The 56,481-nt window shown below is 71.8% G+C and carries 53 protein-coding genes and 1 pseudogene (1 of these 54 running past the window's edge); 22 read left to right on the top strand and 32 right to left on the bottom strand.

Going from position 1 to position 56,481, the window contains the following annotated elements:
- Positions 1-1,158: 1,158 nt before the first annotated feature.
- The 3 genes and pseudogenes from ACWEOZ_RS32375 to ACWEOZ_RS32385 form a co-directional block, all read right to left on the bottom strand.
- A pseudogene (locus ACWEOZ_RS32375) lies at positions 1,159-2,059 on the bottom strand (arginase family protein); the annotation flags it as partial.
- A gap of 20 nt (positions 2,060-2,079) precedes the next feature.
- Entirely contained in the window at positions 2,080-2,994 is a 915-nt protein-coding gene (locus ACWEOZ_RS32380) for a tetratricopeptide repeat protein (protein ID WP_451914466.1), read from the bottom strand.
- An 83-nt stretch (positions 2,995-3,077) separates the two neighbouring features.
- Positions 3,078-4,751, bottom strand: a complete 1,674-nt coding sequence (locus ACWEOZ_RS32385; protein WP_451914467.1) for an acyl-CoA mutase large subunit family protein — start codon at positions 4,749-4,751, stop codon at positions 3,078-3,080.
- A gap of 159 nt (positions 4,752-4,910) precedes the next feature.
- On the opposite strand from ACWEOZ_RS32385, the gene ACWEOZ_RS32390 reads away from it, so the two are divergent.
- Both ACWEOZ_RS32390 and ACWEOZ_RS32395 read left to right on the top strand, forming a co-directional pair.
- Positions 4,911-6,449 carry a M4 family metallopeptidase gene (locus tag ACWEOZ_RS32390; protein WP_451914468.1) on the top strand — a complete coding sequence of 513 codons (1,539 nt, stop codon included), beginning with the start codon at positions 4,911-4,913 and terminating at the stop codon, positions 6,447-6,449.
- A gap of 73 nt (positions 6,450-6,522) precedes the next feature.
- A complete protein-coding gene (locus ACWEOZ_RS32395) occupies positions 6,523-7,137 on the top strand; it encodes a Pr6Pr family membrane protein (RefSeq protein WP_451914469.1) in 615 nt (204 codons plus the stop codon).
- A 5-nt stretch (positions 7,138-7,142) separates the two neighbouring features.
- On the opposite strand, the gene ACWEOZ_RS32400 is transcribed toward ACWEOZ_RS32395, so the two are convergent.
- The 3 genes from ACWEOZ_RS32400 to ACWEOZ_RS32410 form a co-directional block, all read right to left on the bottom strand.
- Positions 7,143-8,261, bottom strand: a complete 1,119-nt coding sequence (locus ACWEOZ_RS32400; RefSeq protein WP_451914470.1) for a sugar ABC transporter substrate-binding protein — start codon at positions 8,259-8,261, stop codon at positions 7,143-7,145.
- A 94-nt stretch (positions 8,262-8,355) separates the two neighbouring features.
- Complete coding sequence (locus tag ACWEOZ_RS32405) at positions 8,356-9,873, bottom strand: diguanylate cyclase domain-containing protein (protein WP_451914471.1); 1,518 nt, start codon at positions 9,871-9,873, stop codon at positions 8,356-8,358.
- Positions 9,874-9,959: 86 nt separating this feature from the next.
- The gene (locus ACWEOZ_RS32410; protein ID WP_451914472.1) at positions 9,960-11,141 is read right to left on the bottom strand and encodes an FAD-dependent oxidoreductase; all 1,182 of its coding nucleotides are present in this window, start codon (positions 11,139-11,141) and stop codon (positions 9,960-9,962) included.
- Positions 11,142-11,202: 61 nt separating this feature from the next.
- Between ACWEOZ_RS32410 and ACWEOZ_RS32415 the strand changes: the two genes are divergently transcribed.
- A complete protein-coding gene (locus ACWEOZ_RS32415) occupies positions 11,203-11,799 on the top strand; it encodes a PadR family transcriptional regulator (RefSeq protein WP_451914473.1) in 597 nt (198 codons plus the stop codon).
- Here the strand turns inward: ACWEOZ_RS32415 and meaB are convergent.
- The gene (gene meaB, locus ACWEOZ_RS32420; protein ID WP_451914474.1) at positions 11,796-12,761 is read right to left on the bottom strand and encodes a methylmalonyl Co-A mutase-associated GTPase MeaB; all 966 of its coding nucleotides are present in this window, start codon (positions 12,759-12,761) and stop codon (positions 11,796-11,798) included. The two genes, ACWEOZ_RS32415 and meaB, sit on opposite strands and share 4 nt — an antisense overlap.
- 37 nt (positions 12,762-12,798) lie before the next feature.
- Entirely contained in the window at positions 12,799-13,983 is a 1,185-nt protein-coding gene (locus ACWEOZ_RS32425) for an acetyl-CoA C-acetyltransferase (protein ID WP_451914475.1), read from the bottom strand.
- Positions 13,984-14,059: 76 nt separating this feature from the next.
- On the opposite strand from ACWEOZ_RS32425, the gene mce reads away from it, so the two are divergent.
- From mce to ACWEOZ_RS32445, 4 genes are all read left to right on the top strand, one after another.
- Complete coding sequence (mce, locus tag ACWEOZ_RS32430) at positions 14,060-14,494, top strand: methylmalonyl-CoA epimerase (RefSeq protein WP_451914476.1); 435 nt, start codon at positions 14,060-14,062, stop codon at positions 14,492-14,494.
- Positions 14,495-14,774: 280 nt separating this feature from the next.
- Complete coding sequence (locus ACWEOZ_RS32435; protein WP_451914477.1) at positions 14,775-16,073, top strand: DivIVA domain-containing protein; 1,299 nt, start codon at positions 14,775-14,777, stop codon at positions 16,071-16,073.
- A 229-nt stretch (positions 16,074-16,302) separates the two neighbouring features.
- On the top strand, positions 16,303-17,985 hold the full coding sequence (locus ACWEOZ_RS32440; RefSeq protein ID WP_451914478.1) for a Laminin subunit beta-1: 1,683 nt from the start codon (positions 16,303-16,305) through the stop codon (positions 17,983-17,985).
- Between the two features lie 94 nt (positions 17,986-18,079).
- Complete coding sequence (locus ACWEOZ_RS32445) at positions 18,080-19,246, top strand: AI-2E family transporter (RefSeq protein WP_451914479.1); 1,167 nt, start codon at positions 18,080-18,082, stop codon at positions 19,244-19,246.
- A gap of 7 nt (positions 19,247-19,253) precedes the next feature.
- On the opposite strand, the gene ACWEOZ_RS32450 is transcribed toward ACWEOZ_RS32445, so the two are convergent.
- On the bottom strand, positions 19,254-20,054 hold the full coding sequence (locus ACWEOZ_RS32450) for an alpha/beta hydrolase (RefSeq protein ID WP_451914480.1): 801 nt from the start codon (positions 20,052-20,054) through the stop codon (positions 19,254-19,256).
- Positions 20,055-20,058: 4 nt separating this feature from the next.
- A complete protein-coding gene (locus ACWEOZ_RS32455) occupies positions 20,059-20,394 on the bottom strand; it encodes a hypothetical protein (RefSeq protein ID WP_451914481.1) in 336 nt (111 codons plus the stop codon).
- 57 nt (positions 20,395-20,451) lie between these two features.
- On the opposite strand from ACWEOZ_RS32455, the gene ACWEOZ_RS32460 reads away from it, so the two are divergent.
- Genes ACWEOZ_RS32460 through ACWEOZ_RS32470 form a run of 3 tightly spaced genes read left to right on the top strand, consistent with a single transcriptional unit; the run spans position 20,452 to position 24,111 of the window.
- Positions 20,452-21,945, top strand: coding sequence for an aldehyde dehydrogenase family protein (locus ACWEOZ_RS32460; protein WP_451914482.1), 1,494 nt, complete (start codon positions 20,452-20,454; stop codon positions 21,943-21,945).
- A 22-nt stretch (positions 21,946-21,967) separates the two neighbouring features.
- Complete coding sequence (locus ACWEOZ_RS32465; RefSeq protein WP_451914483.1) at positions 21,968-22,615, top strand: ABC transporter ATP-binding protein; 648 nt, start codon at positions 21,968-21,970, stop codon at positions 22,613-22,615.
- On the top strand, positions 22,612-24,111 hold the full coding sequence (locus tag ACWEOZ_RS32470; protein WP_451914484.1) for a DUF6297 family protein: 1,500 nt from the start codon (positions 22,612-22,614) through the stop codon (positions 24,109-24,111). The genes ACWEOZ_RS32465 and ACWEOZ_RS32470 overlap by 4 nt, the downstream gene beginning before the upstream one ends.
- Here ACWEOZ_RS32470 and nucS read toward each other — a convergent pair.
- On the bottom strand, positions 24,108-24,767 hold the full coding sequence (nucS, locus tag ACWEOZ_RS32475) for an endonuclease NucS (RefSeq protein WP_451914485.1): 660 nt from the start codon (positions 24,765-24,767) through the stop codon (positions 24,108-24,110). The two genes, ACWEOZ_RS32470 and nucS, sit on opposite strands and share 4 nt — an antisense overlap.
- A gap of 58 nt (positions 24,768-24,825) precedes the next feature.
- Here nucS and ACWEOZ_RS32480 point away from each other — a divergent pair, with 58 nt between their 5' ends.
- From ACWEOZ_RS32480 to ACWEOZ_RS32505, 6 genes are all read left to right on the top strand, one after another.
- A complete protein-coding gene (locus tag ACWEOZ_RS32480; protein WP_451914486.1) occupies positions 24,826-25,452 on the top strand; it encodes a DUF4126 domain-containing protein in 627 nt (208 codons plus the stop codon).
- A gap of 8 nt (positions 25,453-25,460) precedes the next feature.
- Positions 25,461-26,816 (top strand): hypothetical protein, encoded by a 1,356-nt coding sequence (locus ACWEOZ_RS32485; RefSeq protein WP_451914487.1) that lies wholly within the window; start codon positions 25,461-25,463, stop codon positions 26,814-26,816.
- 85 nt (positions 26,817-26,901) lie between these two features.
- A complete protein-coding gene (locus ACWEOZ_RS32490) occupies positions 26,902-29,535 on the top strand; it encodes an FtsK/SpoIIIE domain-containing protein (protein ID WP_451914488.1) in 2,634 nt (877 codons plus the stop codon).
- Complete coding sequence (locus tag ACWEOZ_RS32495) at positions 29,522-30,259, top strand: hypothetical protein (protein WP_451914489.1); 738 nt, start codon at positions 29,522-29,524, stop codon at positions 30,257-30,259. The genes ACWEOZ_RS32490 and ACWEOZ_RS32495 overlap by 14 nt, the downstream gene beginning before the upstream one ends.
- Before the next feature lie 24 nt (positions 30,260-30,283).
- A complete protein-coding gene (locus tag ACWEOZ_RS32500; RefSeq protein WP_451914490.1) occupies positions 30,284-31,159 on the top strand; it encodes an ABC transporter ATP-binding protein in 876 nt (291 codons plus the stop codon).
- Positions 31,156-31,938 (top strand): ABC transporter permease, encoded by a 783-nt coding sequence (locus tag ACWEOZ_RS32505; protein WP_451914491.1) that lies wholly within the window; start codon positions 31,156-31,158, stop codon positions 31,936-31,938. Before ACWEOZ_RS32500 ends, ACWEOZ_RS32505 begins: the two co-directional genes overlap by 4 nt.
- A gap of 4 nt (positions 31,939-31,942) precedes the next feature.
- Here the strand turns inward: ACWEOZ_RS32505 and ACWEOZ_RS32510 are convergent, their stop codons facing one another.
- Positions 31,943-32,797 carry a 3-hydroxyacyl-CoA dehydrogenase family protein gene (locus ACWEOZ_RS32510; protein WP_451914492.1) on the bottom strand — a complete coding sequence of 285 codons (855 nt, stop codon included), beginning with the start codon at positions 32,795-32,797 and terminating at the stop codon, positions 31,943-31,945.
- Positions 32,798-32,921: 124 nt separating this feature from the next.
- On the opposite strand from ACWEOZ_RS32510, the gene ACWEOZ_RS32515 reads away from it, so the two are divergent.
- On the top strand, positions 32,922-33,278 hold the full coding sequence (locus ACWEOZ_RS32515; protein ID WP_451914493.1) for a hypothetical protein: 357 nt from the start codon (positions 32,922-32,924) through the stop codon (positions 33,276-33,278).
- Position 33,279: 1 nt separating this feature from the next.
- Here ACWEOZ_RS32515 and murA read toward each other — a convergent pair whose 3' ends face one another.
- Entirely contained in the window at positions 33,280-34,566 is a 1,287-nt protein-coding gene (gene murA, locus ACWEOZ_RS32520; RefSeq protein WP_451914522.1) for a UDP-N-acetylglucosamine 1-carboxyvinyltransferase, read from the bottom strand.
- A 40-nt stretch (positions 34,567-34,606) separates the two neighbouring features.
- Between murA and ACWEOZ_RS32525 the strand changes: the two genes are divergently transcribed.
- Complete coding sequence (locus ACWEOZ_RS32525) at positions 34,607-35,179, top strand: cob(I)yrinic acid a,c-diamide adenosyltransferase (RefSeq protein ID WP_451914494.1); 573 nt, start codon at positions 34,607-34,609, stop codon at positions 35,177-35,179.
- Positions 35,155-35,571, top strand: coding sequence for a VOC family protein (locus ACWEOZ_RS32530; RefSeq protein ID WP_451914495.1), 417 nt, complete (start codon positions 35,155-35,157; stop codon positions 35,569-35,571). Before ACWEOZ_RS32525 ends, ACWEOZ_RS32530 begins: the two co-directional genes overlap by 25 nt.
- Positions 35,572-36,504: 933 nt before the next feature.
- Here ACWEOZ_RS32530 and ACWEOZ_RS32535 read toward each other — a convergent pair.
- The 13 genes from ACWEOZ_RS32535 to ACWEOZ_RS32595 all read right to left on the bottom strand — a co-directional run bounded on the left by ACWEOZ_RS32535 (position 36,505) and on the right by ACWEOZ_RS32595 (position 47,599).
- Complete coding sequence (locus ACWEOZ_RS32535; protein ID WP_451914496.1) at positions 36,505-36,972, bottom strand: DUF2550 domain-containing protein; 468 nt, start codon at positions 36,970-36,972, stop codon at positions 36,505-36,507.
- Positions 36,973-36,980: 8 nt separating this feature from the next.
- Positions 36,981-37,262, bottom strand: a complete 282-nt coding sequence (locus tag ACWEOZ_RS32540; RefSeq protein ID WP_212994031.1) for a F0F1 ATP synthase subunit epsilon — start codon at positions 37,260-37,262, stop codon at positions 36,981-36,983.
- Positions 37,263-37,411: 149 nt separating this feature from the next.
- On the bottom strand, positions 37,412-38,560 hold the full coding sequence (locus ACWEOZ_RS32545; RefSeq protein WP_451914497.1) for an LCP family protein: 1,149 nt from the start codon (positions 38,558-38,560) through the stop codon (positions 37,412-37,414).
- A 196-nt stretch (positions 38,561-38,756) separates the two neighbouring features.
- Positions 38,757-40,199: a F0F1 ATP synthase subunit beta gene (atpD, locus tag ACWEOZ_RS32550; protein WP_451914498.1), complete on the bottom strand. Its 1,443-nt coding sequence runs from the start codon at positions 40,197-40,199 to the stop codon at positions 38,757-38,759.
- Complete coding sequence (locus tag ACWEOZ_RS32555; protein ID WP_451914499.1) at positions 40,199-41,128, bottom strand: F0F1 ATP synthase subunit gamma; 930 nt, start codon at positions 41,126-41,128, stop codon at positions 40,199-40,201. Before ACWEOZ_RS32555 ends, atpD begins: the two co-directional genes overlap by 1 nt.
- Positions 41,129-41,131: 3 nt before the next feature.
- Positions 41,132-42,784, bottom strand: a complete 1,653-nt coding sequence (gene atpA / locus ACWEOZ_RS32560; protein ID WP_451914500.1) for a F0F1 ATP synthase subunit alpha — start codon at positions 42,782-42,784, stop codon at positions 41,132-41,134.
- An 80-nt stretch (positions 42,785-42,864) separates the two neighbouring features.
- On the bottom strand, positions 42,865-43,686 hold the full coding sequence (locus ACWEOZ_RS32565; RefSeq protein WP_451914523.1) for a F0F1 ATP synthase subunit delta: 822 nt from the start codon (positions 43,684-43,686) through the stop codon (positions 42,865-42,867).
- Positions 43,683-44,237: a F0F1 ATP synthase subunit B gene (locus tag ACWEOZ_RS32570; protein WP_451914501.1), complete on the bottom strand. Its 555-nt coding sequence runs from the start codon at positions 44,235-44,237 to the stop codon at positions 43,683-43,685. The genes ACWEOZ_RS32565 and ACWEOZ_RS32570 overlap by 4 nt, the downstream gene beginning before the upstream one ends.
- Positions 44,238-44,263: 26 nt before the next feature.
- Entirely contained in the window at positions 44,264-44,506 is a 243-nt protein-coding gene (locus tag ACWEOZ_RS32575) for an ATP synthase F0 subunit C (protein WP_203775387.1), read from the bottom strand.
- 68 nt (positions 44,507-44,574) lie between these two features.
- A complete protein-coding gene (gene atpB, locus ACWEOZ_RS32580) occupies positions 44,575-45,366 on the bottom strand; it encodes a F0F1 ATP synthase subunit A (protein ID WP_451914502.1) in 792 nt (263 codons plus the stop codon).
- Positions 45,367-45,381: 15 nt separating this feature from the next.
- Complete coding sequence (locus tag ACWEOZ_RS32585) at positions 45,382-45,615, bottom strand: AtpZ/AtpI family protein (RefSeq protein ID WP_360550274.1); 234 nt, start codon at positions 45,613-45,615, stop codon at positions 45,382-45,384.
- Between the two features lie 209 nt (positions 45,616-45,824).
- Entirely contained in the window at positions 45,825-46,313 is a 489-nt protein-coding gene (locus ACWEOZ_RS32590) for a hypothetical protein (RefSeq protein WP_451914503.1), read from the bottom strand.
- The gene (locus ACWEOZ_RS32595; protein ID WP_451914504.1) at positions 46,310-47,599 is read right to left on the bottom strand and encodes a serine hydroxymethyltransferase; all 1,290 of its coding nucleotides are present in this window, start codon (positions 47,597-47,599) and stop codon (positions 46,310-46,312) included. Before ACWEOZ_RS32595 ends, ACWEOZ_RS32590 begins: the two co-directional genes overlap by 4 nt.
- Positions 47,600-47,681: 82 nt before the next feature.
- Here ACWEOZ_RS32595 and ACWEOZ_RS32600 point away from each other — a divergent pair, with 82 nt between their 5' ends.
- The gene (locus ACWEOZ_RS32600) at positions 47,682-49,130 is read left to right on the top strand and encodes an SDR family oxidoreductase (RefSeq protein WP_451914505.1); all 1,449 of its coding nucleotides are present in this window, start codon (positions 47,682-47,684) and stop codon (positions 49,128-49,130) included.
- Between the two features lies 1 nt (position 49,131).
- On the opposite strand, the gene ACWEOZ_RS32605 is transcribed toward ACWEOZ_RS32600, so the two are convergent.
- From ACWEOZ_RS32605 to prmC, 4 genes are read right to left on the bottom strand one after another with little or no spacing between them, the layout of a single operon-like run.
- Entirely contained in the window at positions 49,132-50,082 is a 951-nt protein-coding gene (locus ACWEOZ_RS32605; RefSeq protein WP_451914506.1) for an L-threonylcarbamoyladenylate synthase, read from the bottom strand.
- Entirely contained in the window at positions 50,079-50,702 is a 624-nt protein-coding gene (locus ACWEOZ_RS32610) for an arsenate reductase/protein-tyrosine-phosphatase family protein (RefSeq protein ID WP_451914507.1), read from the bottom strand. Before ACWEOZ_RS32610 ends, ACWEOZ_RS32605 begins: the two co-directional genes overlap by 4 nt.
- Positions 50,703-50,704: 2 nt before the next feature.
- Positions 50,705-51,349 (bottom strand): L-threonylcarbamoyladenylate synthase, encoded by a 645-nt coding sequence (locus ACWEOZ_RS32615; RefSeq protein ID WP_451914508.1) that lies wholly within the window; start codon positions 51,347-51,349, stop codon positions 50,705-50,707.
- Between the two features lie 37 nt (positions 51,350-51,386).
- On the bottom strand, positions 51,387-52,262 hold the full coding sequence (gene prmC, locus ACWEOZ_RS32620; protein ID WP_451914509.1) for a peptide chain release factor N(5)-glutamine methyltransferase: 876 nt from the start codon (positions 52,260-52,262) through the stop codon (positions 51,387-51,389).
- Positions 52,263-52,360: 98 nt separating this feature from the next.
- Here prmC and ACWEOZ_RS32625 point away from each other — a divergent pair, with 98 nt between their 5' ends.
- Positions 52,361-53,866 carry a diguanylate cyclase domain-containing protein gene (locus tag ACWEOZ_RS32625; RefSeq protein WP_451914510.1) on the top strand — a complete coding sequence of 502 codons (1,506 nt, stop codon included), beginning with the start codon at positions 52,361-52,363 and terminating at the stop codon, positions 53,864-53,866.
- A 25-nt stretch (positions 53,867-53,891) separates the two neighbouring features.
- Positions 53,892-55,241 (top strand): outer membrane protein assembly factor BamB family protein, encoded by a 1,350-nt coding sequence (locus ACWEOZ_RS32630; protein WP_451914511.1) that lies wholly within the window; start codon positions 53,892-53,894, stop codon positions 55,239-55,241.
- Here ACWEOZ_RS32630 and prfA read toward each other — a convergent pair.
- Positions 55,225-56,316 carry a peptide chain release factor 1 gene (gene prfA, locus ACWEOZ_RS32635; protein WP_451914512.1) on the bottom strand — a complete coding sequence of 364 codons (1,092 nt, stop codon included), beginning with the start codon at positions 56,314-56,316 and terminating at the stop codon, positions 55,225-55,227. The two genes, ACWEOZ_RS32630 and prfA, sit on opposite strands and share 17 nt — an antisense overlap.
- A 78-nt stretch (positions 56,317-56,394) precedes the next feature.
- Positions 56,395-56,481, bottom strand: the 3' portion of a protein-coding gene (gene rpmE / locus ACWEOZ_RS32640) for a 50S ribosomal protein L31 (RefSeq protein WP_212994012.1). Its footprint extends 138 nt past the window's final position; only the last 87 of its 225 coding nucleotides appear in the window; the start codon falls outside the window, past its right edge; the stop codon is at positions 56,395-56,397.

Raw genomic sequence — 56,481 nt, forward strand, 5'->3', positions numbered from 1 at the left:
CGGCGGTCTCGGCGGTCTCGGCGGTCTCGGCGGTCTCGGCGGTCTCGGCGGTCTCGGCGGTCTCGGCGGTCTCGGCGGTCTCGGCGGTCTCGGCGGTCTCGGCGAAGCCTGCTTCGTCGTGGGCGTGCTCGGCGGCCGGCCGGTCGAGATCATCGTGCCTGGGCTCAGAATCCGGTGCCGGCTCGTAATCCGGCCCCTCGAAGGCGTCCCCATCGCCATGGTCGGTGACCGACTCCGGGTCGGCGACTGACTCCGGGTCAGCGACCGAGCCCAGGTCGGCGACTGACTCCGGGTCAGCGACCGACTCCGGGTCGACGACCGAGCCCGCGTCAGCAACCGAGCCCAGGTCAGCAACCGAGCCCAGGTCAGCAACCGAGCCCAGGCCGGCGACCGAGCCCGGGTCAGCGACCGAGTGCAGGCCGGCGACCGAGTTCAGGTTCGCTGTCTCTTCGGGCTCGTTCTCCCCGGCATCCACGGTCGCCGCAGGGTGATCGTCGCCCGCGTCGACGCCCAGATCAGCCGATCCCGAGTCGTGCCAATCGGCATCCGGGCCTTCAGGCCGCCCGGCGTCATCCATGGCACCGTCCTGAGGAGCGTCGCCCGGACCGGAGAACGGCGAGAAAACCTCGGGCCCGTCATCGGCGTCCGCGAAGGGCGACGCGAGACCCCGACTCATACCGGCGGAAAGCGACGCAACACCGTCATCCAGAGCTGAGGCAGCGTCAGAAATGTCGTCCGACTCGGAGAAGGGCGAGGCAACGGCATCCTCGTCACCCGGCCCGGCGAAGGGCGAGCGGGAGTCTTGCCGGGCCGAAACGCCGTCCGGATCGGCCCGCCGGGAGAAAGCCTCGAACTCCGCCTGATCCGACGCCGCTTCCGCCTCCGCGGCCGGGAACGTCGGCAGCTCCCCAGCCAGCGAAATCCCAGCCAGCGTTGTCGCCAGGGACTCCCCGTTCGACATTCCCGCCGCCGCGGCCCGCACGTCTTCGCCGGCCGCTGCGGCCCGTCTTGCCTCGACCGGGTCCTGCTCGGCCGGTCCTCGCTGCCCCGGGGCAAGCCGCCCCGGGCCCGTACCGGGCCGCCCGGGACCCAGACGGCCGGGACCGGCGAGGTCGCGACGGGCCGCGACCAGGTCCGGGCGGGCGTCGACCAGCTGAGCCGGCTTCAGCCCGGCCACGATCGCCGAGGTGATCTCTTCCGCGTACTTGCCGTCCGGGTCGTAGTCCGGGTCGAAGACCGTGATCTCCACGCCCAGGCAGTGCGGCGACTCCACCAGCCCGGCCAGCAGGATCTCCAGCTCCGGGAACGCGATGCCGCCCGGCTCGGGCGCGTCCACCGCCGGCATCACCGCCGGGTCCAGCACGTCCACGTCGATGTGCACCCAGTAACCCGCGCAGTCGACCAGCTGGTCGCGCGCCCACTGGGCGCTGCGGGCCGCGCCCTCCACGCGCAGGGTCGGCACCGGGCGGGTCACGATGCCGGCCGCCTGCAGGTCGAGGCGGTATTCGTCCTGGGCCCGGATGCCCATCACCACCACGTCGATGTCGCGGTAGTACGGCCGCCGGCCTTCCATCGCCGCCAGGTCGGTCTGGCCCCGGCCGGTGACCAGCGCCAGGTCCTCGCCGGCGGCCGCGCCCACGTAGGACGCGTTGCCCGGGTGGCGGAAGTCCGAGTGGCCGTCCACGAAGACCAGGCCGATCCGGCCGCCGACCGCCTCGCCGAGGCGGTGCATGGCCAGCGCCGAGCCGAGCACGATCGAGCAGTCGCCGCCCAGGACCACCGGGAACTCGCCCTGGTCGAGGATGGCGCCGATCCGGTCGGCCAGCTTCCGCGAGTACGCCGAGATCTCCGGCGCGTGGCACACCCCGTCGCCGGGCCGCCAGTCGCCCGGGTCGTACCGGGGCGGGGTCAGGCAGCCGGCGTCGCGGGCGTTGAGGCGGCGCAGCAGGCCGTGGTCACGGAGAGCTCCGGGCGCCTTGGCGCAGCCCGGCACCGACGTCGCCGTCGGCGGGCGCAGGCCGAGGTTGGACGGTGCGTCGAGCACGGCGATGCGGCGCATGGAGCCCCCCGTACCTTTGCCTAGAAGAGCGCGCGGGCCAGCGCGCGCCGCGCGCTCGCCACAGCCGGATCGTCGGGTCCGGCCACGTTGAAGAGTGACAGCAGATGCTTGCGTACGCTGTCCCGCTCCTCGCCGCTGGACCGCCGCACCGCCGCGACCAGCCGCTCGTAGGCCTCGGGGGCCTGCCCGCTGAGGACCTCGATGTCGGCGGCGAGCTGCTGGGCGGCCACGTCGTCGGGGTCGGCCGCGGCCTTGGCCAGCGCCTTCTCCGCGTCCACGCCGGTGACCCGGCGGTAGAGCTCGACCTGCGCCAGGCCGGACTCCGCCGCGTGGTCCTGCGGCGACTCGGCCAGGATCTTCCGGTACGCCGCCTCGGCCGCGTCCAGGTCACCGGTCATCAGCGCGTCGTCGGCCGCGTCGAGCCGCGGGTCCTCGGGGGCGGTGACCTCGACGCCGCCGGCCTTGAGCACCGCGTCGATGTACTGCCGGACCTGCGCCTCGGGCAGCACGCCGGTGAAGCCCTCGACGAGCTGGCCGCCGACCACCGCGATCACCATCGGGATGCCCTGCACGCGCAGCGCCTGGGCCAGCCGCGGGTTGGCGTCCACGTCAACCTTGCCGAGCACCCAGCTGCCGCCGCCCTCGGCCGCGAGCTTCTCCAGGACCGGGGAGAGCTGCTTGCACGGCTCGCACCACTCGGCCCAGAAGTCCAGGATCACCGGGGTGGTCATGGACAGTTCGAGGACGGTCGTCTGGAAGTTCGCTTCGGTCACGTCGATGACCGCGGGCGGCGCACCACCCGGCTGCGGGGCGGCGGCGGGGCTCGCGGCCGGGCCGGCGGGACCCGCGGGTGCGGGTTTGCTCGCGGGGCGCAGTGCACCGAGATCGACCGCGCCGCGGGTGAAGATCGACGGAGTGGTCCGTGGGTCGCTCATGGTTATCTAGTCTCGCACGCGCGCCGGACTGTTCGCCGCGCCGCCGGGCTGGTGATATCGGACGTCACAGGGGGTGCGGCCGGTCAGAAGCGGGCCGGCTCGCGGTAGATGCCCCACTCCCCCTTCAGCGCCGCGCAGATCTCGCCCAGAGTGGCCTCGGCCCGGGCCGCGTCGAGCATGGCGGGGATCATGTTCTCCGTCGTGCGCGCGACCGCCACGAGCCGCTCCAGCGCCTGCTGGGTGCGTACCGGATCGCGCCCGGCCTTGCGCTCGGCGAGCGCGCGCTTCTGCTCGATCTCGACCTCGTGGGAGACCCGGAGGATCTCCAGGTCCTTGGCGACCGTGCCGGTGTGCACGTTGACGCCGACGATCCGCTTCTCGCCCTTCTCCAGGGCCTGCTGGTAGACGAAGGCCGCCTCGGCGATGTTGCCGGTGAACCAGCCGTCCTCGATCCCGCGCAGGATGCCGGCCGTCATGCTGCCGTCGTGGCCGAGCTCGCGGATGCGGGCGAAGATCTCCTCGGCCTCCGCCTCGATGCGGTCGGTGAGCGCCTCGAGGTACCACGAGCCGCCGAGCGGGTCGGCCACGTTGGTCACCCCGGTCTCCTCCATCAGCACCTGCTGGGTGCGCAGGGCGATCTCGGCGGACTCGTCGGTGGGCAGGGCGAGGGTCTCGTCGAGGGCGTTGGTGTGCAGTGAGTTGGTGCCGCCGAGGATCGCGGCGAGCGCCTCGACCGCCGTCCGCACGACGTTGTTGACCGGCTGCTGCGCGGTCAGCGAGACCCCGGCCGTCTGGGTGTGGAACTTCAGCCAGAGCGCCTTCTCGCTGGTAGCGCCGTAGTCGTCGCGCAGGTGCCGGGCCCAGATCCGGCGGGCGGCGCGGAACTTGGCGATCTCCTCGAAGAAGTCGACGTGCGCGTCGAAGAAGAAGCTCAGACCCGGGGCGAAGGTGTTGACGTCCAGGCCGCGGGACAGGCCCAGCTCGACGTAGCCGAAGCCGTCGGCCAGCGTGTACGCCAGCTCCTGCGCGGCGGTCGAGCCGGCCTCGCGGATGTGGTAGCCGGAGACGCTGAGCGGCTTGTACTTCGGGATCTCGGCCGCGCAGTACTCCATCAGGTCGCCGATCAGGCGCAGGTGCGGCTCGGGGGCGAAGAGCCACTCCTTCTGCGCGATGTACTCCTTGAAGATGTCGGTCTGCAGGGTGCCGTCGAGCTTGCTGATGTCGGCGCCCTGCCGCTCGGCGGCGGCCAGGTACATCACGAAGATCGGCACGGCCGGGCCCGAGATGGTCATGCTCGTGGTGGTCTGCTGCAGGTCGATGCCGTCGAACAGCACCTCCATGTCGGCGGCCGAGTCGATCGCCACCCCGCAGTGGCCGACCTCGCCGAGCGATTCCGGCTCGTCGGAGTCACGGCCCATCAGCGTCGGCATGTCGAACGCCACGCTCAGCCCGCCGCCACCGGCGGCGAGGATCATCTTGTACCGCTCGTTGGTCTGCCGGGCGTTGCCGAACCCCGCGAACTGGCGGATGGTCCAGGTGCGGCCGCGGTAGCCGGTGGGGTACAGGCCGCGGGTGTACGGGAACTCACCCGGCCAGCCGATCCGGCCGAAGTCCGCGTAGCTGTCCCCGTCGGCGGGCCCGTACACGGGCTCGACGGGCATCCCGGACAACGTGGTGAAGTCTGCGTCGCGCTTGCGGGCGGCGTCGTAGCGCTGCTGCCAGCGCTCCCGGCCGGCGGCGATGTCGGCTGCGTCCATGGCGCACATCGTAGGCCCAAAGCTGAACGATCGCTAAGGCCTCGGGCGTCTTGCTCTCACGAAAGCTATGACGTTTTCAGCATGTTCACAGCATGTGCATGAATCGATATATCTACAGGTGTGGCTACCGCCACGGTCCCCCACCGTTCAGGAGTCCCCGTGAAACGATCTCTCGCTGCTGTCGGCTCCGCCCTGCTCATGGGCGGTCTGCTGGCGGGCGTGGGCGCGACGTCAGCTGCCGCCGCGCCCGATCCCCTCTCGCCGTCCGCGCACCGCGCCGCCGTCAAGGCCGGCGCCGCGGACGCCTTCGCGCTCAAGGCGACCGCGAAGGACGCCGACGGTACGAGCCACGTGCGCTACACCCGCACGTACGAGGGCCTGCGGGTCCTCGGTGGCGACTTCGTCCTGCACGGCACCAAGGACGGGGCCTTCCGCCAGGCGTCGGTCGGCCTGGCCGCGCCGCTGAGCCTGAGCACCACCCCGAAGCGGGCCGCCGCCTCCGCGAGCGCGACCGCCAAGGCCCACTTCACCGGTACGGTCGGCGCGGTCGGCGCCCCGGAGCTGGTTGTCGACGCCACCAGCGGCACCGGCACGCTGGCCTACGAGACGGTCGTCGAGGGCTTCGGCGAGGACGGCCAGACGCCGTCGAAGCTGCACGTCGTCACGGACGCCAACACCGGCGCGGTGCTGAGCTCGTGGGACACCGTGGAGACGGCCACCGGCAACAGCGTCTACTCCGGGGCCGTGTCGATCAACACGACCCAGGTGTCGACGTCGAGCTTCAGCCTCAAGGACGCCGCGCACGGCAACGGCACCACCTGCGACATGAACAACAAGACCTCGGGCACCTGCACCTTGTTCACCGACGCGGACAACGTGTGGGGCACCGGCGCCACCTCCAACCGGCAGTCGGCCGCGGTGGACGCCCACTACGGCGCAGCCAAGACCTACGACTACTACAACAACACCTTCGGCCGGAAGGGCATCTTCAACAACGGCACCGGCGTCCCGTCGCGGGTGCACTACGGCAACGCGTACGTCAACGCGTTCTGGGACGGCTCGTCGATGACCTACGGCGACGGCAGCGGCAACACCCGCCCGCTGGTCTCGCTGGACGTGGCCGGCCACGAGATGTCGCACGGCGTCACCGAGCGCACCGCCAACCTGACCTACTCCGGTGAGTCCGGCGGCCTGAACGAGGCCACCTCCGACATTTTCGGCACGATGGTCGAGTTCTCCGCGGCCAACAGCGTCGACGCCGGCGACTACCTGATCGGCGAGAAGGTCAACATCAGCGGCAACGGCAAGCCGCTGCGTTACATGTACAACCCGACGCTGGACGGCAAGGGCATCGGCTGCTGGTCGAGCACCACGAAGAACGTCGACGTGCACTACTCCTCCGGCGTCGGCAACCACTTCTTCTTCAACCTGGCCGAGGGCACCGGCGCCACCGCGTACGGGACCTCGCCGCTGTGCGGCTCGGCCACCGCGGTGACCGGCATCGGCCGCACCAAGGCCGCCGCCATCTGGTACCGGGCGCTGAGCACCTACTTCACCTCCAGCACCAACTACAAGGCCGCCCGCGGCTACACCCTCTCCGCGGCGACCGACCTCTACGGCCGGTGCGGCACCGAGTACAAGGCCGTGCAGAAGGCCTGGACCGCGGTCAACGTGACCGGCACCGACGCGGCCTGCTGACGCACCGGACAGATCGACCGTGCTGAGGATGCCCGGCGGTGCCACGAGCACCGCCGGGCATTACCGTGTCGCCATGAAGATCATGCGGCTGATCGCCGTCGTCGCGGTGATCGCCGGCGTCGTGCTGACCGCGGCCGGGCCCGCGACCGTGTCCGGCCTGCTGCCCTTCTTCACGATCCAGAGCAACGTCGCGTACGGCGTCTTCGCGGCCTGGGCGGCGTTCCGGGGGCGCGACACACCGGCTGCCCTCAAGGGCGCGGTCACCCTTTACGTCGCGATCACCGGCCTGGTCTACCACCTCGTGCTGACCAATCCGGCCAGCGGCTTCGCCGTAGACCCGGTGCACCGCAACCTGCCGGAGGCCATCGGCAACCAGCTTCTGCACACCGTGGTGCCCCTGCTCGCGGTGCTCGACTGGCTGATCTTCGACGAGCGCGGCCGCTTCCGGTGGCGCCACGCGCTGTACTGGCTGGCCTTCCCGCTGGGCTACCTGGCCTTCGCGCTGATCCGGGGACTCGTCGTGGACAAGTACCCGTACCCGTTCATCGACGTGAGCGAGCTGGGCTACGACGGCGTCTCGATCAGCTCGGCCGCCTTCGCCGTCGCCTTCTGGATCCTCGGCCTGCTCTTCGTCGCGATCGACCGCTGGAGCGGCCGGCTGCTGCGCCGGCGCCGCGCGACGGCCTGAGGCCGCTACTTGATGCCGTTCTCCTTGCAGAGGGCGGCGAAGCGACCCGCACAGACGGCCTTCTTCTCGACGAAGCCGTCCTTGATCACCTTGTTGATGTTGGTGATGTCGATGGCCGTCGGCTGGAGCAGCACCGCCGGCACGTAGGCGCCCGACTCGGGGTCCTTGACCCCGGTGCCCTTGATGGTCGGCTTCTCGCCCTTGTACAGCTTGATGGCGAGGTCGGCGGCCGCCTCGGCTTCCTTCTTGATCTCCTTGTAGACCGTCATGCACTGGTCACCGGCGAGGATGTTCTGCAATCCCTGGATCGTGGCGTCCTGGCCGGTCACCGGGACCACGCCGTTCTTCTTGTCCTTCTTGAGGATCTCGATCGCCGCGTTGCCCAGGCCGTCGTTGGCGGCCAGCACCGCGTCGATCTGCTTGCCGGTCTGCTGCCACATCTCCGCGAAGACCACGCCGGCCTCTTTGTTGTTCCAGTCGGTGACCGACTGGTCCGGGCCCTTCAGAAAGGAGCCGTCGTCGTACCGCTGCTGCAGGACCGAGTCGTAACCGACCTTGAACAGGGTCGCGTTGTTGTCGGTCGGGGAGCCGTTCAGGTCGGCCACCAGAGGCAGCTTGGCCTTCTTGTCGGCGAGGCACTTGACCAGGCCCTCGCCCTGGAGCTTGCCGACCGCGACGTTGTCGAAGCTGACGTAGTAGTTCGCGCCGCCGTTGAGCGTCAGGCGGTCGTAGTCGATGGTCTTGACGCCCGCGGCCTTGGCCTTGTCGAGCACGGCCTTGCCGCTGGCCGGGTCGAGGTTGACCGTCATCAGGACCTTCACACCGCTGGCGATCATGCTCTCGGCGATCTGCACGAACTTCGCCTTGTCGCCCTGCGCGTTCTGGATGTCCAGCGGCACGTCGGCGGCGTCGAAGGCGGCCTTCAGCAGCTTCGGGTCGTCGGTGCCCCAGCGCTGCGACGTCGTGGTGTCGGGCAGGATGACGCCGACCTTGCCGCTGCCGGAGCCACCACGGGCCCCGTTGCCGCCGGAACCGGCGGCGTCACCGTCATCGTCGGTGCAGGCGGCGGTGCCACCGAGGGTGAGCAGACCCACCGCTACCAGAGCGACCATTTTCGTACGCATCGCGACTTCCTCCCGGGCACAGGGCGGCAAGGTTACCAGGCATCGGCGCTGGGTAACCCGTTGATCGCGGCCGCGACTCAATGGATACGCGTCGCTACCGAAGGTCACTGGCAGTGAGGTGCCGGCGAGCTTGCTTGACGGCGTACATGGCCATGTCGGCGGCGTGCAGCAGGCTGTCCGGGTCGTGCTCGCCGGGCCGCCCGGTGGCCAGGCCGATGCTGGCCCGCAGCGGCACGTCGGCCGAGCCGATCCGGACGGTGCCCAGCAGGCTGCCGGTCAGCTCCCGCACCACCTCGGTCCCTCGCAAGGCGGCCAGCCCGGGCATCAGGACGGCGAACTCGTCACCGCCCAGCCGGGCCACGGTGTCGCCCGCGCGCACCCCGGCGCGCAACCGCCGGGCCACCTCGATCAGCAGCTGGTCGCCGGTGGCGTGCCCGAACGCGTCGTTGACCGGTTTGAAATCGTCGAGATCGATGAGCAGCACGGTCACCGGCCCGGCCGCCAGTCCCTCGTCCAGCAGCCGCATGAACAGCCCGCGGTTGGCCAGGCCGGTGAGCGCGTCGTGGTAAGCCAGCTCGGTCAGGCGGGCGGTGAGCTCGTCGCGTTCGCGCAGCAGCTCGGTGATGTGCCGCAACGAATTGAGCTGCCGGCCGATCACCAGCACCGTGGTCACCGACGCCCCAAGGCCGACCACCCACGAGCGCGCGTCCAGGCCCCCGGTCACCAGCACGGTCAGGGTCAGGGCCCAGACGGCGGCCATCGCCGCGTACGGCAGCACGCTGTACGGCCGGCGCCGGTCCCGTGCGCCGGACTGCGGCAGGTCACCCGCGCCGAGCTGCTGGAGGCGGGCGACCAGGGCCAGCAAGGTGCTCGCGACCACGTTGCCGGCCAGCAGCCAGGGCATGTACCGCGGCATCAGGTAGACCGAGCCCGGCACCGTCTGCAGCACGGCCTGCAGGCCCGCCGCGACGCCCCCGGCGATCCCGCACATCCGGGTGAACGGGGTCCGCCCGCTGAGCGCCAGCCGCAGCACCGCGAAGATCGCCACGAGGAACACGCCGGGCATCACCAGCAGCGCCACGGCCAGGCCGAGCGCCCAGCCGGCGTCACGCGGCCCGGCCGGCACCTCGAAGAGCCAGAGACCGAACGTCGTGGCCGCGGCCAGCACCGTGGCAGCGTCGAGGTGCAGCCGGGCCCGGGCGCTGCCGGTCAGGACGCCGAGCGGATAGCGCAGCAGGCCGGCGACCAGCAGCACCATCCCGACCGCGACCGAGGAGAACTGGAACGCGGTCCCGACCACGGACGACGGCGCCAGCGGCGCGCGGGCGACCGCCACCAGCTGGCCCACGTCACCGACGAAGAAGGCGGCGCCGGCCAGGGTGAACGACAGCCAGAGGCGCCGGGCGACCGCCGGGCCGGCCCGGGCGAGCCGCGCCGCGAGGACCGCGAAGCAGCCGTGCACGGCGGTCATGAGCAGCCAGAACGCTGTCACCTGCGACCCGGTCCCGGCGCGCCGGTGGGCGAAGCCGATGACAGCCGCCGCCGCGAGCAGCAGGAGCACCACGACCAGCGGGTCGGCGCGCCGCCCCGGGCGCAGCTTCCGCCGCCGCATGGTCACCTCGTTCGCCGGTCGTCACCGCTGAGTTGCGGGGAGGACTGAACCGTCCGATCGGCAGCGGACGAGCCGGGCTGAGCAGATCAGCCGATCCGATGGTCGAAGATCCAGGCCTGCGGGTCGCCCTTGCGGTGCAGCAGGCGCATGACCAGGGGCGTCAGCGCGTCGCGGACAGCCGCGCCGATCGGACCGGCGGTCTTGGTGCTGCCGCTGCGCCGCCCGTACGCGACCACCTTCTCCACCCGCGTGCGGCGCAGCTGCTCGTAGTCGGCCAGCGCACCGGCGATGTCCGTCCGGGCCCGGAGGCAGCGCCCCAGGGTGACAGCGTCCTCGATCGCCATCGACGCACCCTGGCCCGAGGACGGTGAGACGGCGTGCGCGGCATCGCCGATCAGGATCGTGCGGTCGTCGCGCCACACCGGCACCCGCGGCAGGTCCCAGGTGTTCCACGGGCCGACGATCTCCGTACTGGCCCGGATCAGCGCCGCCGCCGGTACCTCGTCCCCGGCGAACAGCTCCAGCAGCTCGGCCCGCCAGGCGGCCGGGGTGAACTCACGCGGCTCGACCGGGAGCCGGCGTGGCGGGTTGGCGAACCACCACACCGAGTCGTCGGGGGCGGTGACCCAGCCGAAGAACGCCCGCCGCCCGAAGGCCATCTGCATGACCCCCGGCTCGCTGCGCAGCTCCGTCGGGACGGGGCCGGTCGTGAGGCCGCCCGCGTTCAGCAGACCCAGGTAGCGCGGTGCGGGCGCCGCCGGGTCCAGCGCCGCGCGGGTCCCCGAGTGCAGACCGTCGGCGCCGACCAGCAGGTCACCTTCGGCCGTGGTGCCGTCGGCGAACTGGGCTGTCACCCCGCTCGGCGTACGGGTGCGGCCGGTGAGCCGTTTGCCGTACCGGATCGGGATGTCGCGTCTTTCGGCCTCGCCACGCAGGGCCAGGTAGAGGTCGGCGCGCCGGATCGTCGTGGTCGTGGTGCCGTCCGCGTCCGGGCCTCCGAGCGGCAGCCGGGCGAGCTGCCGGCCACCGGAGTTGCGCAGCACCATGGCCGGCGTCGCGAAGCCCGCGGCGAAGAGCCGGCCCGGGTCGAGACCCAGCGTGCGCAGAGCGGCCAGGCCGTTCACGGCGACGGTGAGGAAGGAGCCACGCTCGTCGGCCCCGCGGTCGTGGGCCTCGTGGATGACCGGGGCGAACCCGGCGTCGTGCAGGGCGATGGCGGCGATGGTGCCGGCGATGCCGCCACCCGCCACGACAGCTTTTTTAGTCATGAGATGACTATCCATGCCATGACTATGAGAGGCAACCCCGAAAAACCCCTAGGCTGAGGCCATGACGACTGCGGAGCCGCGCCGGTCCACGCTGGCGATGGTGCTGCTGGCCCTGCTGCTCGAGGCGCCCATGCACCCGTACCGGATGCAGCAGATGATCAAGGAACGCGGCCAGGACCAGCTGGTCAACGTGGCCCAGCGCAACAGCGTCTACCAGGCCCTGGACCGGCTCGTCCGGGACGGGCTGGCCCGGCCCGGCGGCACCGCACGCGAGGCGGGACGCCCGGAACGCACGGTCTACGAGATCACCGAGGAAGGCGCGGCGACGCTGCGCCGCTGGCTGACCGCCATGCTGCCGGCCCCGGCCCGGGAGTTCCCCGAGTTCCCCGTCGCGCTGGCGTTCCTGCCGATCCTGCACCCGGCCGAGGTCCGCACGCTGCTGGAGAGCAGGGTGGCCGTGCAGGCCGAGAAGCTGGCCCAGCTCGAAAAGCAGGCGCCGCCCGGCCTGCCCCGGCTGTTCCTGATCGAGGACGAATACCGCGCCACCATGCTGCGCGCCGAGCTGGAATGGCTGCGGGCGCTGATCGACGACCTGGGCAGCGGGCGGCTCGACTGGAACGAGAGCCTGATCGCCGAGACGCTCGCCCGCTTCGGCTAGAGATCCTTGATGAGGTCGTCCGCGGCGGCGTACGGGTCCAGCCGGCCCGCGGCCACCCGGGCGGCGAGGTCGCTCAGCGCCGTACCCTCGCGCAGCGAGCCCAGCCGGGCCCGCAGCGTGCCGAGCGCGATCGCCTCGACCTCCGCGGCGGCCCGCGCCTCGCGCCGGGCCTGCAGCCGGCCGCCGGACTCCAGCCAGGCGCGGTGCTTCTCGATCGCCGCGACCACGTCGTCCATGCCCTCGCCCTTGACCGCCACCGCCCGCACCACCTGCGGCCGCCAGTCCCCGGCAGCACGCTCGCCCAGCGACAACATGCCCTGGATGTCGCGGTAGGTGGCGTCGGCGCCCGGCCGGTCCGCCTTGTTGACCACGAAGACGTCGGCGATCTCCAGGATGCCGGCCTTGACCGCCTGGATCGCGTCGCCCATCCCGGGCGCCAGCAGCACCAGCGTGGTGTCGGCCAGCGAGGCGATCTCCACCTCGGCCTGCCCGACGCCGACGGTCTCCACCAGCACGACGTCGCAGCCCGCGCCCTCGAGCACGCGCACCGCCTGCGGGGTGGCCGCGGCCAGCCCGCCGAGCTGCCCGCGGCTGGACATCGAGCGGATGTAGACGCCGGGGTCGCCGGTGTGGTCCTGCATCCGGATCCGGTCGCCGAGGATGGCGCCCCCGGTGAACGGGCTGGACGGGTCGACCGCGAGCACGCCGACCCGGTGCCCGGCGGCGCGCAGGGCGCGGACCAGCTCGTTGGTGGTGGTCGACTTGCCCACGCCGGGCGAGCCGGTCAGGCCGACGATCTGGGCCCGGCCCGCGTACGGGGCCAGCGCGGCGGCCACCTCGGGCAGCTTCGGGTCGCCGTTCTCCACGAGGCTGATCAGCCGGGCCACCGAGCGGGGATCGCCCTCCCGGGCCCGGGCCACGAGCGTCGGCACGTCGCGGCCCGGCCGCGCGGAGATGGTCACTCCGCCATCCTCCCCCACGATCCAGCCTTCTCCACGATCAGGCGGCGGGCACCGTGAGCAGCAGCGCGTCACCCTGGCCGCCGCCACCGCAGAGCGCGGCCGCGCCGAGCCCGCCGCCACGCCGCTTGAGCTCCATCGCGAGGGTCAGCACCAGCCGGGCGCCGGACATGCCGATCGGGTGGCCCAGCGCGATCGCGCCGCCGTTGACGTTGACGATGTCCTCGTTGACCTTGAGCTCGCGCATCGAGTGCAGCACGACCTGGGCGAACGCCTCGTTCATCTCGATCAGGTCGAGGTCGGCGACGGTCAGCCCGGCCTTGCCGAGCGCGTGCCGGATCGCGTTCGCGGGCTGGGCCTGCAGCGAGCTGTCCGGGCCGGCCACGTTGCCGTGCGCGCCGATCTCGGCCAGCCAGGTGAGCCCCAGCTCCTCGGCCTTGGCCCGGCTCATCACCACGACCGCGGCGGCGCCGTCGGAGATCGGCGAGGCACTGCCGGCCGTGATCGTGCCGTCCTTGGCGAACGCGGGACGCAGGCCGCCCAGCGACTCGGCGGTCGCGTCCGGGCGGACCCCCTCGTCGGTGTCGATGAGCTTGTCGACCCCGCGCAGGCCGGCCTTGACCGGCACGATCTCCTCGGCGAAGCGTCCCTCGCGCTGGGCGGCGGCCGCGCGCTGGTGGCTCAGCGCAGCGAAGGCGTCCTGCTCGGCGCGGCTGATGCCCAGCTCGGCGCCGCTGCGCTCGGTGGACTCGCCCATGGAGATGCCGTCCCACGGATCCATCAGGCCGTCGAAGGCGGTGTGGTCGCGGACCAGGATGTCGCCGTACTTCTTGCCCTGGCGCTGGCCCATCAGCAGGTGCGGCGCGTTGGTCATCGACTCCATGCCGCCGGCCACCACGATGTCGAACTCGCCGGCCCGGATGAGCTGGTCGGCCAGGGCGATGGCGTCGAGGCCGGAGAGACAGACCTTGTTGACGGTCAGCGCCGGCGTGGTCATCGGGATGCCCGCGGCCACGGCGGCCTGCCGGGCGGTGATCTGCCCGGTGCCGGCCTGCAGGACCTGGCCCATGATCACGTACTGCACCTGCTCCGGGGCCACGCCGGCGCGCTCGAGGGCGGCGGCGATGGCGTACCCGCCGAGGGCGGTGGCGGGCACGTTCTTGAGGTTGCCGAGGAGGCGGCCCATGGGGGTACGGGCGCCGCTGACGATCACCGAGCTGGTCACGGGAGCTTCGCTTTCTGTCGGCCCTAGGGATGGCGGCCTGAACGATGGTTAAGTACAGCCTAGTACACTCTCCAGCATGGATTCTCTGCCGCCCGTGGGCCTGCTGCGAGTGGATCACGTCGGGATCGCCGTGGCCGATCTCGACGAGGCCATCGATTTCTATGCTCGCGCGTTCGGGATGCGGTGCGTGCACCAGGAGACGAACGAGCAGCAAGGGGTCCGGGAGGCCATGCTGGCCGCCGGCGACGACGGCACGGGCGCCCGGATCCAGCTCCTGGCGCCGCTGCGCCCCGACTCCGCGATCGCGAAGTTCCTCGATCGCAGCGGTCCCGGCCTGCAACAGCTCGCCTACACGGTGGCCGACGTCGAGGCGGCGAGTGCCGCCCTGCGCGCCCGCGGCCTGCGGCTGCTCTACGACGAGCCGCGCCGGGGGACGGCCGGCTCGCGGATCAACTTCGTGCACCCCAAGGACGCCGGGGGCGTTCTGGTGGAGCTCGTGCAGCCTGCCTGATTCGTACGCCTTGCGGGTGAAACATCCTGACGGCAGGGCTGCGGACTGGCAGGATCGGGGCCATCATCCAGCAGCAGCCGGCACCCCTGTGAGACGATCTTCTGCTTCGGGGCGGCACAGCAGGTAGTGGCGCGGCAACGCTGCGCTGGCGCGCGCAGCTCGACGCCACCCGAACGGCCGACCTCGGCCTTCGGCAGGCGGCTCCGAGGTGATCACAGGGCGGAATACCCGGCCCGTACGGTCTTGCGTGGCCCCCTGGGGGGTCTGCCAGTATGTCCCAATGCCCCAGCAGCAGGATGCCAATCTCGCGTTCTTCGAGACCGCAAATTCGCAGACCGACTTCACCGTTGTCCTGCGTGGATACGACCGCGGACAGGTGGACGCCCACCTCGGCCGGCTCATCGCCGCCCTGAACCAGTCCGAGCAGGCCCGTGGCGAGGCCGAGCAGCGGATGAACGACGCGCAGCGCCGGCTGCGGCAGGCGGAGCAGCGCCTCAACGCCCTCGAGCAGAAGCTGGCCGACAGCAACAAGCTCCTCGAGGAGAACAACCGGCCGACCCTCTCCGGGCTGGGCACCCGGGTCGAGCAGATCCTGCGGCTGGCCGAGGAACAGGCCAACGACCACCGCAGCGAGGCCAAGCGGGAGTCCGAGGGCATCCTCTCCGCCGCGCGCCTCGAGGCCCGCGAGATCACCGACAAGGCGCGGGCCGAGGCCGCCGCGATGAAGGCGACAGCCGAGCGTGAGGCGGGGCAGGTCCGCACGCAGGCCGAGCGCGAGGCCGCGGAGAACAGGGTGCAGGCCCGGCGCGAGGCCGACACGCTGCGTTCCGACGCCGACCGCGAGACCAAGCAGCTGCGCACGGTCACCGCACACGAGGTCGCCGAGCTCAAGTCGACCGTCGAGCGCGAGGTCGCCTCGCTGCGGGCCACCGCCGAGCGCGAGATCACCCAGCTGCGCGCCAAGGCGGCCCGGGAGGCCGAGGAGAAGCGCGCCGAGGCCACCAAGATGCTCACCGACGCCCGCGACAAGCGCGACAAGGACCTGCAGGCCCTCGCGCTGGAGACCGCCGAGCGCCGGGAGAAGAGCGAGCGCGAGGAGTCGCAGCGGCACGCCGCCCAGGTCAGCGCCACCCAGAAGATGGTGGCCGAGGCCGAGGGCCGGGCCCGCGCCGCCGAGGACCGCGCCAAGGAGATCGAGCAGCGCGCCGAGAGCCGCCGTGTCGAGTCCGAGCGCACCGCCATCGAGACCGTCGAGAAGGCCCGCGCCCTCGCGGAGAAGACGGTCAGCGAGGCCCGTTCCGAGTCGCAGCGACTGCTCAGCGAGGCCCGCACCGAGGCCGAGCTCACCACGCAGGCCGCCAAGCGCGAGGTCGAGGACCTCACCCGGCAGAAGGACGCCGTCACCAACCAGCTCGGCCAGATGCTCTCCGGCCTCTCCGGCCTGGTGCCGACCGTCGGTGCGGCGGCCAAGGCGGCCGAGGCCGTCAAGCAGGCCGAGGCCAAGGCGGACACCCCGGCCCAGCGGCCGGCCGAGGCCGACGAAGCCGGCAAGCCCGAGGCGGTTGCCAAGACGAGCTGAGTCGTTCACCACTCGGTCACCGGTTGCGCCACTCCTCGGTGTGCGCCACGGTTGAGATGACCGGGTGGGCTGAACGAAGCAACTGCGGGCCGTACCGGAGGACTCCGGTACGGCCCGTTTGTTTCCGCCAGTAGCCTGAGCCCAGACAAATCGCAACCAGACGCATAGTCCCGCCAGGCCGGTGTGTATCGACACGTCACGGGACGATGCGTATGTGAGGATGGAAAGCATGTCGCACGGCGGGGAAATCTTCGGTCTCGGTGGAGACGCTGCCTCCGAGCCCAGCTTCGAGACCGCCCTGCGGGGTTACGAGAAGAAGCAGGTCGAACGCTACGTGGCGCGGGCCGAGAACGAGATCGCCGCCCTGGTCAGTGAGCGTGAGCAGGCCTATTCGCAGATCCAGGCGATGGCCGGGCAGATCGACCGCCTGCAGCAGGAGGCCGCCCAGTCGCGGCGCCAGCCGGGCCTGGCCGAGGTCTCCTTCCGGCACCTCGGGCCGAAGGTCGAGGAGATCCTGGCCAAGGCCGAGGAGGTCGCCGCCGACATCAAGAGCTCCGCCACCGACGACATCGCCGCCCGGCTCGCCGAGGCCGAGCGGATCCGCGCCGAGGCCGAGGCGCACGCCCACGACGGCATCCGCGACTTCGAGATCGCCCTGGCCGCCCGCCGGGCCGAGGAGGAGAAGGTCGACGCCGCCCGCCGCGCCGCCGCCGAGAAGGCCGTCGCGGGCAGCCGCCAGGCCGCCGAGCAGCTGCGCGCCGAGGCCGAGTCCACCCTCACCCGGGCCCGCGCCGAGGCCCAGCAGCTCACCGAGCGCGCCGCGCAGGAGGTGCAGCGCCAGCGGGCCGAGGTCGAGGGCTACGTCAAGTCCACCCGGGTCCAGGCCGACCAGGAGATCAAGGCTCTGCGCGACAAGACCCAGCAGGACGTGGCGAAGCAGCGCGCGGAGGCCGACCGGGAGCGCACCGAGCTCAAGGCCGCCGTCGACCGCGAGATCGCGCAGCGCCGCCAGGAGCTGACCCAGGAGCTCACCCAGATGCGCGCCGCGGTCGAGAAGCAGTGCGCCGACCTGCGCAGCGAGGCCGACAAGTACGCCGAGGAGATCCTGCGCCGCTCCGACGAGCAGGCCACCGCGATCCGCCAGGAGATCGCCGGCCAGCAGAACAAGATCGCCGCGGCCGGCCGCGATCTGGCGGCCGCCCAGGCCAAGGTCGCCGAGGCGGAGAAGAAGGCGGCCGACGCCGCCGAGCGGGCCGGGCAGGCCGAGCAGGAGACGCAGCGGGTGCAGCAGCGCCTGATCGAGGTCAAGGCCGAGCTGGAGCGCGAGCTGGTGCACGTCGAGGAGGCCAAGCGGGCCGGCGAGGCCGCCGAGCGCCGCGCCACCGAGGTCCGCCGCCAGGTGCAGCGGGAGGCCAAGCGCGTCGCCGAGCTGGCCTCGGCCGCCGTGCTCGCCGCCGCGGCATCCCCGGACCCCGACGACGATGACGAGCCGGAGCAGGCAGCGCCCGCGGCCGCCCAGAGTCCGGTTGCCCAGCGCCCGGCCGCCCAGAGCCCGGCTGCCCCGAGTCCCGCCGCCCCGAGCCCGGCCGCAGCCGCCCGGCCGGCGACCACCCCGAGCCCGGCCGGAGCTGCCCAGCCCGCCACCGCCCAGCCCGCCACCGCCCAGCCCACGACCGCCCGGCCCGCGACCACTCAGCCGGTGACGGCGACGGGGCAGGCCTCGGTGACGTCGGCCGGCCAGCACGCCGCCCCGGAGAAGCCCGCATCGGCCGACAAGCCCGCATCGGCCGAGAAGGCAGCGCCGACCGACAAGGCCGCTGCCCCCGGCTCGCCGGCACCGGCCAAGGTGAGCGCCTCGGCCAAGGTCACCACCCGCCCGGCCGGCAACCGGGTCGGCGTCGACGCCGACTGACCGGCGACGTCTTTACCCCTGGCGATACTCTGCGCGCCGGGAAGTCCGGTCGCCGCACCGGTGGTCCACCGCTGCCCGGGCCTCCCCCGTTCCTGTGGAGGTCCCGGTGACGGCCGAGAAGCCCCGCCCGGTCGAGGACGACGCCGACGCCTCGCCGGCGCCCCCACCCGAGGCCGGGCCGGAGCCACCGGCGGGCGACCAGCACCCTGACGGGGAGTTCGGTCCGCCCGGTCCCCCGCTCAACCGGCGCAACCCGTTCCTGGTCGGGCTGCTGGGCGGGCTGGGCCTGCTCACGGCGTACGGGATCTTCCTGGGCCTGCGCAACGCGGCGTCCATCCTGGTGCTCATCTTCATCGCGCTGTTCCTGGCCATCGGCCTGAACCCGGCCGTCACCCGGCTGCGCAGCTGGGGTCTGCCCCGCGGCCTGGCCGTGACCGTCATCGCGCTGGCGGTCGTGCTGCTGCTCTGCGGCGGCGTCTTCGCGCTGGTGCCGCCTCTGGTCACCCAGACCGGGCAGCTCATCGAGAACGTGCCGGGCTTCATCGAGAGCCTGCAGCGCAACGAGACCATCCGCGACCTGGTCCAGCGGTACGACGTGCTGTCCCGGGTGCAGAGCGCTCTGGACGCGGGCACGGTCACCAACGCGCTGGGCGGCGTGGTCGGCGGCGCACGGCTGGTGTTCGGCACGATCTTCAACGTGCTGACCGTGCTCGTGCTGGTCATCTACTTCCTGGCGGCGTTCGACCGGATCAAGGAAGGCGGGTACGCCCTCGTCCCGCGCTCCCGGCGGCAGCGGGTGCGGCTGCTCACCGACGAGATCCTCGGCAAGGTCGGCGCGTACATGGTCGGGGCGATCGCCATCGCCGTGCTGGCCGGGCTGAGCACCTGGGTGTTCGCGATGATCGTGGGGCTGGCCTACCCGTTCGCGCTGGCGGTCGTGGTGGCCGTCTGCGACCTGATCCCGCAGATCGGGGCGACGCTCGGCGCGGTCGTCGTCAGCCTGGTCGGGCTGGCCGCTTCCCTGCCGACCGGCATCGCCTGCATCGTCTTCTTCGTGATCTATCAGCAGGTGGAGAACTACCTGATCTATCCGAACGTGATGCGCCGGTCGGTGAAGGTCAGCGACGTGGCCGCGGTGACGGCCGCGCTGCTGGGCGTGGGGCTCTTCGGGGTGATCGGCGCGTTGATCGCCATCCCGATGGTCGCGGCGATCCAGCTCATCGTCCGCGAGGTGGTCAACCCCAGCATGGAGAACAAGTAGGGCTCGGTCAGTCGGCCAGCGGCTTGGGGACGGGCACGTCGGCGAAGGCGGCCACCGTACGGTCGGCGTACGCGTTCATGTCGCCCGCCTCGACGGGCCCGTCCCAGGTCCGCGGCAGCGGCACCGGCACGTCCGGGGCGACCCGTCGCACGATCTCGTCCAGCACCTTCTCGGCGTCGCCGACCCACAGGTGCTTGGCGCCGGGCACCCCGACGACCTCGGCCTGCGGGATCGCCGCGAAGCGGGACTGTGCCTCGGCCGGCCGCAGGTAGTCGTCGAGCTCGGGCACGAGCGCGGTCAGGGGCTTGCCACCGGCGGCCCAGGCAGCGAGGTGCTCCGGCTGGGAGAAGCGCAGCGGCGGGGACAACAGGATCGCGCCCGTGACGGCCGGGTCCAGCCCGTGCATCAGCGTCAGGTCCGTGCCGAAGGACCAGCCGACCAACCAGATGTTCGGCAGGTCGTGGAACTCCGCGTACTCGATCGCGGCGGCGACGTCGAAGCGCTCGTCGACGCCGGAGGAGAACTGGCCCTCGCTGGTGCCGCGCACGCTGGACGTGCCGCGGGTGTTGAAGCGCAGCACCGCCACCCCGGCCAGGGCGGGCAGCCGCCAGGCCGCCTTGCGGAAGACGTGACTGTCCATCATCCCGCCGTGGGTGGGCAGCGGGTGCAGGCAGATCAGCGTGGCCACGGGCTCGCCGGACTCCGGCCGGGCCAGCTCACCGACCAGGGTGAGGCCGTCAGCGGTGTGCAGGGTGATGTCCTCGCGCCGGGCGGGCAGCACAGAGTTGGCACGGATCTGGTTGGTCACGTCCCTATCCTCGTCCATAGCGGGGGGCGTTGCGTGAGCGCTCCACCCCCGGGCCGCGCCGGTCGCGGGCACGCCAGCAGCCGGTGTGCCAGTGCCGCCGGTCGCTCTCGTCGCCCCGTTCGTCGGCCGGCCAGGCGACGATGTGCGCGACGCCCGGGCGGATCTCCTGCATGCAGCCGGGACAGCGGTAGGTCTTGGTGGCCGCGCCGCCGAAGATCGACCGGACCATCCACTCGCCGTCCTGGTACTGCTGGACGCCCTCGATGCCCTTGCGGGCGCGCTCGTCGCCCAGCGGGGTGGGCGCGGCGTCGCGTCGGGGGCGGTTACGGCGAGGACTCACGATAATCAAGCGTACGTGTGAGGTGCGGCACGCTGAATGCGACTTAGACTCACGTTCATGACGGCTACCCGTACTCCCGGCATGCCCGTGGTCGAGGACGGTTTCCTCGTCTCGACCAGCCCTGCGACCGGCGCCGAGGCGGGCCGCGTCCCGATCTCGGACGACAAGGCGGTCGAGGCCGCCGTGGAGCGCGCCCGCACCGCCGGCTCCTGGTGGGCCGGCCTCAACTTCGACGGCCGCCGGACCCGGCTGCTGCGCTGGCGGGCCCTGCTCGCCGAGCGCATCGAGGAGCTGGCCGCGCTCACCCGCGCGGAGACCGGCAAGCCGCTCGCCGACGCCATCGTCGAGGCCACCGCGGCGATCGAGCACATCGACTGGGCCGCCCGCAACGCCAAGCGGGTGCTGGGCCCGCGCCGGATGCGGACCCGGCTGCTGGTCGCCGAGCACTCCGGCCACCTCGAGTACCAGCCGTACGGCGTGGTCGGCGTGATCGGGCCGTGGAACTATCCGATCCTCACGCCGCTGGGCCCGATCAGCGGTGCGCTGGCCGCCGGCAACGCGGTCGTGCTCAAGCCCAGCGAGTACACCCCCGCGGTGGGCCAGTGGCTGGCCGACGCGTTCGCCGAGATCGTGCCCGAGGAACCGGTGTTCCAGGTCGTGCACGGCCTCGGTGACGTCGGCGCCGCGCTGTGCCGGTCCGGGGTCGGCAAGATCGCCTTCACCGGCTCCACCGCCACCGCCAAGAAGGTCATGGCCACCTGCGCCGAGACGCTCACCCCGGTGGTGCTCGAGGCCGGCGGCAAGGACGCGCTGATCGTCGACGCCGACGCGGACGTGAACGCCGCGGCCGAGGCGGCCGTCTGGGGCTCGATGACCAACGCCGGGCAGACCTGCATCGGCATCGAACGGGTCTACGCGGTCGCGCCGGTCTACGACGCCTTCGTCGCGGCCGTCGTCGAGAAGGCCGGCAAGCTGCGCCTGGGCGAGGAGATCGGGCCGATCACCATGCCCGGCCAGGTGGACGTCATCCGCCGGCACATCGACGACGCGCTGGCCGGTGGCGGCCGGGCGCTGCTCGGTGGCGCCGACGCCGTGCAGCCGCCCAACGTGGCCCCGACCGTGCTGGTCGACGTGCCGGAGGACTCGGCCGCGATCCGGGAGGAGACCTTCGGTCCCACGGTGACGATCACCAAGGTGGCCGACACCGACGAGGCGATCAGCCGGGCCAACGCGCTGCCGTACGGGCTGGGCGGGGCGGTCTTCGGCAAGGCCAACGGGATCAGGATCGCCCGGCGCCTGCACACCGGCATGGTCGCGGTGAACTCGACGCTGAGCTTCGTCGGGATGGCCACCCTGCCGTTCGGCGGGGTCGGCGACTCCGGCTTCGGCCGCATCCACGGCGAGGACGGGCTGCGCGAGTTCGGCCGGGCCAAGTCGATCACCGTACGGCGGGGACCGTCGCTGCTGCCCGCGATGACCTTCGAGCGCACCCCGGCCCAGGTCGCGAGAATCGTCAAGGCCGTCAAGCTGCTCTACGGCCGCCGCCCTTAGAACCGTTTGCTAGCGTCACCCGGTGGATCATTCCGCGATCGAGGTCCGCGACCTGTCGGTGAGCTACGGCTCCACGCCCGTGCTGACCGGCGTCCAGCTCACCGTGCCGGTCGGCGCCGGGGTCTGCGTGACCGGTGAGAACGGCATCGGCAAGTCGACGCTGCTGCGCTGCGTGGCGAGCCTGCAGCGGGCCGACGCGGGTGAGATCGAGATCTTCGGTGCCCCGCCCGGGTCCACACCGGAGTTCTGGCGGGCCGTGGTCACCACCGTGGAGCCGCCGACCTGGTATCCGGGCCTGACCGCCCGGGAACACGCCGAGCTGGTCTGCCGGGCGCACGGCCTGGACCCGGCGGCGGCCGGGATGGACGAGGCGCTGGACCGCTTCGGCATCGCCTCGCACGCCGACGCCATCCCGCTGTCGCTGTCGTCGGGGCAGAAGCAGCGCCTCACGCTGGCGCTGGCGTTGCTGCGGCCGAGCCGGCTGTTGATCCTGGACGAGCCGGAGCAACGCCTCGACCCCGAGGGCCGGGCACTGGTGGCGGGCCTGCTGCACGACTATCTCGCCGACGGCGGCACGGTGCTGATGGCCAGCCACGACGACGCGTTCGCGGCCGCGGCCGGCACGAGCACGGTGAGCATGGCGGACCTGCACTCCGCCGACGCGCAGTGACCGCCCCGGTCAGCGTCCGGGGCCTGCGCCGCTGGGTGCGCCGCACGCAGTCCGCGCACCGGGAACGCGGCGAGACCCTGGGCAACTACTACTTCGCCGTGCTCTTCGTGCTCATCGTCGGCGGCATCGTGCACAAGCAGATCGCCGCCGTGGTCTGGCCGGCCGAGCCGAACGCCTCCGAGCTGGCCGGCTACTCCCTGATGCTGGTCCTCGCAGGCGGGCTGTACCTGGCCCTGCGTCGCCTCGGCCCGCTGGCGCTGAGCCGCCCGGCCGCGTCCTGGCTGCTCACGGCCCCGGTCAGCCGGCACCGCCTGCTGCTGCCGTCGCTGTGGACAGCGCTGGCCGGAGCCGCCCTGGCCGGCACCGTGGGTGGCCTGGCCGTGCTGGGCCACGTCGCCGCACGGCCGGTGCCCGGGGCCGACGGACTGCTGCCGCTGGTCGGCGCGCTGCTCGGCGGCGCACTGCTGCTGGTGGCGCTGGGCGCGCAGGCCGGTCACCGGTGGTCGGCCTGGTCGGACCACGTGGCCTATCTGGTGACCGCGGTGGGCCTGGCCGGGCTGGTCGTCGACTCGGCCGTGGGCGCGCCCCGCCCGGATGCCGGGTGGCCGGCGGCGCCCGTCGTCACCGCGCTCGGCGGTGCGCTCGCGCTGGTCGTGACCCTGCTCCTGGTGCTGGCGGTACGGCGGCTCGCCACGACCCCGAACGAGCGGATCCTGGAGGCGTCCAAGACGGCCGGCACGCTGTTCGACTCGGCGTACGGCGTGGAGCCGTCCTTCGTGACAGAGATGGTCGAGCGGCGCTACTGGGCCCACCGCAAACTCAGCTCCCGGCGCCTGTGGTCCCGGGTGCCCGTCCTGGTCGCCCAGGACCTCCTGCTGCTGCGCCGCCGTCCCCGCCGCGTGCTGTGGGTGGCCGGGGCCGCCACGCTGCCCGCGCTGCTGACCCACCTGCCGGCCTGGATCCTCGGCGTCGCCGTGCTCGTCGGCGGCCTGATCGCCGGAGGCGTGACGGCCGGGACGATCCGCACCGACGCCGGCAACCCGGTCATGCTGCGCCTGCTCGGCCTGAGCTCGCGCCGGGCGATCGGCGAGCGGCTCTGGGTGCCCGGCGTGCTCTCCGGGCTCTGGTACGCCGCGGCGCTGACTCTGCTGTGGGCGTTCGGCGACCTGCCGGCCGGGCCGTGGTGGGCGCTCGGCCTGGCGCTGGGACCGGTCGGCGCGGCGGCGACGATGCGCAAGGCCCGGGCGGGCTTCGTCGACAACGGACTGTTGCCGCTGGACACCCCGATGGGCTCGGTGTCGACCGGGCCCGTGCTCGCCGCCGTCGCCGGGCTCGACGTGCTGCTGCTGGGCCTGCCCACGGTCGTGCAAATCGGCCAGGGCGGCCCGCTGAGCTGGACCGGCGTGCTCGTGCAGGCCGCGGTCGCGGTGATCGGCATGCGCGCCTATCTCAACGCGACCACCGAGACCGACCGGGTGGAGCTCAGCGGCCGCTAGAAGAGGGTCAGCTCGTTGCGCTCCATGCCGCGCAGCTTGTCGTAGTCGACCACCACGCAGCGGATGCCACGGTCGGTGGCCAGCACCCGGGCCTGCGGCTTGATCTCCTGGGCGGCGAAGACGCCCTGGACCGGTGCGAGCAGCGGGTCGCGGTTCATCAGCTCGAGATAGCGGGTGAGCTGCTCCACGCCGTCGATCTCGCCGCGGCGCTTGACCTCCACGGCCACCGCGCCCCCGGCGGCGTCGCGGCAGAGCAGGTCGACCGGGCCGATCGCCGTCATGTACTCGCGGCGGACCAGGGTCCAGCCCTCACCGAAGGTCGCCGGATGAGCCGCGAGCAGCTCCTGCAGGTGCGCCTCGACGCCGTCCTTGACCAGGCCGGGATCGACGCCCAGCTCGTACGAGGTGTCCTGGAAGATCTCCTCGAGGGTGATCCGCAGCTCCTCGCCGGCCTTGTTGACGACCTTCCACACGCCCGGGGCCTCCTGCAGCTTGCAGGGCGGGCTCATCCAGTTGAGCGGCTTGTAGGCACGGTCGTCGGCGTGGATGGACACCGAGCCGTCGGCCTTGACCATCAGGAGCCGGGTCGCCGGCGGCAGGTGGGCGGAGAGACGGCCGACATAGTCCACGGAGCATTTCGCAATGACCAGGCGCACCCGACGAGGGTAGCCTCCGTGCCCTGCCGCGCGAGCGCGGCGGTGCCATGCTGATGGTGTGCTCGAAGCGCTCACCGGTACCGGCCTGGCGGCATCCGCCGGTCTGAATGCCTACATCCCCCTGCTCACCATGGGTCTGCTGGCCCGCTACACCGACGCCATCGATCTGCCGGGCGGCTGGCAGTGGCTCTCCAACGGCTGGGTCATCGGCATCCTGGCGGTGCTGCTCGCGGTGGAGGTGGTCGCCGACAAGATCCCCGTGGTCGACCACGTCAACGACATCGTGCAGACCGTGGTCCGGCCGACCGCGGGCGGCCTGGCCTTCGGGGCCGGGTCGTCTTCGGAGACGGTCACCGTGTCGGACCCGGGCGCGTTCTTCGGCTCCCACCAGTGGGTGCCGGTGGCCGCCGGAGTCGTGATCGCGCTCTGCGTGCACGGCGTGAAGGCCGCCTCCCGGCCGGTGGTGAACGCGTCCACGGCGGGCATGGGTGCGCCCGTGGCCAGCACCGCCGAGGATTTCGGCAGCGTCGTGCTGTCCCTGCTGGCGATCCTGCTGCCGGTGCTGGTCCTGCTCGGACTCACGCTGCTCGTGCTCGGCGGCTGGTGGGTGATCAGGCGACGCCGGCACCGCAAGCGGGAACAGCGCCCGGTTGAGGGTGTCGGGACCCGGCGTCTGTTTGGTTGACTGCTGCGGTGGCCGCGATCGCCGTACCAGCCTTCGCCCTGACCTGGTGGCTCGGTTGCTATCTGGTGGGGCGTGATCCCACCCGCGCTGTGCTGTGGCGCGCGGCGGGGGCGCTGGTGGCGTACGCGGTCGCGGTCGCCGCCTGGACGGTGCAGCCGGGCTCCGGACTCGCCCAGGTGCTGCTCTGCGTGCCGGCCCTGGGCTGGGCCGGGGTCGCGGTGGGGCTGCTGCCGCCGAGCGCGCCGGAGCACCGGCAGGTCAACCGCGGCTGGCCGGTCGCCGCGCTGGTGTTCCTGGTGCTGGCGGCCGCGCTGCCGGACGTGGGCAAGCTGGTCGCCCTGGCTCCGCTGGCCGGCGGCACGGTGCTGCTGCTGCGCTACCGCGATCGGGTACGCCCGGCCTCGCTGCCCACCGCCCTGACCGCCGCCGCGATCCTCTACAGCCTCGGCCTCATCGTGGTGCTGGGCCCGATCGAGGTGGGCCCGCCCGCGCTGGTGATCGCCGCGATCGGGCTCGACCTGCTGGTCATGGGCTACCTGGTGGCGGTGGCCGATGCCGTGGAGGCGGGCGAGCGCCTCCTGCCCGACCTGCGCCGGTCCGGGCTGGCCGCGACGCTCGCCGTGCTGCTCTGCGGTGGTCCGGCGGCGCTGACCATGCTGGCCGCGCCCGGCCTCGGCACGGTGGCCGTGCTCCAGTTCGTGCTGGTGGCGATGGTGCTGAGCGCGGTGGGGCTGGCCGGGGAGCTGCGCGCGGGACTGGACCGGCTGGCCTTCCTCACCGACGACCAGCTGCGGCTCACCCGCGGCCCGCTGTACCGGGCCGCCGAGGCGCTGCCCCGGCGCCGGGAGCGGCACCAGATGCTCGCCCTCGACGCTGACGAGTTCCGCCGGCTGACCCGCCGCGCGCTGGAGGATTTCGGCGATGTGGGCCGGCTGCTGCGCAACCCGCTGGTCGAGCTGCCCACGGTGGACCGCCGGCTGGCCGCGCGCGGGCCCGGGGTGGCCGATCAGCCGCTGGTCCGGGCGGCCGAGCTGCAGGCGGTGCTGAGCGAGCACGTGGCCCGGCTCAGGCCGGCCGGGGTGTTCGGCACGACCGAGGAGTGGCGGTTCTTCAACGCGCTGCACTACTGCACGGTCATGGGGCTGCGGCCGTACCAGCGGGGCCCGCAGCCGGAGGGCCTGGACCGGGACGCCCGGCGGGCCGTGGACTGGTTCCGCCGGTATGTGCCCCGGCGCTCGCTGCGCCGGTGGCAGGCCGAGGGTGCGGCCATGGTCGCCGCGCAGCTCTGGCGGGATCTGGTGAGCACCGATCCACGCTGGTTGACCGGGACGGGAGCGGGCGCCCGCCGGCAACCCGTGCGGTGACGCTTCGGTGGCGACACGCGCCGCCTCAACCAGACACGGGCCCCAAAATGGTTAAAATCCCCCATATTGGAATCCGGGGGGTGCAGTGGGGAGCCACCGCAACGCACTGGTCGCCGTCGTCCGGCAGGAGCTGGCCGAAGCGCGCGGCACCGCCCGGGCCGTGCTGGCCGCCGCCGAGTCGGCCCGCAGTGAGGCGCTGCGCCGCAAACAACTGATCCGGGACGCGTACTCGACCTGCCTGGCCCAGCTGGCCGAGGCGCGGGAGGCCGCCCGGGAGGACATCCTGCGCCGGACCCGCAGCGAGGCCGGCTCGCTGACCCGCAACGTGGAATCGCTCGCCGCCCTGTACGCCTCCGGCGCGGCCGGCACCGCGTGGCGCTACTGGACCCCCACCGACCCGGACCGGGTCACCCGCCCGGGGCTGCTACGGATCGGCACCATCGGCTACGACCCGGGCGACGGAGAACGACGCCTGCCCGCCCTGGTGCCGCTGCTCGACCACGCCCACCTCAACCTGGCCGGCGACCGGGAGTCCGTGGACGGCGTCATCTCGGGCCTGCTGCTGCGCGCGCTCGGCACCACCCGGCCCGGCGACGTGCGGCTCACCGTCTACGACCCCGAGCAGCTCGGGGGGACGCTGGCCGCGTTCGCGCCGCTGGGCCACGCCGGGCTGCTGTCCTTCGTCGGTCCCGGCGGGCTCGGCGCGGTCCTCGACGACCTGGTGGAGCAGATCTGCCGGGTCAACGAGACCGTCCTGGCCGGCGAGTACGCCTCCCTCGCCGAGCACATCGCGGCCACCACCGGCCCCCGCCCGGAACCGTGGCGGATCATCGTGCTGCTCGCGGACGCCGAGCTGAGCCCCGATCAGCGGGCCCAGCTGGACCGGATCGCCCGTACCGGGGTGGCCTGCGGCGTCCACCTGGTCGTCCGGGGCCTGGAGCTGGCCCCGGATCCCACGGTGGAACGCATCGAGGTGCACGGCGGGACGGCCACCTGCGACACCATCGGCGACCTCACCGTACGGCTCGACGCGCCCCCGCCCCCGGAGCGGATCGCCGGGTTCTGCCGGGCCACGGCCGAGAAGCTGCGCCAGGGGCCGCCGCCCGCCCGCTTCGCCGACCTGGAACCGGAGAAGCTCTGGCTGGAGTCGTCCGCGCACGGGCTGAGCGCGCCGATCGGGGACAGCACCGACGGCTCCCTGATCTCGGTGCCGCTCGGCGACGACCCGCCGCACGCGCTGATCGGCGGCCCGTCCGGCTCCGGCAAGACCAACCTCATCTACGCCTGGATCGGCTCGCTGGCCGCCCGGTACGGCCCCGAGGAACTGGCCTTCTACCTGCTCGATTTCAAAGAGGGTGTGTCGTTCGCCCGGTTCGCCCCGGGCCCGCGCGACCCCAGCTGGCTGCCCCAGGTGCGCCTGGCCGGCATCAACGTCAACGGCGACCGGGAGTTCGGCCTGGCCCTGCTGCGCCACCTCGGCGAGGAGCTGCGGGCCCGGGCCCAGGCGGCCAAGCGCCACGAGGCCTCGAAGCTGGCCGAGCTGCGCGCCGAGGACCCGGCCGGGCACTGGCCGCGGATCGTCGCCGTGATCGACGAGTTCCAGGTGCTGCTGGCCGGGCGGGACGCGGTCGCCGAGGAGGCCGTGACCCTGCTGGAGGACCTGGCCCGGCGTGGCCGCTCGCAGGGCATCCACCTCGTGCTGGCCAGCCAGGACGTCTCCGGCATCGAGGCATTGTGGGGCCGCTCCGGCCTGATCGGACAGTTCACCCTGCGCATCGCGCTGCCCAAGGCCCGGCGGATCCTGGCCGACACGAATTTGGCCGCGGCCGTCATCCCCCGCTTCCACGCGGTGGTCAACGCCGACTCCGGCGCGGCCGGGGCCAACCACATCGTCCGGTTGCCCGACGCCGGCGACCGGCAGACCTGGCGCACGCTGCAACGCAAGCTCTGGCACCGGCGGCCGGACACCTGCGTGCCACCCCGGCTCTTCGACGGGGACGCGGTGCCACGGTTGCCGGAGGCGTACCGGCCCACCGGGCGGGTGGTGCACTCGGGCGGCGACATCGGCTCGTCCCCGGGGGCGGTGCTGGGCGAGCGGATCGACGTGGCTGCCCGCCCCGCGCGGCTGCGGCTGGGCCGGATGCCCGGTCGCAACCTGGCTGTGCTCGGCACCCGTACCGATGAGGCCTGTGACGTGCTCGCCGCGGCCGCGCTCTCGCTGGCCGCGCAGGGGCCCGCCCGCTTCAGCGTCGTCTGCCTGGAACCCGGCGCGGAACGCCCGGCCGCCCGGCTCGTCGCCGAGCTGCCCCAGGCCGACTGGTACGGCAGCGGCGACCTCGACCAGTTCTTCGACATCCTGGCGCCGGACGGCATCCCGCACTACGTCCTCGGTTACGCCCTGGACGCCGCCGGAGCGTCCTACCGCGACCGCTGGCGGGCCCTGCTGACCGACGGGCCCGAGCAGCGCATCCACGTCCTGGGCTGGTGGCGGTCCGTGCCCCGGCTGCGCGACGACCTCGGCGGCCCCGGCGCCCGGCTGGACACGATCGGCGCGTGGGTGGCGCTCGACGTGCAGGGCCCCGAGCTCAGCCCACTCTCGCCCCAGCCCGGCGGCCCGGTCTGGTATCCGCGCGCCCGCCGGGCGCTGTTCTTCGACCGCTCGGTGCACCGCCATCCGGAAGTGATCATCCCGTACGAGGTGAACAGTGACCACACGTGACCGCGACTACCAGCTGATGATGAGCGCGCTCGCCGACGTCGCCCGGCGGCGGGACGCGGCTCTGGCCGATGCCGAGCAGGCGTACCAGACCAGTGCCGCGCAGGCCGCCGGGGAACTCGCCCGGGCCGAGGGCGACGCGATCTCGGCCGACCGCTGGGCCGGCGCGGCGGCGGCCCAGGTGCTCGACGTGGACCGCGAGGCGGCCCGGCTGTGGGAGCAGCTGCGGCGGGCCCCGGGCCTGCGGGTACGGGCGCTGGGTGAGGTGCCCGAGCCACTGTCCATCGAGGCGCTGCCGCGGACCGCGCTGGAGAGCGGGCCGGACTCCGGTTCGACCCTGCCGGCGCCGCGGCAGTCGGCCCGGACGCTGCTCGCCCGGGCGGCCGAGCGGATCGACGTGACCGTGCGCCCGCCGCTGCGCCGGTCGCTGCCGCGCTGGTCGCTGCCGCTGCTGCCGCTGCTGGGCGCGCTGGTGGCCGGGCTGTGCGGGCTGGTCGCGGCCGGGCTGGTGACCTTCGGGGGTACGGGGATCCCGGGCGGTGCCGTGCTGCGCGGGCTGGGCTGGCTGGCGTTCGTGGTCGCGCCGTCCGCGGGCGTACCGGTGGCCGCCGCGCTCGCCCACCGCAAGCTGCGGGCCCGGCTCGACATCGGCGGGATCGGGCTGACCCTGATCGGCGGGATGCTCGCCGCGACCGTCCTCTCGGTGACCTTCGCGTCATCCCGCTGAGCTGCCCCCGTATGGTCTCTGCCTATGGAAGAGACCGCGATCGAGGTCAATGGTCTGCGCAAGCTCTACGGTGACACCGCCGCCGTGGACGGCCTCGATCTCACGGTCCGGCGCGGCGAGATCTTCGCCCTGCTCGGCCCGAACGGGGCGGGCAAGACGACCACGGTGGAGATTCTCGAGGGCTACCGCCGGCGCGACGGCGGGCAGATGAGTGTGCTCGGTGTCGACCCGGCCGTGGTGCACGGCCGGGGCACCCGCGCGGATCCGGCCGTCCGGCGCTGGCGCGAGCGGGTCGGCATCGTGCTGCAGGGCACCGGCGAGTTCGACGAGCTGACCGTGGGCGAGGTCGTCACCCACTTCGCCCGCTTCTACCCCGCCCCCGACGACCCGGCCGCGGTGATCGACCGGGTCGGCCTGTCGGCCAAGGCGGGGGCCCGCACGCACACCCTCTCCGGCGGGCAGAAGCGCCGCCTCGACGTGGCCCTGGGCATCATCGGCCGGCCCGAGCTGCTCTTCCTGGACGAGCCGACCACCGGCTTCGACCCGGAGGCCCGGCGCGAGTTCTGGGCGCTGATCCGGGACCTGGCCCGGGGCGGGACCACGATCGTGCTGACCACGCACTACCTGGAGGAGGCCGAGACCCTGGCCGACCGGGTCGGGGTCATCACGGCCGGCCGGCTCATCGCGGTGGACACGCCCCGCGAGCTCGGCAACCGGGACTCCGCCCTGGCGACCGTCTCCTGGCGTACCCCCGAAGGGGTCTGGGAACGCGCGGAGAGCGCGACGCCGACGGCGCTGGTGGCCGACCTGGCCGCGCGCTTCGACGGCGAGGTGCCCGGCCTGACCGTCACCCGGCCGACCCTCGAAGACATCTACCTCACGATGATCGGAGCGCAATGAGGCTGGGCCTGCGGCAGGGTGTGCTGGAGATCCGGCAGTTCCTGCGCAGCCGCGAGCAGGTGATGTTCACGCTGGCCTTCCCGGCGATCCTCATCCTGGTCTTCGGCTCGATCTTCTCCGGCGACATCGGCAACGGCGTCAAGTTCACCCAGTACTTCGTCACCGGCATGATCGCCACCGGGCTGATGACGGCCGGCTTCCAGGCGCTGGCCATCCAGATCCCGCAGGAACGCGACCGGGGCGTGCTCAAGCGGCTGCTCGGCACGCCGATGCCACGCTGGGTCTACTTCGCCGGCAAGGTGCTGATGGTGGCGTTCATCGCGGTGCTGGAGACCGTCATCCTGCTTACCGTGGCGACGTTGCTGTTCGACCTGGACCTGCCGGACACCGGGGCCAAGTGGCTGACGTTCCTGTGGGTGTCGGCGCTGGGCATCACCGCGTGCACGCTCTGCGGGGTGGCGTTCTCGTCGCTGGCGCGTACCGGTCGCAGCGCGCCCGCCGTGGTCACCCCGGTCGCGCTGATCCTGCAGTTCATCTCCGGGGTGTTCTTCGTCTTCACCAGCCTGCCGGGCTGGATGCAGAACGTCGCGTCGATCTTCCCGTTGAAGTGGATGTGCCAGGGCCTGCGCTCGGTCTTCCTGCCGGAGTCCTTCGGCCCGCGCGAGCCGGGCGGCTCCTACGACCTGCCGATGGTCGCGCTGGTGCTGGGGGTGTGGTGCCTGGTGGCCCTCGTCCTGTGTCTGACCACATTCCGATGGACCACCAAGCGCGACGGCTGAGCCCCTATTCGCCGTACGAGTAGAAGCCCTTGCCGGTCTTGCGGCCCAGGTCGCCGGCGGTGACCATGCGCTGCAGCAGCTCGGGCGGGAAGAACTTCTCGTCCGCGGTGTCGTGGTAGATGTTCGACGTCGCGTTGAGCATGACGTCCAGGCCGGTCAGGTCGACGGTGGCCAGCGGGCCCATGGCGTGCCCGAAGCCGAGCTTCATCACCGTGTCCAGGTCGGCCGCCGACACCACGCCGGTCTCGACCAGCTTGATCGCCTCGACCAGCAGCGCGGAGAAGAGCCGGTTGGAGACGAAGCCGGCCACGTCCCGCTTGACCTCGACGCAGGTCTTGCCGACCTCCTCGGCGAAGTTGCGCGCACTGGCCATCGTCTCGTCCGAGGTCTGGTAGCCGCGGACCAGCTCGACCAGCTTCATCATCGGCACCGGCGAGAAGAAGTGGATGCCCACGACCGACTCCGGCCGCGAGGTGACCGCGGCGATCTGGGTGATCGGGATGGCCGAGGTGTTGGTGCCGAGCACCGCGCCGGGCTTGCAGATCTTGTCGAGCGCGCGGAAGACCTCGTGCTTGGCCTCCAGCTTCTCGAAGATCGCCTCGACCACCACGTCCGCGTCGGCCATCGCGTCGAGCTCGGTCGTGGTGGTGATCCGGCCGACCGCCGCCTCGGCGTCCTCGGCCGAGATCTTGCCCTTGGTCGCGAAACGGCCCAGGGAATCCCGGATCGCCGCCACGCCCCGGGCCAGCGAGGCCTCGTCCAGGTCCCGCAGCGTGACCTGCCAGCCGGCCTGGGCGGCCACCTGGGCGATGCCCGAACCCATCAGACCGGAGCCGATGACCGCGAGTCGACCAGCCATGTGTGCTCTCCTTCTCCACGTTGAGACAACGCCGACAGCCTAGCCGCCGTGCTTAACGAACGCTCAGGGCCTCGATCGGGGCAAATCCCGGGAAATCCCCCGTCGCCGGTGCCAGACTGTGCCCATGCCACCAAGCGACGGCTGGTACCTCCTCGGGCCGTTCATCGCCGTCGCCCTCGTCGGTTTCCTCGGCGCGATCTTCTGGCGGATGGGCCTGCAGTGGACGCAGGTCCGCGAGGACCCGCTCCGCGAGCTGTACGCGGGCCTGGCCATCTTCGGCGAGGCGGAGGACTACGGCCTGCTCTGCCCGGCCGCGGCGACCGACGACCCGGACATCGCCGAGGAGATCCGCACCCTGCTGGCCGCCGCGGGCATCCGCTCCACGTCGGCGGTACGCGCGGACGGCCGGCTGCTGGTGCTGGTCTTCCCCGAGGAAGTGGACGAGGCCCGCCGGCTGGTCGGCGGCTCCCCGGCGCTCTGACTCAGAAGTCGTACGTCGGTTCGGTGACCACCGCGCGCTCGACGTCCACGCCCAGGTTGGCCAGGTCCGACACGAAGTCCGGGTAGCCGCGGTCGATGTGGTGCACCTCGCCGACCTCGGTGATGCCGTCCGCGCACAGGCCGGCGATGACCAGCCCCGCACCCGCCCGGATGTCGGTGGCCCGGACCGGCGCGCCGGAGAGCCGTTCGCGGCCGTTGACCACCGCGTGGTGCCCGTCGGTACGGATGTCGGCGCCCAGCCGGACCATCTCGTTCACGAACATGAACCGGCCGTCGAAGATGTTCTCGGTGATCAGCGAGGAGCCCGCGCTCACCGCGGCCAGCCCGATCGCCATCGGCAGCAGGTCCGTGGCGAAGCCCGGGTACGGCAGGGTCACGATGTCGACGGCCTTCGGGCGGTCGTCCATGCGTACCCGGAACTGGTTGTCGCCCGGCTCGACCACCGCGCCCGCCGAGACCAGCTTGTCCAGGGCGATCGCCAGGTATTCGGGCCGGACGCCGTGCACGGTGACGTCGCCGCGGGTCATGGCCGCGCCGAACGCCCAGGTGCCGCCGACGATCCGGTCGCCCACCGTGGTGTGCCGCACCGGCTTGAGCGCCTCGACGCCCTCGACGGTCAGGGTCGAGGTGCCGGCGCCGTCGATCTGCGCGCCCATCGCGGTCAGCATGTCGCAGATGTCGACGATCTCCGGCTCGCGGGCCGCGTTGTCGATCTCCGTGACGCCCTTGGCCAGGACCGCGGCCATGAGCAGGTTCTCGGTCGCGCCGACGCTGGGGAAGTCCAGCCAGATCTTGCCGCCGTGCAGGCCGCCGGGCGCCGAGGCGATCACGAAGCCGTGCTCGCCGGAGATCTCCGCACCCATCCGGGCCAGGCCGGCGACGTGCATGTCCAGGCCGCGGGAGCCGATCGCGTCGCCGCCCGGGTGCGCGACCCGCACGTAGCCGCGGCGGGCCAGCAGCGGGCCCAGCACGCAGATGGACGCGCGCAGCCGGCGCACCAGGTCGTAGTCGGTCTCGCTGCCCGGCTCGGCGGGCACGTCGATGGTCGCCTCGCCGTCGGCCAGCGACACCTCGCAGCCCAGCCGGCGCAGCACCTCGGCCATGATCGCCACGTCGGTGATGCGCGGGACGTTGGCCACCACACTGCGGCCCTCGGCGAGCAGGGCGACCGCCATCAGCTTGAGCGCGGAGTTCTTCGCGCCACCGACCGTGACGTCACCGGACAGTCGGGCGCCACCCTTGACTCTGATCACATCCACGCGGGCCATCGTATGGGTCGCGCCCACCGGCCTCCGTAGGGTGGGGGGCATGGCCGTGCATCTCACCCGCATTTACACCCGCACCGGCGACGCCGGTTCGACCCGCCTGGGCAACAACGAGGTGGCCGCGAAGACCGATCCCCGGGTCGTGGCGTACGCGGACGCCGACGAGTGCAACGCCGCGATCGGGGTGGCGCTCGCAATGGGCGCGCTCGCCCCGGACGTGAAGAGCGTGCTCACGGCGGTGCAGAACGATCTGTTCGATGTGGGCGCCGACCTGTGCAACCCGCTGGCCGACGACCCGCCGTACCCGCCGCTGCGAATCACCGAGGCATACGTGACCCGGCTCGAGGGCTGGTGCGACGAATACAACGAGCAGCTGCCGGAGCTCGACTCCTTCGTGCTGCCGGGCGGGACGCCGGGTGCGGCCCTGCTGCACGTGGCCCGCACGGTCGCCCGCCGCGCGGAACGCTCGGCGTGGGCGCTCTACGAGGCCGAGCAGGAGCGCACGTCACTGCTGCCGGCGAAATACCTGAACCGGCTCTCCGACCTGCTGTTCATCCTGGGCCGCACAGCAAACCCGGGCGGCGACGTGAAGTGGGTGCCGGGCGGGGTCTCTTGACCCTGCACCACATCGAGCTCTGGGTGCCCGACCTGCCGGGCGCACTGGGCCCCTGGGGATGGCTGCTGGGCGAAATGGGCTGGCAGCCGTACCAGGAATGGCCCCAGGGCAACTCGTGGCGGCACGGGGACGTGTATCTGGTGCTGGAGCAGTCCCCGGCACTGTCCGGCACGGTGCACGATCGCCGGGCGCCCGGACTTAACCATGTGGCCTTCACGGTGGCCGGCGAGGCCGAGGTGGACCGGCTCAGCGGGGCGGCGCCGGCCCAGGGGTGGTCGCTGATGTTCGCCGACCGGCATCCGCACGCGGGCGGGCCGGAGAGCTATGCGGCCTATCTGGAGGACGCTTGGGGGTATGAGGTGGAGCTCTGCTCCGGGCCGCCCGCTATGTAATCCGAGAGGTAGAGCTACTTCACATGCGGATTCATGGCTACGCGTCTCGGGGTGCCCAACCGCATCACCGGGGCTGACGTTCCCGCAGCTTTCAGGCCCGTGCCCGGTCAAGGCCGCGGATCTGCTGCCGGGCGGTCCGGTCGGTCCGGGGTCCTGCAGGCGGGCCGGCCGGCTGGGCGGGCAGCCCGGGCAGGCCGGCGGGCGACGTGTGAGCGGCGCGACGTGCCGGCTGCCCGACGCCCTTGGTCGTCGGCGACGTGGGTGCGGGCTCAGGCCCGGGCAACACCAGATAGTCGATCTGGGCGAGCGTCGACGGCGCGCATCCCGCCCGCCCGGCCGCAGCCGCCCAGCGGTCCGATCAACCCTAGGCGCCGACGGCCTCAGCCATCGACAACGTGGTGCAGGCTAACGCCCAAGCGACGCTAGACAAGCCCGCCGGGGCCAACGACAGCAGCCGGCACCCCGCCACCCGACCGAAGCTTCCCAGCGCTCCGATCAACCCACCCAGACGGCGACGGCCTCAGCCGTCGACAGCGTGGTGCGCGCTCTCGCCCGCGCAACGCCAGACAAGCCCGCCCAGGCCAACGACAGCAGCCCGCATTTCGCCGCCCCGCCAAGACGCCGCGCTTGCAGTTCACCGCCGCCCAGCCGAAGCGCCACGCTCGCTGTTCACCGCCGCGCGGCCGAAGCCGGCGTGCTTGCGGTTTCGCCCTGTTCGCCGTTGGCAGCGCGGCGCTGCGCCGACGCGCGCGGGCTGTCAGGGATGCGCGAACCGCCCGGCGGCGAATCCCTCGGCACGGACCGGCCGCGGCCTCAAACGCCGCGCCACTCGAGCCGACGTTTGCGGTTGGTCACGCCGAGACGCGTAAGGAAGAAAAGACCCAGCCGAAGCGTGCTGGAAAAGGACCCGCGTATGGGAAGAGGCGGATCTGGTTAGCGTTCGGCGGGGCGGGGGGTGATTGTCGGGCGGGGGGCCACCGATCCGGGCTGGCCCGGCGGGCCTGCTTCCAGCCACGAGAGGAAGCCGGTCACCGTGGACTCGGCCATGGCGATCTCGAGCTCGTTGCTGCCTGTGGTGCAGAGCAGGATGACCCAGTGGCCCGGCATGGTCAGGCGTTCCGGGCCGGCCGGCAGGCGGCGGCAGCCGACCGAGAGGGTGCGGCGGTTCAGTACGCGTTTCGGGCGGATGCCGAAGCTGAACATGCGGTGGAAGCGGAGCTCGTCCTCGACGAACTGGCCGATCCCCGACGACCAGCCGCGGCCCGGCACCATGGTGCTGACCCGGACCTGGAGCCGGATGGTGCCGCCGCCGGCCATGAGCAGCCGGCGGCGGAGGAAGATCGCGAGCAGGACGACGAGCAGCGCGACGACGCAGATTCCGATGATCTCCAGAACCCGCATCGTCGGCGTCAGTGCGCGTCGGGGGTGGCGGGGGTGGCGCTCTCGGCGAGGACGGTCACGCCGTTCGCGTCGACGGAGAGGAAGCCGCCCGCTACGTCGTAGGTCAGCTGCTCGCCGCCGGCGAGCTTGACCCGCACCTGGGAGGGCTCCTTGAGCAAGCCCAGCAGCGGGGAGTGACCGGGCAGGACGCCGAGCTCGCCCTCGGTGGTGCGGGCGACGACCATCTCGGCGTCGCCGGACCAGACCTTCTCCTCGACGGCGACGACCTGAACGTGCAGCTGGTTGGCCACGCTGTCTCCTTACGAGGTTGCCTCGGTTTTCGCCGCGGGTCGGCTCGGGAAAGCCGGCGGTTCCAATTGAGGTGAAGTCTAAACGGCTGGGTGACCTGCCGGTGCCTGGGGTGGCGACCGCCACTGCGGACGGGCCCCCGGCGGGCGGATCACAATTTCTGCAGGAAGTCCGGGTGGTCGATCAGGAACGTGGAGATCGTGTCGCTCTGCACCGCGGCGAAGAAGTCCTCGGCGCTGGAATCGAGCGCCTCGCCCTGGTACCGGCCGTTCGTGATCAGGCTGCGGCCGGGCAGCTTCACCAGCGTCATGTCGTCGGCGCGCAGGCTCTTGAGGGCGAGACCCCAGTCGACGACCGAGTGGCCGTTGCCGTCGAAGATCAGCGCGTCGCCGGCCGCCTTGAGCACCTTGTCGAGTTTGACCGGGTTGGTCACCACGTTCTTGCTCAGGGCCTGCGAGGCCATCGCCTTGATGAACTGCTGCTGGTGCCGCTGGCGGTCGTAGTCACTGCGGGGCAGGCCGTAGCGCTGGCGGACGTAGTCCAGCGCCTCCCAGCCCTCCAGGTGGTACGTGCCCTTCTTGTACTGCTTCTGCGGGCCGATGTACGGGTGCTCGCACTTGTTGCTGGCGCACTCCGGACGACGCGGCCGCGGCTTGCCGTTCGGCTGGAGGTGCTCCGACTTCACGTTCTGGTCGATGGTCATCGTGACGCCGTCCATCGCGTCGACGATGTCCTTGAAGCCGTTGAAGTTGATGATCGCGCCGGCGTCGAACTTCTTGATGCCGGTCAGCTTGCTCACCGTCTTGGCCAGCAGGTCGAAGCCCTGGGCCACGTCGTGCTTGCCGCCGCCGATCGAGCTGCCGTACGACATCGCGGCGTTGATCTTCGCCGTGCCGCCGCCGAACTTCGTCTTGTCGAACGGCGGGATCTCGACGCGCAGGTCCCGCGGGATCGAGTAGAGGTAGGCCGTCTTCAGCCCCTTGGGCACGTGCACGACGATGATCGAGTCGGACAGCGGCGCGGTGGTGTCGTTGCGCGGGTCGATGCCGACGAGCAAGATGTTGAGCGGGCCTTTGATGTCGCTGACCTGCTGCTTGGTGGCACCGGAGGCGGCGTTGCCGAAGAGGTCCTTGGTCTGCACCGCGTTCGCATAGCGGGCGACGAGCACCTGGCTCGTGACCAGCGCGCCGCCGCTGAGGACCATCAGGACACAGCCGAAGATGGCGCACAGCCGCGCCCACAGGGGGGCACGCCGGCCGCTCTTCGGTTTCGCGCTCTTCGCCACTCGATCCCCAACCATGCCGGTCGATACCAGCCGCGATCAATGGGCTGATCGCGGGGCCGCGCCACAAGCAGTGCCAAGAGTATCTGAACAACGGAAGAAAACTTCGCGTCCGCGTACCGTCGCACCCGAGGTCAAACGGACAAAACGGGCACTTGGAAACGGATGGGCCGCGCCGGCAACTGCCGGCGCGGCCCGAGATGATCCGTCAGGATCAGCCCTTCATCAGCTCGTGTGCGTTCTTCTCGAGGTCCTCGAGGCCACCGCACATGAAGAAGGCCTGCTCAGGGTAGTTGTCGTACTCACCCTCGCTGATCTTCTTGAACGCCTCGATGGTCTCCTTGAGCGGGACCGTCGAGCCGGGAACGCCGGTGAACTGCTCCGCGGCGTACGTGTTCTGGGACAGGAAGCGCTCGATGCGGCGGGCCCGCTGCACCGTGACCTTGTCCTCCTCGGAGAGCTCGTCCATACCGAGGATGGCGATGATGTCCTGCAGGTCCTTGTACTTCTGCAGGATCCGCTGCACCTCACGGGCGACCGCGTAGTGCTCGGCCCCGACGAACTCGGGCGCCAGGATCCGCGAGCTGGAGGCCAGCGGGTCCACGGCCGGGTAGATGCCCTTGTCGGAGATCGACCGCTCGAGGTTGGTCGTCGCGTCCAGGTGGGCGAAGGTGGTGGCCGGCGCCGGGTCGGTGTAGTCGTCGGCGGGCACGTAGATCGCCTGCAGCGAGGTGATCGCCTTGCCCCGGACCGAGGTGATCCGCTCCTGCAGCTCGCCCATCTCGTCGGCCAGCGTGGGCTGGTAACCCACGGCGGACGGCATACGGCCGAGCAGCGTCGACACCTCGGAACCGGCCTGGGTGAACCGGAAGATGTTGTCGATGAAGAGCAGCACCTCCTGGTTCTGGACGTCCCGGAAGTACTCCGCCATGGTCAGCGCGGTCAGGGCGACCCGCAGGCGGGTGCCCGGCGGCTCGTCCATCTGGCCGAAGACGAGCGCGGTCTTGTCGAGCACGCCGCCCTCTTCCATCTCCAGGATGAGGTCGTTGCCCTCGCGGGTGCGCTCGCCGACACCGGCGAACACCGACGTACCACCGAAGTTACGGGCAACACGGATGATCATCTCCTGGATGAGCACCGTCTTGCCCACGCCCGCGCCGCCGAACAGGCCGATCTTGCCACCGCGCACGTACGGCGCGAGCAGGTCGAGCACCTTGATGCCGGTCTCCAGCATCTCGGTCTTCGGCTCGAGGTCGGCGAACGCCGGCGGCTTGCGGTGAATGCTCCACCGCTCCTGGATGTCCAGGGTGGCCGGGTCGGCGTTGAGAACCTCGCCGAGGGCGTTGAACACGTGGCCCTTGGTCACGTCACCGACCGGCACCGAGATGCCCGAGCCGGTGTCCTTGACCTCGGAGCCACGGACCAGGCCGTCGGTCGGCTGCATCGAGATGGCGCGGACGACGTTGTCGCCCAGGTGCTGCGCCACCTCGAGGGTGAGCGTCTTGGTGCCCTCGGACAGGGTCACCTGGACGTGCAGCGCGTTGTAGATGTCGGGCATGGCGTCGCGGGGGAACTCGGCGTCGACGACCGGGCCGATGACCCGGACTACGCGACCGACACCGGCCTGCGTCTTGGTGGGCTCAGCTACAGCAGTCATCATCCATCACTTCCCGCCGCGGCCAGCGCGTTGGCGCCGCCGACGATCTCACTGATTTCCTGGGTGATCGCAGCCTGCCGCGCGGAGTTCATCTCGCGCGTGTACCGCTTGAGCAGGTCGTCCGCGTTGTCCGACGCGCTCTTCATCGCCCGGCGCCGGGACGCCGACTCGCTGGCCGCCGAGTCCAGCAACGCCGCGTAGATCCGCGTGTTGAGGTACTTCGGCAGCAGCGCGTTCAGCAGCTCCTCGGCCTCGGGCTCGAACTCGTACGCCGGGCGCAGACCGGGCTCGCGCTCGCGCTCCTCGACCTGCATCGGCGCCAGGAAGCGCGCCTCCGCGGCCTGGGTCATGAGCGACTTGAACCGGGTGCTGACGATGTGGAGCTCGTCGACGCCCTGGATGCCGTCCGGACCGTAGTGGCCGTCCTCGTCGTCCGCACCCGCGACGAACGCCTCGAGCAGCGCGTCGCCGATGGCGCGGGCGTCGGAGAACGACGGCCGCTCGGAGAAGCCCGTCCAGCTCGTCTCGATCGCCCGGTTGCGGAACCGGTAGTACCCGACGCCCTTGCGGCCGACGATGTACAGCGCCACTTCCTTGCCGTCCGCCCGCAGGCGCGCCATCAGCTGCTCCGCGGTGCGGATCGCGTTGGCGTTGTAGGCGCCGGCCAGGCCGCGGTCGCTGGTGATCAGCAGGACACCCGCCCGCCGCACCCGCTCACGCGGCTGCAGCAGCGGGTTGTCGACCGACGCGTTGGACGCCAGCGCCGTGAGCACCTGGGTGATCGCCTCCGCGTACGGCTTGGAGGCGGTCACCCGCTCCTGCGCCTTGGCGATGCGGCTGGTGGCGACCAGCTCCTGCGCCTTGGCGATCTTCTTGGTGGACTTGACGGTGCGGATGCGCCGCCGAAGTGCCTGTACCTGACCGGCCATGGCTTAGCTCTCGTCCGTGCTGGACCGGACCTCGCGGGTCACCGTCTCGCGGCTCTCGCTGCCGTCCGCCAGGGGCTCGGCCTGCGCCTCGTTACCGACGTTGCTGCCGGTCTCGCCCTGCTTGAACAGCACCTTGAACTCGTCGACGCCGCTCTGCAGGGTCTCGACCTGCTCGTCGGTCAGCTGACCGGTCGACTCGATCGCCGTGAAGGTCTCGCTGCGGTTGCGCTTGATCCAGTCGAGCAGCTCGGCCTCGAAGCGCTTGACGTCGCCGACCGGGATGTCGTCGAGCTGGCCCGTGGTGCCGGCCCAGATGACGACGGTCTGCTCGGCCACCGACAGCGGCGAGTACTGCGGCTGCTTGAGCAGCTCGACCAGGCGGACGCCCTTCTCGAGCTGCGCCCGCGACGCGCGGTCCAGGTCGGAGGCGAAGGCCGAGAAGGCCTCCAGCTCGCGGTACTGGGCCAGGTCGAGGCGGAGCCGGCCGGAGACCCGGCGCATGCCCTTGACCTGCGCCGAACCGCCCACGCGGGACACCGAGGTGCCGACGTTGATGGCCGGGCGCACACCCGAGGCGAACAGGTCCGACTCGAGGAAGATCTGACCGTCGGTGATCGAGATGACGTTGGTCGGGATGTAGGCCGAGATGTCGTTGGCCTTGGTCTCGATCAGCGGCAGACCGGTCATCGAGCCGCCACCCAGCTCGTCGGAGAGCTTGGCGCAACGCTCGAGCAGACGGCTGTGCAGGTAGAAGACGTCGCCCGGGTACGCCTCGCGGCCCGGCGGGCGGCGCAGCAGCAGCGACACGGCGCGGTACGCCTCGGCCTGCTTGGTCAGGTCGTCGAAGACGATCAGGACGTGCTTGCCGTTGTACATCCAGTGCTGCCCGATGGACGAGCCGGTGTACGGGGCGATGTACTTGAAGCCGGCCGGGTCGGAGGCCGGCGAGGCCACGATCGTGGTGTATTCCAGCGCGCCCTGGGCCTCGAGCGTGCCCCGGATGCTGGCGATCGTGGTGGCCTTCTGGCCGATGGCGACGTAGATGCAGCGGACCTGCTTCTGCGGGTCGCCGGACTCCCAGTTGGCCCGCTGGTTGATGATCGTGTCGAGCGCGACCGTGGTCTTACCGGTCTTGCGGTCGCCGATGATCAGCTGGCGCTGGCCGCGGCCGATCGGCGTCATGGCGTCGATCGCCTTGATGCCGGTCTGCAGCGGCTGCTTCACCGGCTGGCGGGACATGACGTTCGGGGCCTGCAGCTCGAGCTCGCGGAAGCCCTCGCTCTCGATCGGGCCACGGTCGTCGATGGGCTCGCCCAGCGCGTTCACGACGCGGCCCAGGTAGGCGTCGCCGACCGGGACCGACAGGACCCGGCCGGTCCGCTTGACCTGCTGGCCCTCCTCGATGTGGGTGTAGTCACCCAGGACCACGGCGCCGATCTCGCGGACGTCGAGGTTCAGGGCGACACCCAGGGTGCCGTCCTCGAATTCGAGCAGTTCGTTCGCCATCGTCGAGGGCAGACCCTCGACGTGCGCGATGCCGTCGCCCGCATCGGAGACGATGCCGACCTCCTCACGGGAGACCTCGGGCGAATAGGACGAGACGTAGCGCTCTAGCGCCCCCCGGATCTCGTCCGAGGAGATGGTCAGCTCGGCCATCCTCTGCCTTCTCTAGTCGGCTCGGGGCGTCGCCGCCGCCGAGGGCGTGCTCGGGACGTCGCCGCCACCGAGGGGAAAAACTATTTAGCGAACGCCTGCCGGGCTTCGTTGAGTCGCCGCAGGATCGTGCCGTCGTAGAGGTCGGAGCCGACACGGACGCTGACACCGCCGATGATGCTCGGATCCACATCGACCTTCAGCGACACCTGCCGACCGTAGATGTCGGACAACTTGGCGGCGAGCCGCTGCTCCTCGGCGTCGTCGAGGAGCTTGGCGACCGTCACGTACGCGACCTGACGGTCCCGCTTCGCGGCGGTCAGCTCGACCAGCCGGCTCAGCGAGGTCTCGAAGCCGCGGCCGCCGAATCCCTCGAGGGCCACCTCGATGAGCCGCCCCGTGCCCAGCCGGACCTTGCCTTTCAGCAGGTCCCGGACAAGCTTAACGCGACGGTCGATCGATGCGCCGGGATCGCCGAGCGTGACGGCCAGCTCGGGGTCACCCGACACGACCTGCCCGAAGCGGAACAGCTCGTCCTCGACCTCGGCGAGTTCGCCCGCCTTCTCGGTGGCCGCCAGCACGGTGTCGACGCCCAGGCGCTCCACCGCGTCGAGCAGCTCGGCCGGCCGGCTGAACCGGCCGTTGGCCAGGGTCGCCACCGCTTCCACGGCGGTCTCCCCCAGCTTGCCGGCGAGCAGCGAGCGAACCAGCTCGGCCCGGTCGGCACCGCTGCGCGACGGATCGGTCAGGGCCCGGCGCAGCCGCGGCTGGCCGCGCAGCAACCGCGCCACCGACAGGATCTCGTCGGCGGCCGTGGCCAGCTGCGCGGCGGTGGCCGTCCGGGTGTCCGCGGTCAGCTTGTCCACGGCCGCGGCGTACGACTCCCGGTTGACGGTCGCCATCAGCGCCGCCCGGTGCCCGTGCCGGCACCCAGCTCGGAGATGAACCGGTCGACCGTGCCCCGGCTGCGCGCCTCGTCGGCGAGCGACTCGCCGACGATCCGGCTGGCCAGGTCAACAGCGAGCGTGCCCACTTCGGAGCGCAGGTCGCGCACGATGCTCTCGCGCTGGGCGGCGAGCTGGTCGCGCCCGGCCGCGATGATGCGGTCGGATTCCTCCCGGGCTTTGGCCAGGACGTCCTGACGGATGCCCTCGGCGTCGGCCCGGGCCTCGTCACGGATGCGCGCGGCCTCCGTACGAGCCTCCGACAGCTGCGCGCGGTACTGCTCGAGCAGCTCGTTCGCCTCGGCCTGGGCGGCTTCGGCGCGCTTGAGGCCACCCTCGATCGCGTCGACCCGCGCCGCGAACGTCTTCTCCATCATCGGGAAGACGAACTTCATCAGCACGAAGCAGAGCAGGGCGAACGCGACCGTACCGACCACGATCTCTTCCCACGCGGGAATGATCGGGTTGTGTTCAGTTGTCTCGCCGCCCTCGGCGGCCAGGTACGCAAGCATGGGAGCTCCGTTCCGCAAGGGGAGAACTAGCCGACGTTCGGAGCCAGGTTCTGCCAGATGAAGCCGAACGCGATGCCCAGCAGGGCCAGCGCCTCGATGACGGCGAAGCCGATCCAGACGTACGGCAGGGTCAGACGCGAGGACTCCGGCTGACGAGCGGTCGACTGGATGTAGGCGGAGAAGACCAGACCGACACCGATGCCAGGACCGATGGCGGCGAGGCCGTAACCGATGGCGGCGGTGCTACCCACAACTTCGGCGAGAATCATTGCTCAGTTCCTCCTGGTATCTCGCGTGACTGTCACGCGGGACGACAACGGGGTGGTACTCGAACAGCTCAGTGCTCGTCGGCGAGCGCGCCCTGGACGTAGCTCGCGGTCAGCACCGTGAACACGTAGGCCTGGAGCACGATCACCAGGAACTCGAGGAAGGTCAAAGCGATCGTCATGATCCACGACACGATCGAGAACGGCGTGAACCACACGTTCGCGCTGACCATCGCGAAGCCACCGAGCGTGAACACCAGCAGCAGCATGTGGCCGGCGAACATGTTGGCGAAGAGTCGGACCGCCAGCGAGAACGGGCGGACCATGAAGTTCGAGAAGAACTCGATCGGGATCAGCAGCGGCAGGATGAACCACGGCGCCGGCGGGATGAGCGCGGCCTTCATGTACTTGAAGAAGCCGCCGTGGTGCCGGATGCCGACGTAGATGAACATCACGTAGCTGATGACCGCGAGGATCGCCGGGAACGCGATGTGCGAGTTCGGCGAGATCTGGATCAGCGGCACGATGCTGAAGAAGTTGTTCAGCAGGATGAAGCAGAACAGCGTCGTGAGGTACGGCGCGAACGCGACACCTCGCGGCCCGATCATCTCGACGGCGATGTTGTTGCGCACGAATCCGTAGAGGCTCTCGGCGAGCCACTGCTTCTTCGTGGGCACCAGCTGCGGCTTCCGGTACGACACCAGGAAGTAGACGATGATCAGAGCAACGGCCACCCAGATCAACAGCGTGATCTTGGTGAACCAGTACGAGTCGTGAGCGCCCCACGGCAGGATGCTGGGCAGGTAGAAGTCCTCGACGCTGGGCGGGAACTCCGCTGCGAGGACCGTCGACTGACCGATCACCGTAGCCCTTTCCTGTCAGGCGCCGAGACGGCGCACGATGAGGTAGACACCGCCGGCGATACCAACGACGGCGCCGATTCCGGCGAAGATGCCCTTGGTGCCGACGTAGTGGTCGACCAACCAGCCGATCCCGCCCCAGACCAACATGCCCCCGAGGAGATAGCTGACCGCCGTCATCCCCTGGCCCGTGTCGGGCGGGTTCTGACCGTCGTCGCCGTGGGGGTTGCTGGGAGGTTCTTGACCGGTCATGACGGCCCGAACGATATCAGCAGGTAAGACGAAGCTAAGCGGGACCCCCCGCACAACCGCAGTTGTCCAGGCGTCAGGGGTCTCGCAACTCGGCAACACGGTACTCCCCCTCCGCCAGAACCGGACACCTTTGTCGTGCGTCAGTCACCGGTTCGTGGACAGAGCCCACCCAAAGCGGCACTGACCAGTCGAAACGCCGGTGCTGAAGATCACTTGGAGAGGCTCGTGCGAGCCACCCACCAGATCTGCACAGCCGTCCAGCCGAGCACGCCGGCGACGATCCCCCAGCCCATCGCGAGCCGGCCCGGCCACTCCGAGGAGATCACAAACACCATGATCACGCCGAGCAACGCGTACTTCACCACGTACGTCAGCAGCCCCAGCGGCATCACCAGGGCCGGGCGCACGGTGTCGGCCCAGGCGAACACCAGGGTCGTCATGGTGAAGCTGACCGTCACGACGCCCACGCCGGCCGCGGCACCCACCGCGGCGTCGGCGCCACCGGCGAAGAAGCCGACCGACGCCGCGCAGATCATCAGCGCGACCGAGAACGCGGTCAGGAAGGGCAGGTGCTCCACCCGCCAGCGCGGGTCCTCCGGCAGCGGCGGCAGATCCGGCAGCGGGCGGTTGTCGTCGTCGTAGTCGTCGCGCGCCGGCGCCGGCGGAGCCGGGACCACGCGGTCGGCGGAGTCGTTCACGCCGGCACCCCCGCCCGGTCGTACGCCGGGAAGGCGCGGACCAGCTCGGCCACCTCGTCGGCGACCTCGCGCAGCTGCGTGGCCCCGCCGACCGAGGCCGGGTCCGCGCGCACGGCCACAGCGATCAGCCCGGCGATCTGGCGCATCTCGCCCTCGCGCATGCCCTGCGTGGTGACGCTGGGAGTGCCGACCCGGATACCCGACGCCGTCATGGGCTGCTCCGGGTCGTACGGGATGGCGTTCTTGTTCAGGGTGATCCGGGCGCGGTCGCAGCGCGCCTCGGCGTCGCGGCCGCTGACCCCGGTGTCGCGCAGGTCGACCAGGGCCAGGTGGGTGTCGGTGCCCCCGGAGACCGGACGCATCCCCTCGGCGGCCAGCCCGGCGGCCAGCGCCTGGCTGTTCTTGACCACCTGGTGCGCGTACGACTGGAAGTCGGGCAGCGCCGCCTCCCGCAGGGCGACGGCCTTGGCGGCGACGGCGTGCATCAGCGGCCCGCCCTGGGTGAACGGGAAGACGGCCTTGTCGATGCGTGCGGCGAGCTCCTCACGACACAGGATCATGCCTCCCCGTGGTCCCCGCAGCACCTTGTGGGTGGTGCAGGTGACGACATCGGCATGCGCTACGGGCGACGGGACGGCCCGGCCGGCCACCAGCCCGATGAAGTGCGCGGCGTCGACCATGAGGTAGGCACCCACCTCGTCGGCGATGTCGCGGAACGCCTTGAAGTCGATCAGCCGCGGGTACGCCGTCGCGCCGCAGACGATGAGCTTGGGCCGGTGCGCCTGGGCCAGGTCGCGGACCTCGTCGTAGTCGATCAGCTCGGTGTCGCGGCGCACGGTGTAACCGACCGGGTGGAACCACTTGCCGGAGAAGTTGACCCGGCTTCCGTGAGTCAGGTGACCGCCGTGCGGCAGCCCCATGGCCAGCACTGTGTCGCCCGGCTGGATCAGCGCCGCGTACGCCGCCATGTTCGCCGACGAACCGGAGTGCGGCTGGACGTTGACGTGCTCAGCGCCGAACAGCTCCTTGGCCCGGTCGACCGCCAGCTCCTCGGCCCGGTCGACCTCGGCGCAGCCGCCGTAGTAGCGCCGTCCCGGATAGCCCTCGGCGTACTTGTTGGTCAGCGTCGAGCCGAGCGCGGCGAGCACGGCCGGTGAGGTGAAGTTCTCGCTGGCGATGAGCTGCAACCCGCCGCGCTGGCGGGTCAGCTCGCCCAGGATCACCTCGGCGATCTCCGGGTCCTCGTGCTCGAGCGCGCCGAAGTCGGGACCCCAGAAAGTCTCCATGACGCGCTCCCTCACCCCTCGGCGACGCTGCCGAGATCGAGCATATGGCTTATGGGGGCCTGCCTGCGGGCACAGTGGTGGTATGCGTTGTCTCGTCACGGGCGCCACCGGATACATCGGTGGCCGCCTGACGCCCCGTCTGCTCGATGCTGGCCACTCCGTCGTCTGCCTGTCCCGCAGCGCCGCCCGGCTTCGCGACGTGCCCTGGGCCGGCCGGGCCGAGGTGGTGGAGGGCGACCTGTCCGACCCCGGCACGCTGCCGGCCGCCTTCGAGGGCGTCGACGTCGCCTACTTCCTCATGCACTCACTCGGGCAGCCGGACTTCGAGCGCATCGACCGCGAGGCGGCGCACAACTTCGCCACCGCGGCCAAGGCGGCCGGGGTCAGCCGGATCGTGTATCTCGGCGGTCCCGAGCCGCCACCCGACGAGCATCCCTCGGCTCACCTGCGCTCCCGGGCCGAGGTGGCGAAGATCCTGCTGGACAGCGGGGTGCCCACGGCGGTGCTGCGGGCGCCGGTGATCATCGGGTCGGGCTCGGCGTCGTTCGAGATGCTGCGCTACCTGACCGAGCGGCTGCCGATCATGATCACCCCGCGCTGGGTGCGCAACCGGATCCAGCCGATCGCCGTCCGCGACGTGCTGCGGTACCTGATCGGCGCGGCCACGCTGCCGGCCGAGGTCAACCGGGGCTTCGACATCGGCGGGCGGGACGTGCTGACGTACCTGGAGATGATGCGCCGCTACGCCCGGGTCGCGGGCCTGCGCCGCCGGATCATCCTGCCGCTGCGCCCGCTGAGCCCGTGGCTGTCGGCGCACTGGGTGGGTGCGGTCACGCCCGTGCCCAACGCGATCGCCCGTCCGCTGGTCGGCAGCCTCATCCACGAGGCCTTCGCCCACGAGCACGACATCGCCCAGTACATCCCCGACGACGGTCTGCTCGGCTTCGACGAAGCGGTGCGGCTGGCGCTGGGCAAGGTCCGCGCCGCGAACGTGGAGACCCGCTGGTCGAACGCGGTGGGCGCGGACGCCGCGGCCGAGCCGCTGCCCAGCGATCCGGACTGGTCCGGCGGGAGCATCTACGTCGACGAGCGCACCCGCGAGGTGGCCGCGCCCGCGAAGGCGCTGTGGCGGGTCATCGAGGGCGTCGGCGGGGAGAACGGCTGGTACTCGTTCCCGCTGGCCTGGTCGGTGCGCGGCTGGATGGACCGGCTCGTCGGCGGCGTCGGCCTGCGCCGCGGCCGGCGCGACCGCAACCACCTGCTGGTCGGCGAGGCGCTGGACTGGTGGCGGGTCGAGGAGATCAAGCCGGGTGAGCTGCTGCGGCTGCGGGCCGAGATGAAAGTGCCGGGGCGGGCGTGGCTGGAGATGTCGGCCGAGCCGGGACCGGACGGGACGAGCGTCTACCGGCAGCGGGCCATCTTCGTGCCGCGCGGGCTGGCCGGGCACGCGTACTGGGCCAGCGTGGTGCCGTTCCACGGGGTGATCTTCAGCGGCATGGCCCGCAACATCGCCAACCAGGCCACCCGCTGACTCATCGGGCGGCGCGGCTCAGCCGGTCGCGCACGGCCAGCCAGTCCTCGGTCTCCGGGGGACGCTGCACGATGATCGTGCCCACCCCGGCGTCGTCCAGGCGGTGCAGGGCGGCGTAGAGATCCGCGGCGTACTCGCGCGGATCGCCGCTGAGCACCTCCGCCGCGTCGTAGTCGCCGGCCGTCTCGAAGCTGAGCACCGCGACCGGGGCGGCCAGGCCGGTGCGGTCCACCGTTTTCACGTCGTCGACGAGCAAAACCGCCGCCTTGGGCGCGTAGTGCCGCCGGCTCATGCCGGGCGAGGGCCGGGCCGTGCCGTCGGCGACCGCCTCGGGCAGCGCGATCGCGCCGGTCACCTCGCGCAACGGGCGCAGCGCCAGTGCACCCGGGCGCAGCAGCGTGGGCGTCGGCGTGGTCAGGTCGAGCACCGTCGACTCGATGCCCCACGAGGCCGGGCCGCCGTCCAGCACCAGCGGCACCTCCGGCAGGCTGCGCAGCACGTGCTCGGCGGTGGTCGGCGAGATGCCCTCCGAACGGTTCGCGCTGGGCGCCGCCAGCGGCAGGCCCGAGGCCTCCAGCAGCTTCAGGGCGACCTCGTGCGCGGGCACCCGGATCGCGATCGTCGACGTCGGGGCGCCCACCTGCGGCAGGTGCCCGGCCCGCTCGACGACCAGCGTCAGCGGGCCCGGCCAGAACTGCGCGGCCAGCTCGTTCGCGGCGTCGGGCCACTCCCGGGCCAGCGCGCGGGCCGCCGCCACGTTGGCCACGTGCACGATCAGCGGGTTCCAGGACGGGCGGTTCTTCAGGCGGTAGACCTCGGCCACGGCCTTGGCCGAAAAGGCGTGCGCGCCCAGGCCGTACACGGTCTCGGTGGGGAACGCGACGACGGACTCGTCCCGCAGCAGCTCCACCGCGCGGCGCAGACCGCCGGCGTCCGGTTCGACGATCGTCACGCGGACCTCGGTGCTCCCGGCAACAGGACGTCCACCAGCGGGTACAGCGCCTCCTCGATGGTGTCGCCGATGCGCTGGAACGTCTGGTCGCCGCGGCCCCACGGGTCGTCGAGGTCGTCGCCGGGCTGCGGCTCCGACTCGCCCCGCAGCCGCGCGGCCGCCGCGACCACGGCGGCGGCCCGGGCGGCGAAGGTCTCCGGGTCGGTGCCGGCCGGCGGGAGCGACCCGGACTCCAGGTCGCGCAGCAGCCGGGCCAGGTGCCCGAGGACGAACGTGCGGGCGTCCGCGCCCGGCACCAGGGCGTGCACGTAGTCGCTCTGGTCGGCCGTCGCGGTCAGGATCAGGTCGGCCTCGTCCAGCTGGGCGCTGGTCAGCTTGCGGGCCAGGAAGCCGTCGGTGCTGCCCCCGCGCAGGGTGATCTGCCGGGCCGCGGGCGGGTTCATCTCCTCGCCCTCGTGCCAGCCGCCGGTGCCCGCGCTGACACTGCGCAGCAGGTCACCGAGCTGGGCGTCCGGATCGAGCTTGCCGAGGCGCTGAGCGGCGGCCAGGACCAGCAACCGCTCGGCCATCGGCGACCGGCAGATGTTGCCCATGCACACGTGCAGCACTGTGAACGGCATCGTCAGGACTCCACGGCCAGAATGTCCGGGACGACGTCGCGCAGCTTCTCGTACGGGATCGCGCCGTTGCGCAGCACCCGGGGCACGTCGCCCGTGACATCGACAATCGTGCTCGGAGCCGGGTCGGCGGCCGCCCCTGCCTCCAGGTAGACGCGGACCGCATACTCCAGCTGGTCGCGGGCTTCATCGGCGGTGGCGGGGGCCGGCTGACCGATCTTGTTGGCCGTGGTGACGGCCATCGGGCCCACCTCGCGCAGCACCTCCAGGGCGACCGGGTGCAGCGGCATCCGGACCGCGACCACGCCGCCGGTGTCGCCCAGGTCCCACTGCAGGCTGGGCGAGTGCTCGACCATGATGGTCAGCGCGCCCGGCCAGAACGCGTCGGCCAGCTCGCGCGCCGCCCGGGGCAGCGAATAGACCAGGCCGTCCAGCGTGTGCCGGGAGCCGACCAGCACCGGCGGGGGCACGCGCCGGTCCGCGCCGCGGGCGTTCTGGAGGGCGTTGACGGCATGCGCGGTGAACGCGTCCGCGCCCACGCCGTACACGGTGTCGGTGGGCAGCACGACGAGTTCACCGCTCTTGACCGCCTCGACAGCCGCGGCAATGCCGCGATCCCGCTCGGCCACGGCCCGACAGTCGTAGAGCATCACAAGTTGCAGTGTGCCATGGCGCGCACGAAGTGCCCTACACGCGGCGGGCCGTCGCATATCGTGGGCGACCGGTCAGGTCCTGATGGGCGTCGACCGCGGTGAAGCGTCCGTCGGCGCGCAGCAGCTCCGGCACGGCCGCCGCATGGACGTCGTCGTGCTCGATGCCGAGCACGCCGCCCGGCCGCAGCAGCACTGCGGCCAGCGCGATCACCGGCCGGATCACGACCAGGCCGTCCGCGCCGCCGAAGACCGCCTCCGCCGGGTCGTGGTCGGTCACTTCCGGGGGTACGGCGGTCCCGTCCGGCACGTACGGCGGGTTGCACAACAGCACGTCCACCATGCCCCGGCACTCGGCCAGCAGCTCCGGATCTGTCACGTCACCCGGCACCACCCGGACTACAGGAAACGCCGCGGCATTGCGGTGCAGATACCCGAGCGCCGCCGGGGACCGTTCCACCGCGATGACCCGGCCCGGCGCGGCCTCGTCGGCGACCGAGCACGCGATGGCGCCCGTACCGCTGCACAGGTCGACCACCGTGGCACCCGGCGCGGTGTGCTCGATCCCCCAGCCGGCCAGCAGCTCGGTCTCCGGCCGGGGCACGAACACGCCCTCGCCCACCGCCAGCTCCAGATGCCGGAAGGCGGCTGTGCCGAGCAGGTGCTGCAGAGGGATGCGCTGCGCCCGCTGCTCGACGAGCTCGGTGAGCCGGTCCGCCTCGTCGCCGCGCACCGTGTCGATCAGCAGCAAGCGGCCGCGCCCCACCCCGAGAACGTGTGCGGCGAGCAGTTCGGCATCGACGCGCGGCGACGAAACGCCCGCCCCGGCCAGCAGTGCGGTGGCCTTGGCCAGCACCGGGGCCAGGCGCGTCCGTTCCGTTCCGGTCGAGGGGTGTTCGTGCGTCGGCGTCACGGCATAATCATGGAACGTCGTCTCTCGACGGTGACCGGCCGGGTCACTCGGCGATGAACGGCGTCGGCGGGAGGGGCCTGGATGGCCGTGGCGGCACCATGACGTGGCTCGATCAGCTCGGCGACAACGTTGACGACCTGCGTACGGCGGGCAAGCTCCAGCAGGGCGGCCGGTCCGCGGAGGCGTTGACGATCCTCGACAAGGTGCTCGCCCGCACGACCGACCCGCTGACCCGGGCGTACGCGCTCGTCCAGCGGTTCGGCGCACTGATCAACCTGGGCCGGGTCGCCGAGTTCGCCACCGCGATGACGCTCGCCTCGAACGCGGTCCGGGAGACCTCCGACCCGTATCTGCGTGGTCAGATGCACGCCTTCGCGGCGCTGGGCGCCCACCTGCAGAGCGCCCTGGACCGCGGGGTCACCCACCTCGTGCAGGCCTCGCGGGCACTGGCGGCGGTGCCGGACGGCGACAGCGAGACGGCGTGGGGCTGGCACGACCTCGCCATGGCGTACAGCTATCTCGGTTTTCACGGCCACGCGCTGACCGCGATCGAGCAGGCCCGGCAGGTCGGCGCCGCGGCCGGCATGGCCGGCGAGGTCTTCGCCGCGCCGGGCATCCGGCTGCGCAACGCGGTCTCGCTGGACCACCAGGGCGACACCGACGGCTGCCTGCGGGTGCTGCGGGACATCGACGCGGAGCTGACCCGGTACGTCGCCACCGGCGCCGACGTGCGGCTGCGCCCGAGCAGCCGGCCGGTCTACGGCTACGCGCTGGCCCGCCGGGCGGCCCTGGGCGAGTCCACCGAGACCGACGTGGCCGCCCTGCTGACCGGCGGCGGCGACAGCGTGCGCTCCCGCGACCTGCGGCACCTCGGCACGGTCTGCCTCGACATCGCCGCCGACAAGGCCGGTGACGCGCTGCGCAAGCTCGACGCCGTACCGGTCTCCCAGGAGATCCTCGGCCCGGCCGAACCGGCCCGGCTGCGCAGCATCTGCCACTCCTCGGCCGGCGACCACGAGGCCGCGCACGCCGCCGACCGGCACGCTTTCCGGCTCGCCGCCCAGCGCATCGACCGGCTCCGCGACGGTTACCTGGACGGGGTCGCGGCCCGCCTAGACGCGGAGGAGACCCACCGCGACATGGGCCGCTACGGCGACGAGAACCTCACCGACCCGCTCACCGGCCTGCCCAACCGCCGCCAGCTCGAACGCTACGTGGCGGCGATGCTGGCCCGCGGCGAACGCGCGGCGATCGGCGTCTGCGACCTGATCGGCTTCACCGCGGTCAACGCCCGGCACGGCCGGCACTGCGGCGATCTGGTGCTGCAGCGCATCGCCGGCGTGCTCAACCGGGTCATGCGCCGCGGCGATTTCGTGGCCCGCTTCGCCGGCGACGAGTTCGTGGTGGTGCTGCCGGGCGCGGGGCCCACTCAGGCGGCCGAGGTCTCCCGGCGGATCAGCGCGGCCGCCGCGGCGGAGAACTGGCAGGTCCTGGTCCCGGGCACGCCGATCGGCCTGGCCGCGGGCTGGTCCGAGGTCGGCACGAACGGCCGTACGCTCAGCGCCGCCCTGGCCGCGGCGGCTTCGCACCGGACCCCCGCATAGGACGCCGAAGTCCTACGCTCGAGCAATGGCGGTGATCGAGCTCGGGCTCGTCGGTGCGGAGGGCGACGAGCAGGACGCCCGGCCGGACCGGCGCCCGCTCGGCCGGCGGGATCTGCGGTCGTTGCTCGTCGCCGTCGTCACGGCCGTCAGCGTGCTCACCGTGACCGGGTCGGCGCGGCCCGACCCGAGCGGGCTGACCGAGCTCTGGAGCATCCCGTTCGAGCTGGGCAGCGGCGCCTACATGCTCACCCCGGACACCGTCTACGTGCTGACCCAGCCGGGGCAGGATCGGCTCAGCGCCTACGACCTGCGGACCGGCGGGCTGCGCTGGTCGCGTCCCGCACCGGACGACAGCAGCTGGCTGAGCGGCATCCGGGCGGGCGCGCTGTTGCTGCCGGCCGGGCTGTCGACCGCGATGTACGAGGACGCCGACGGCTCCACCGTGACCCGCGAGCTCAGCCGGGACACGGTCGCCGTGGACGCCGGCACCGGCCGCCTGCTCTGGCGGCAGACCGGCGAGCTGATCAACGCCGAGGACGACCGGGCCCTGCTCTCCGAATGGAACGAGGCGGGCGACAAGATCACCACCTTCCGGGCCGTACGGCTCAGCGACGGCAGCACGATCTGGTCCCGCCCGGCCGGGGACATCGGTTCCTGGGCCACCGACAACGCACCCGGCGCGAAAGCCGAGCGGCTGGTGACCGTGACCGCGCAGGGCCGGGCCGAGGTGCTGGACCTGGACGACGGCTCGCTCGTGACCACCGGCACGTTCCCGTGGCGGCCGGAGTCGGCGTCCGAGAACGACTACACGACGGTGACCGTGGACGGCGCACAGCTCTATCTGGAACGCAACGAGGGCGACGCGTCGACAGTCACCGCCTACGACACCGACACCCTGCGGCAGCTCTGGCGCGTCGACCGGACGGCGCCGGGCGGTGCCTACGGCTGCGGCCCGGTGGTCTGTCTCAACGGGACGAACGACACCACCGGTCGTGACCGGACGACCGGCGAGGTGCGTTGGCGGATCCCGGGTGCGGCCAACGGTTTCCCGCTGCTCGACGGTCTGCTGCTGGTCGGTGACGACGAGACCGGCGCGCGGCACCGCCTGGTCGACACCGCCACCGGCCGGCAGCTCATCGACCTGGGCACGGCGATGCCGGTCTGGGACCATCGGCTCCGGGGCACCCGCTATGTGGTCGCCCGCGCCCAGAATGCCACCAACCTGACGCTGATCAGCCAGATGGATCCGCGATCGGGCCAGGTCCTGCTGCGCGGCACCGTGGCGGCGGTGCTCGACTTCGGCTGTCAGAGCAGCGGCGACGTGATCGTCTGCGAGACCGGGGACAACCGGCTGATCGTCACGGACGTCGGCTGATCTCCGTCTCACCGGCCAGCCGGGCCGCCCGGTCGGCCTCCGCCAGCGCGTCGAGCACCGGGTCCAGCTCCCCGCCGAGAACCAGATCCAGGTTGTACGCGGTGTAGCCGATCCGGTGGTCGCTGATCCGGTTCTGCGGGAAGTTGTACGTCCGGATCCGCTCCGACCGGTCCACCGTGCGGACCTGCAGCTTGCGGGCGTCGGAGGCGGCCGCGTCGGCCTGCTCCTGGGCCATGGCGAGCAGCCGGGACCGCAGGATGCGCATCGCCGACTCCCGGTTCTGCAGCTGGCTCTTCTCGTTCTGGCAGCTCACCACGGTGCCGGTGGGCAGGTGGGTGATGCGGACGGCGGAGTCGGTGGTGTTGACGGACTGGCCGCCCGGACCCGACGACCGGAACACGTCGACCCGGATGTCGCCCGGCTCGATGTGCACGTCGACGTCCTCGGCCTCGGGCAGCACCAGCACCCCGGCGGCGCTGGTGTGGATCCGGCCCTGCGACTCGGTGACCGGCACCCGCTGCACGCGGTGCACGCCACCTTCCCACTTGAGCCGCGACCAGACGCCGTGGCCGCCCTCGGGCACACCCTTGGTCTTGACCGCGACCGAGACGTCCTTGACCCCACCAAGGTCCGAGTCCTGCGCGTCGATGACCTCGACGACCCAGCCGTGCTTCTCCGCGTAGCGGGTGTACATCCGCAGCAGGTCGCCGGCGAACAACGCCGACTCCTGGCCACCCTCACCGGCCTTGATCTCGACGATCACATCCTTGGCGTCGTGCGGGTCGCGCGGGATGAGCATCTCGCCGAGCTTCTCCTCCAGCGGCGCCAGCACGGCGGCGACCGCCTCGACCTCGGAGGCGAACGAGGGGTCCTCGGCAGCGAGCTCCTTCGCGGCGGCCAGGTCGGCGCGGGCGGCCTCCAGCTCGGCGTTGGCGGCATAGAGCGGCGCCAGCTCGGCGAAGCGCCGCCCGACCCGCCGCACCAGGGCCTGGTCGGAGTGGATGGAGGGGTCCTCCATCTGCTTCTCGAGCTGCGCGTACTCCTCGAGCAGGGTCGACAACCGGTCTGTGCTCACGCCGCGCCTCCTTCACTGGGGATCGAACACACGAACGGCGCCCGACCCCGGATTCCGGGGTGGGCGCCGTCGAGGTAGCTACTTCTTCTTGGTCGCGTTGACCTTCGCGTACTTGGCCTGGAACTTGGCGACCCGGCCCGCGGTGTCCAGCACACGCTGCTTGCC

This window comes from Actinoplanes sp. NPDC004185 (genome assembly GCF_053603475.1).

Coding starts and splice junctions, on each gene's coding strand:
- ACWEOZ_RS32460 (WP_451914482.1), top strand. CDS start 20,452: ATGACGGCTACCCGTACTCCCGGCATGCCCGTGGTCGAGGACGGTTTC.
- ACWEOZ_RS32505 (WP_451914491.1), top strand. CDS start 31,156: ATGAGGCTGGGCCTGCGGCAGGGTGTGCTGGAGATCCGGCAGTTCCTG.
- ACWEOZ_RS32415 (WP_451914473.1), top strand. CDS start 11,203: ATGACGACTGCGGAGCCGCGCCGGTCCACGCTGGCGATGGTGCTGCTG.
- atpD (WP_451914498.1), bottom strand. CDS start 40,199: ATGACTGCTGTAGCTGAGCCCACCAAGACGCAGGCCGGTGTCGGTCGC.
- ACWEOZ_RS32395 (WP_451914469.1), top strand. CDS start 6,523: ATGAAGATCATGCGGCTGATCGCCGTCGTCGCGGTGATCGCCGGCGTC.
- ACWEOZ_RS32615 (WP_451914508.1), bottom strand. CDS start 51,349: ATGCTCTACGACTGTCGGGCCGTGGCCGAGCGGGATCGCGGCATTGCC.
- ACWEOZ_RS32585 (WP_360550274.1), bottom strand. CDS start 45,615: ATGACCGGTCAAGAACCTCCCAGCAACCCCCACGGCGACGACGGTCAG.
- ACWEOZ_RS32525 (WP_451914494.1), top strand. CDS start 34,607: ATGGCCGTGCATCTCACCCGCATTTACACCCGCACCGGCGACGCCGGT.
- ACWEOZ_RS32535 (WP_451914496.1), bottom strand. CDS start 36,972: ATGCGGGTTCTGGAGATCATCGGAATCTGCGTCGTCGCGCTGCTCGTC.
- ACWEOZ_RS32440 (WP_451914478.1), top strand. CDS start 16,303: ATGTCGCACGGCGGGGAAATCTTCGGTCTCGGTGGAGACGCTGCCTCC.
- ACWEOZ_RS32435 (WP_451914477.1), top strand. CDS start 14,775: ATGCCCCAGCAGCAGGATGCCAATCTCGCGTTCTTCGAGACCGCAAAT.
- ACWEOZ_RS32575 (WP_203775387.1), bottom strand. CDS start 44,506: ATGATTCTCGCCGAAGTTGTGGGTAGCACCGCCGCCATCGGTTACGGC.
- ACWEOZ_RS32570 (WP_451914501.1), bottom strand. CDS start 44,237: ATGCTTGCGTACCTGGCCGCCGAGGGCGGCGAGACAACTGAACACAAC.
- ACWEOZ_RS32405 (WP_451914471.1), bottom strand. CDS start 9,873: ATGCGGCGGCGGAAGCTGCGCCCGGGGCGGCGCGCCGACCCGCTGGTC.
- ACWEOZ_RS32610 (WP_451914507.1), bottom strand. CDS start 50,702: ATGCCGTTCACAGTGCTGCACGTGTGCATGGGCAACATCTGCCGGTCG.
- atpA (WP_451914500.1), bottom strand. CDS start 42,784: ATGGCCGAGCTGACCATCTCCTCGGACGAGATCCGGGGGGCGCTAGAG.
- ACWEOZ_RS32555 (WP_451914499.1), bottom strand. CDS start 41,128: ATGGCCGGTCAGGTACAGGCACTTCGGCGGCGCATCCGCACCGTCAAG.
- ACWEOZ_RS32500 (WP_451914490.1), top strand. CDS start 30,284: ATGGAAGAGACCGCGATCGAGGTCAATGGTCTGCGCAAGCTCTACGGT.
- mce (WP_451914476.1), top strand. CDS start 14,060: ATGGATTCTCTGCCGCCCGTGGGCCTGCTGCGAGTGGATCACGTCGGG.
- ACWEOZ_RS32625 (WP_451914510.1), top strand. CDS start 52,361: ATGACGTGGCTCGATCAGCTCGGCGACAACGTTGACGACCTGCGTACG.
- ACWEOZ_RS32515 (WP_451914493.1), top strand. CDS start 32,922: ATGCCACCAAGCGACGGCTGGTACCTCCTCGGGCCGTTCATCGCCGTC.
- ACWEOZ_RS32630 (WP_451914511.1), top strand. CDS start 53,892: ATGGCGGTGATCGAGCTCGGGCTCGTCGGTGCGGAGGGCGACGAGCAG.
- ACWEOZ_RS32410 (WP_451914472.1), bottom strand. CDS start 11,141: ATGACTAAAAAAGCTGTCGTGGCGGGTGGCGGCATCGCCGGCACCATC.
- ACWEOZ_RS32545 (WP_451914497.1), bottom strand. CDS start 38,560: ATGGTTGGGGATCGAGTGGCGAAGAGCGCGAAACCGAAGAGCGGCCGG.
- ACWEOZ_RS32400 (WP_451914470.1), bottom strand. CDS start 8,261: ATGCGTACGAAAATGGTCGCTCTGGTAGCGGTGGGTCTGCTCACCCTC.
- ACWEOZ_RS32385 (WP_451914467.1), bottom strand. CDS start 4,751: ATGGACGCAGCCGACATCGCCGCCGGCCGGGAGCGCTGGCAGCAGCGC.
- ACWEOZ_RS32510 (WP_451914492.1), bottom strand. CDS start 32,797: ATGGCTGGTCGACTCGCGGTCATCGGCTCCGGTCTGATGGGTTCGGGC.
- ACWEOZ_RS32595 (WP_451914504.1), bottom strand. CDS start 47,599: ATGGAGACTTTCTGGGGTCCCGACTTCGGCGCGCTCGAGCACGAGGAC.
- ACWEOZ_RS32380 (WP_451914466.1), bottom strand. CDS start 2,994: ATGAGCGACCCACGGACCACTCCGTCGATCTTCACCCGCGGCGCGGTC.
- ACWEOZ_RS32600 (WP_451914505.1), top strand. CDS start 47,682: ATGCGTTGTCTCGTCACGGGCGCCACCGGATACATCGGTGGCCGCCTG.
- murA (WP_451914522.1), bottom strand. CDS start 34,566: ATGGCCCGCGTGGATGTGATCAGAGTCAAGGGTGGCGCCCGACTGTCC.